The 57,671-nt window shown below is 50.0% G+C and carries 56 protein-coding genes, 1 other RNA gene, 1 pseudogene and 1 other annotated feature (2 of these 59 cut by a window edge); of the genes and pseudogenes, 27 read left to right on the top strand and 31 right to left on the bottom strand.

The window, feature by feature from the left end:
• Positions 1-443, top strand: the 3' end of a protein-coding gene (pykF, locus tag RGV86_RS01240) for a pyruvate kinase PykF (protein ID WP_010346010.1). 970 nt of this gene lie to the left of the window's left edge; only the last 443 of its 1,413 coding nucleotides appear in the window; its start codon lies off the left edge, out of view; the stop codon is at positions 441-443.
• Positions 444-753: 310 nt separating this feature from the next.
• Positions 754-990 (top strand): murein lipoprotein Lpp, encoded by a 237-nt coding sequence (gene lpp / locus RGV86_RS01235; RefSeq protein WP_000648420.1) that lies wholly within the window; start codon positions 754-756, stop codon positions 988-990.
• A 63-nt stretch (positions 991-1,053) separates the two neighbouring features.
• Here the strand turns inward: lpp and ldtE are convergent, their stop codons facing one another.
• The 10 genes from ldtE to ydiJ form a co-directional block, all read right to left on the bottom strand.
• Positions 1,054-2,058 carry a L,D-transpeptidase LdtE gene (ldtE, locus tag RGV86_RS01230; protein WP_000817076.1) on the bottom strand — a complete coding sequence of 335 codons (1,005 nt, stop codon included), beginning with the start codon at positions 2,056-2,058 and terminating at the stop codon, positions 1,054-1,056.
• Positions 2,059-2,206: 148 nt separating this feature from the next.
• Positions 2,207-2,623, bottom strand: coding sequence for a cysteine desulfuration protein SufE (gene sufE / locus RGV86_RS01225; RefSeq protein ID WP_085460680.1), 417 nt, complete (start codon positions 2,621-2,623; stop codon positions 2,207-2,209).
• A 12-nt stretch (positions 2,624-2,635) separates the two neighbouring features.
• The gene (gene sufS, locus RGV86_RS01220; RefSeq protein WP_000144611.1) at positions 2,636-3,856 is read right to left on the bottom strand and encodes a cysteine desulfurase SufS; all 1,221 of its coding nucleotides are present in this window, start codon (positions 3,854-3,856) and stop codon (positions 2,636-2,638) included.
• Positions 3,853-5,124, bottom strand: a complete 1,272-nt coding sequence (sufD, locus tag RGV86_RS01215) for a Fe-S cluster assembly protein SufD (protein ID WP_309508426.1) — start codon at positions 5,122-5,124, stop codon at positions 3,853-3,855. Before sufD ends, sufS begins: the two co-directional genes overlap by 4 nt.
• Positions 5,099-5,845, bottom strand: coding sequence for a Fe-S cluster assembly ATPase SufC (gene sufC, locus RGV86_RS01210; protein WP_000948879.1), 747 nt, complete (start codon positions 5,843-5,845; stop codon positions 5,099-5,101). Before sufC ends, sufD begins: the two co-directional genes overlap by 26 nt.
• Before the next feature lie 9 nt (positions 5,846-5,854).
• Positions 5,855-7,342, bottom strand: a complete 1,488-nt coding sequence (gene sufB, locus RGV86_RS01205) for a Fe-S cluster assembly protein SufB (RefSeq protein WP_085460678.1) — start codon at positions 7,340-7,342, stop codon at positions 5,855-5,857.
• 8 nt (positions 7,343-7,350) lie between these two features.
• Positions 7,351-7,719: a Fe-S cluster assembly scaffold SufA gene (sufA, locus tag RGV86_RS01200; RefSeq protein WP_000367172.1), complete on the bottom strand. Its 369-nt coding sequence runs from the start codon at positions 7,717-7,719 to the stop codon at positions 7,351-7,353.
• 552 nt (positions 7,720-8,271) lie between these two features.
• Positions 8,272-8,460, bottom strand: coding sequence for a YdiH family protein (locus RGV86_RS01195; RefSeq protein WP_001296104.1), 189 nt, complete (start codon positions 8,458-8,460; stop codon positions 8,272-8,274).
• Between the two features lie 99 nt (positions 8,461-8,559).
• Complete coding sequence (gene menI / locus RGV86_RS01190; protein WP_085460677.1) at positions 8,560-8,970, bottom strand: 1,4-dihydroxy-2-naphthoyl-CoA hydrolase; 411 nt, start codon at positions 8,968-8,970, stop codon at positions 8,560-8,562.
• On the bottom strand, positions 8,967-12,023 hold the full coding sequence (gene ydiJ, locus RGV86_RS01185; RefSeq protein ID WP_085460764.1) for a D-2-hydroxyglutarate dehydrogenase YdiJ: 3,057 nt from the start codon (positions 12,021-12,023) through the stop codon (positions 8,967-8,969). Before ydiJ ends, menI begins: the two co-directional genes overlap by 4 nt.
• Positions 12,024-12,411: 388 nt before the next feature.
• Between ydiJ and ydiK the strand changes: the two genes are divergently transcribed.
• From ydiK to RGV86_RS01140, 9 genes and pseudogenes are all read left to right on the top strand, one after another.
• Positions 12,412-13,524 (top strand): AI-2E family transporter YdiK, encoded by a 1,113-nt coding sequence (gene ydiK, locus RGV86_RS01180; protein ID WP_085460676.1) that lies wholly within the window; start codon positions 12,412-12,414, stop codon positions 13,522-13,524.
• Between the two features lie 186 nt (positions 13,525-13,710).
• Positions 13,711-13,818: antisense sRNA RprA (rprA, locus tag RGV86_RS01175), an RNA gene on the top strand.
• Positions 13,819-13,953: 135 nt separating this feature from the next.
• Positions 13,954-14,310, top strand: a complete 357-nt coding sequence (locus tag RGV86_RS01170) for a YdiL family protein (protein ID WP_085460675.1) — start codon at positions 13,954-13,956, stop codon at positions 14,308-14,310.
• Between the two features lie 99 nt (positions 14,311-14,409).
• Positions 14,410-15,624: an MFS transporter gene (locus RGV86_RS01165; RefSeq protein ID WP_085460674.1), complete on the top strand. Its 1,215-nt coding sequence runs from the start codon at positions 14,410-14,412 to the stop codon at positions 15,622-15,624.
• 226 nt (positions 15,625-15,850) lie between these two features.
• Positions 15,851-17,105: pseudogene (locus tag RGV86_RS01160) on the top strand (MFS transporter).
• Positions 17,106-17,116: 11 nt separating this feature from the next.
• Positions 17,117-17,983 carry a quinate/shikimate dehydrogenase gene (ydiB, locus tag RGV86_RS01155; RefSeq protein ID WP_000383455.1) on the top strand — a complete coding sequence of 289 codons (867 nt, stop codon included), beginning with the start codon at positions 17,117-17,119 and terminating at the stop codon, positions 17,981-17,983.
• 30 nt (positions 17,984-18,013) lie between these two features.
• Positions 18,014-18,772 (top strand): type I 3-dehydroquinate dehydratase, encoded by a 759-nt coding sequence (gene aroD / locus RGV86_RS01150; RefSeq protein WP_085460673.1) that lies wholly within the window; start codon positions 18,014-18,016, stop codon positions 18,770-18,772.
• A gap of 145 nt (positions 18,773-18,917) precedes the next feature.
• Positions 18,918-20,513, top strand: a complete 1,596-nt coding sequence (locus RGV86_RS01145; RefSeq protein WP_000805716.1) for an acyl CoA:acetate/3-ketoacid CoA transferase — start codon at positions 18,918-18,920, stop codon at positions 20,511-20,513.
• Between the two features lie 13 nt (positions 20,514-20,526).
• A complete protein-coding gene (locus RGV86_RS01140; RefSeq protein WP_137598456.1) occupies positions 20,527-21,678 on the top strand; it encodes an acyl-CoA dehydrogenase in 1,152 nt (383 codons plus the stop codon).
• A 42-nt stretch (positions 21,679-21,720) separates the two neighbouring features.
• Here the strand turns inward: RGV86_RS01140 and RGV86_RS01135 are convergent, their stop codons facing one another.
• Positions 21,721-22,632 (bottom strand): AraC family transcriptional regulator, encoded by a 912-nt coding sequence (locus tag RGV86_RS01135; RefSeq protein ID WP_309508427.1) that lies wholly within the window; start codon positions 22,630-22,632, stop codon positions 21,721-21,723.
• Between the two features lie 315 nt (positions 22,633-22,947).
• Between RGV86_RS01135 and RGV86_RS01130 the strand changes: the two genes are divergently transcribed.
• From RGV86_RS01130 to fadK, 5 genes are read left to right on the top strand one after another with little or no spacing between them, the layout of a single operon-like run.
• On the top strand, positions 22,948-23,712 hold the full coding sequence (locus RGV86_RS01130; protein ID WP_085460670.1) for an electron transfer flavoprotein: 765 nt from the start codon (positions 22,948-22,950) through the stop codon (positions 23,710-23,712).
• Between the two features lie 19 nt (positions 23,713-23,731).
• A complete protein-coding gene (locus tag RGV86_RS01125) occupies positions 23,732-24,670 on the top strand; it encodes an electron transfer flavoprotein subunit alpha (protein ID WP_085460669.1) in 939 nt (312 codons plus the stop codon).
• A 55-nt stretch (positions 24,671-24,725) separates the two neighbouring features.
• Entirely contained in the window at positions 24,726-26,015 is a 1,290-nt protein-coding gene (locus tag RGV86_RS01120; protein ID WP_309508428.1) for an FAD-dependent oxidoreductase, read from the top strand.
• Positions 26,012-26,305: a ferredoxin family protein gene (locus RGV86_RS01115; protein ID WP_085460667.1), complete on the top strand. Its 294-nt coding sequence runs from the start codon at positions 26,012-26,014 to the stop codon at positions 26,303-26,305. The genes RGV86_RS01120 and RGV86_RS01115 overlap by 4 nt, the downstream gene beginning before the upstream one ends.
• Before the next feature lie 56 nt (positions 26,306-26,361).
• Positions 26,362-28,008 (top strand): medium-chain fatty-acid--CoA ligase, encoded by a 1,647-nt coding sequence (gene fadK, locus RGV86_RS01110; protein ID WP_137598444.1) that lies wholly within the window; start codon positions 26,362-26,364, stop codon positions 28,006-28,008.
• A 55-nt stretch (positions 28,009-28,063) separates the two neighbouring features.
• Here the strand turns inward: fadK and ppsA are convergent, their stop codons facing one another.
• Positions 28,064-30,442: a phosphoenolpyruvate synthase gene (ppsA, locus tag RGV86_RS01105; RefSeq protein ID WP_000069382.1), complete on the bottom strand. Its 2,379-nt coding sequence runs from the start codon at positions 30,440-30,442 to the stop codon at positions 28,064-28,066.
• Between the two features lie 331 nt (positions 30,443-30,773).
• Here ppsA and ppsR point away from each other — a divergent pair, with 331 nt between their 5' ends.
• The 3 genes from ppsR to hemP all read left to right on the top strand — a co-directional run bounded on the left by ppsR (position 30,774) and on the right by hemP (position 33,133).
• A complete protein-coding gene (gene ppsR / locus RGV86_RS01100) occupies positions 30,774-31,607 on the top strand; it encodes a posphoenolpyruvate synthetase regulatory kinase/phosphorylase PpsR (RefSeq protein WP_000368056.1) in 834 nt (277 codons plus the stop codon).
• A gap of 156 nt (positions 31,608-31,763) precedes the next feature.
• Entirely contained in the window at positions 31,764-32,810 is a 1,047-nt protein-coding gene (gene aroH / locus RGV86_RS01095) for a 3-deoxy-7-phosphoheptulonate synthase AroH (RefSeq protein ID WP_085460665.1), read from the top strand.
• Positions 32,811-32,941: 131 nt separating this feature from the next.
• Entirely contained in the window at positions 32,942-33,133 is a 192-nt protein-coding gene (hemP, locus tag RGV86_RS01090; protein WP_085460664.1) for a hemin uptake protein HemP, read from the top strand.
• A 3-nt stretch (positions 33,134-33,136) separates the two neighbouring features.
• Here the strand turns inward: hemP and selO are convergent, their stop codons facing one another.
• The 14 genes from selO to thrS all read right to left on the bottom strand — a co-directional run bounded on the left by selO (position 33,137) and on the right by thrS (position 45,893).
• A complete protein-coding gene (gene selO, locus RGV86_RS01085) occupies positions 33,137-34,573 on the bottom strand; it encodes a protein adenylyltransferase SelO (RefSeq protein ID WP_085460663.1) in 1,437 nt (478 codons plus the stop codon).
• 62 nt (positions 34,574-34,635) lie between these two features.
• Complete coding sequence (locus RGV86_RS01080; RefSeq protein WP_024165138.1) at positions 34,636-35,349, bottom strand: EAL domain-containing protein; 714 nt, start codon at positions 35,347-35,349, stop codon at positions 34,636-34,638.
• A gap of 243 nt (positions 35,350-35,592) precedes the next feature.
• Entirely contained in the window at positions 35,593-36,057 is a 465-nt protein-coding gene (locus RGV86_RS01075) for a C40 family peptidase (RefSeq protein WP_001209788.1), read from the bottom strand.
• Between the two features lie 77 nt (positions 36,058-36,134).
• A complete protein-coding gene (gene btuD, locus RGV86_RS01070; protein WP_000029447.1) occupies positions 36,135-36,884 on the bottom strand; it encodes a vitamin B12 ABC transporter ATP-binding protein BtuD in 750 nt (249 codons plus the stop codon).
• On the bottom strand, positions 36,884-37,435 hold the full coding sequence (gene btuE / locus RGV86_RS01065; RefSeq protein WP_001154183.1) for a bifunctional thioredoxin/glutathione peroxidase: 552 nt from the start codon (positions 37,433-37,435) through the stop codon (positions 36,884-36,886). Before btuE ends, btuD begins: the two co-directional genes overlap by 1 nt.
• A 62-nt stretch (positions 37,436-37,497) precedes the next feature.
• Positions 37,498-38,478, bottom strand: coding sequence for a vitamin B12 ABC transporter permease BtuC (gene btuC, locus RGV86_RS01060; RefSeq protein ID WP_000956541.1), 981 nt, complete (start codon positions 38,476-38,478; stop codon positions 37,498-37,500).
• Between the two features lie 100 nt (positions 38,479-38,578).
• Positions 38,579-38,878 (bottom strand): integration host factor subunit alpha, encoded by a 300-nt coding sequence (gene ihfA, locus RGV86_RS01055; RefSeq protein ID WP_001229265.1) that lies wholly within the window; start codon positions 38,876-38,878, stop codon positions 38,579-38,581.
• Between the two features lie 4 nt (positions 38,879-38,882).
• The gene (pheT, locus tag RGV86_RS01050) at positions 38,883-41,270 is read right to left on the bottom strand and encodes a phenylalanine--tRNA ligase subunit beta (protein ID WP_000672315.1); all 2,388 of its coding nucleotides are present in this window, start codon (positions 41,268-41,270) and stop codon (positions 38,883-38,885) included.
• Positions 41,271-41,284: 14 nt separating this feature from the next.
• Positions 41,285-42,268 (bottom strand): phenylalanine--tRNA ligase subunit alpha, encoded by a 984-nt coding sequence (gene pheS / locus RGV86_RS01045; RefSeq protein ID WP_000018588.1) that lies wholly within the window; start codon positions 42,266-42,268, stop codon positions 41,285-41,287.
• Positions 42,269-42,478: 210 nt separating this feature from the next.
• Positions 42,479-42,603: a sequence feature (Phe leader region), on the bottom strand.
• Positions 42,553-42,597: a pheST operon leader peptide PheM gene (pheM, locus tag RGV86_RS01040; RefSeq protein WP_001386830.1), complete on the bottom strand. Its 45-nt coding sequence runs from the start codon at positions 42,595-42,597 to the stop codon at positions 42,553-42,555. It overlaps the preceding feature by 45 nt.
• Positions 42,604-42,719: 116 nt before the next feature.
• The gene (gene rplT, locus RGV86_RS01035) at positions 42,720-43,076 is read right to left on the bottom strand and encodes a 50S ribosomal protein L20 (RefSeq protein ID WP_000124850.1); all 357 of its coding nucleotides are present in this window, start codon (positions 43,074-43,076) and stop codon (positions 42,720-42,722) included.
• Positions 43,077-43,128: 52 nt separating this feature from the next.
• Positions 43,129-43,326, bottom strand: a complete 198-nt coding sequence (gene rpmI, locus RGV86_RS01030) for a 50S ribosomal protein L35 (protein ID WP_001124225.1) — start codon at positions 43,324-43,326, stop codon at positions 43,129-43,131.
• Positions 43,327-43,418: 92 nt separating this feature from the next.
• The gene (gene infC / locus RGV86_RS01025; protein WP_001700733.1) at positions 43,419-43,961 is read right to left on the bottom strand and encodes a translation initiation factor IF-3; all 543 of its coding nucleotides are present in this window, start codon (positions 43,959-43,961) and stop codon (positions 43,419-43,421) included.
• Between the two features lie 3 nt (positions 43,962-43,964).
• Entirely contained in the window at positions 43,965-45,893 is a 1,929-nt protein-coding gene (thrS, locus tag RGV86_RS01020) for a threonine--tRNA ligase (RefSeq protein WP_001144207.1), read from the bottom strand.
• 300 nt (positions 45,894-46,193) lie between these two features.
• On the opposite strand from thrS, the gene yniD reads away from it, so the two are divergent.
• The gene (gene yniD, locus RGV86_RS01015; RefSeq protein WP_001142445.1) at positions 46,194-46,301 is read left to right on the top strand and encodes a small membrane protein YniD; all 108 of its coding nucleotides are present in this window, start codon (positions 46,194-46,196) and stop codon (positions 46,299-46,301) included.
• Between the two features lie 59 nt (positions 46,302-46,360).
• On the opposite strand, the gene RGV86_RS01010 is transcribed toward yniD, so the two are convergent.
• The gene (locus tag RGV86_RS01010; RefSeq protein WP_085460662.1) at positions 46,361-47,119 is read right to left on the bottom strand and encodes a DUF481 domain-containing protein; all 759 of its coding nucleotides are present in this window, start codon (positions 47,117-47,119) and stop codon (positions 46,361-46,363) included.
• Positions 47,120-47,405: 286 nt separating this feature from the next.
• Between RGV86_RS01010 and pfkB the strand changes: the two genes are divergently transcribed.
• The 3 genes from pfkB (at position 47,406) to RGV86_RS00995 (ending at position 49,693) form a co-directional block, all read left to right on the top strand.
• Positions 47,406-48,338 carry a 6-phosphofructokinase II gene (gene pfkB / locus RGV86_RS01005; RefSeq protein ID WP_085460661.1) on the top strand — a complete coding sequence of 311 codons (933 nt, stop codon included), beginning with the start codon at positions 47,406-47,408 and terminating at the stop codon, positions 48,336-48,338.
• A 98-nt stretch (positions 48,339-48,436) separates the two neighbouring features.
• A complete protein-coding gene (gene ghoS, locus RGV86_RS01000; RefSeq protein ID WP_000896963.1) occupies positions 48,437-48,727 on the top strand; it encodes a type V toxin-antitoxin system endoribonuclease antitoxin GhoS in 291 nt (96 codons plus the stop codon).
• 105 nt (positions 48,728-48,832) lie between these two features.
• Positions 48,833-49,693: a fructosamine kinase family protein gene (locus tag RGV86_RS00995; protein WP_000267674.1), complete on the top strand. Its 861-nt coding sequence runs from the start codon at positions 48,833-48,835 to the stop codon at positions 49,691-49,693.
• Positions 49,694-49,733: 40 nt separating this feature from the next.
• On the opposite strand, the gene RGV86_RS00990 is transcribed toward RGV86_RS00995, so the two are convergent.
• On the bottom strand, positions 49,734-50,270 hold the full coding sequence (locus RGV86_RS00990; RefSeq protein ID WP_000222184.1) for a YniB family protein: 537 nt from the start codon (positions 50,268-50,270) through the stop codon (positions 49,734-49,736).
• Positions 50,271-50,416: 146 nt separating this feature from the next.
• Between RGV86_RS00990 and hxpB the strand changes: the two genes are divergently transcribed.
• The 3 genes from hxpB to tcyP all read left to right on the top strand — a co-directional run bounded on the left by hxpB (position 50,417) and on the right by tcyP (position 53,362).
• Positions 50,417-51,085: a hexitol phosphatase HxpB gene (gene hxpB, locus RGV86_RS00985; protein WP_000106829.1), complete on the top strand. Its 669-nt coding sequence runs from the start codon at positions 50,417-50,419 to the stop codon at positions 51,083-51,085.
• 162 nt (positions 51,086-51,247) lie between these two features.
• Positions 51,248-51,838: a metal-dependent hydrolase gene (locus RGV86_RS00980; protein ID WP_010345892.1), complete on the top strand. Its 591-nt coding sequence runs from the start codon at positions 51,248-51,250 to the stop codon at positions 51,836-51,838.
• A gap of 132 nt (positions 51,839-51,970) precedes the next feature.
• A complete protein-coding gene (tcyP, locus tag RGV86_RS00975) occupies positions 51,971-53,362 on the top strand; it encodes a cystine/sulfocysteine:cation symporter (RefSeq protein WP_001010734.1) in 1,392 nt (463 codons plus the stop codon).
• A gap of 45 nt (positions 53,363-53,407) precedes the next feature.
• Here tcyP and cedA read toward each other — a convergent pair whose 3' ends face one another.
• Entirely contained in the window at positions 53,408-53,671 is a 264-nt protein-coding gene (gene cedA, locus RGV86_RS00970) for a cell division activator CedA (RefSeq protein WP_001241547.1), read from the bottom strand.
• A 182-nt stretch (positions 53,672-53,853) separates the two neighbouring features.
• Between cedA and katE the strand changes: the two genes are divergently transcribed.
• Positions 53,854-56,115: a catalase HPII gene (katE, locus tag RGV86_RS00965; RefSeq protein ID WP_085460660.1), complete on the top strand. Its 2,262-nt coding sequence runs from the start codon at positions 53,854-53,856 to the stop codon at positions 56,113-56,115.
• Between the two features lie 46 nt (positions 56,116-56,161).
• Here the strand turns inward: katE and chbG are convergent, their stop codons facing one another.
• Positions 56,162-56,920 (bottom strand): chitin disaccharide deacetylase, encoded by a 759-nt coding sequence (chbG, locus tag RGV86_RS00960; RefSeq protein WP_085460659.1) that lies wholly within the window; start codon positions 56,918-56,920, stop codon positions 56,162-56,164.
• A 12-nt stretch (positions 56,921-56,932) separates the two neighbouring features.
• On the bottom strand, positions 56,933-57,671 hold the 3' portion of the coding sequence (celF, locus tag RGV86_RS00955) for a 6-phospho-beta-glucosidase (protein ID WP_032225306.1). The gene runs 614 nt beyond the window's last position; only the last 739 of its 1,353 coding nucleotides appear in the window; its start codon lies beyond the right edge, outside the window — the gene reads right to left on this strand; the stop codon is at positions 56,933-56,935.

Below are 57,671 nucleotides of genomic sequence, written 5' to 3'. Positions count from 1 at the left end.
CTGTTTCTATCATGGCAACCATTTGCGAACGTACCGACCGCGTGATGAACAGCCGTCTCGAGTTCAACAACGACAACCGTAAACTGCGCATTACCGAAGCAGTTTGCCGTGGTGCGGTTGAAACTGCTGAAAAACTGGATGCTCCGCTGATCGTCGTAGCAACTCAGGGCGGTAAATCTGCTCGTGCAGTGCGTAAATACTTCCCGGATGCAACCATCCTGGCGCTGACCACTAACGAAAAAACTGCACATCAGCTAGTGCTGAGCAAAGGCGTTGTGCCACAGCTGGTTAAAGAGATCACTTCTACTGATGATTTCTACCGCCTGGGTAAAGAACTGGCTCTGCAGAGCGGTCTGGCGCACAAAGGTGACGTTGTAGTAATGGTTTCCGGTGCACTTGTACCGAGCGGCACTACCAACACCGCATCTGTTCACGTCCTGTAATATTGCTTTTGTGAATTAATTTGTATATCCAAGCGCCCTGATGGGCGCTTTTTTTATTTAATCGATAACCAGAAGCAATAAAAAATCAAATCGGATTTCACTATATAATCTCACTTTATCTAAGATGAATCCGATGGAAGCATCCTGTTTTCTCTCAATTTTTTTATCTAAAACCCAGCGTTCGATGTTTCTTTGAGCGAACGATCAAAAATAAGTGCCTTCCCATCAAAAAAATATTCTCAACATAAAAAACTTTGTGTAATACTTGTAACGCTACATGGAGATTAACTCAATCTAGAGGGTATTAATAATGAAAGCTACTAAACTGGTACTGGGCGCGGTAATCCTGGGTTCTACTCTGCTGGCAGGTTGCTCCAGCAACGCTAAAATCGATCAGCTGTCTTCTGACGTTCAGACTCTGAACGCTAAAGTTGACCAGCTGAGCAACGACGTGAACGCAATGCGTTCCGACGTTCAGGCTGCTAAAGATGACGCAGCTCGTGCTAACCAGCGTCTGGACAACATGGCTACTAAATACCGCAAGTAATAGTACCTGTGAAGTGAAAAATGGCGCACATTGTGCGCCATTTTTTTTGCCTGCCATTTACCGCTACTGCGTCGCGCGTAACATATTCCCTTGCTCTGGTTCACCATTCTGCGCTGACTCTACTGAAGGCGCATTGCTGGCTGCGGGAGTTGCTCCACTGCTCACTGAAACCGGATACCCTGCCCGACGATACAACGCTTTATCGACTAACTTCTGATCTACAGCCTTATTGTCTTTAAATTGCGTAAAGCCTGCTGGCAGTGTGTACGGCATCGTCTGAACGTTCTGCTGTTCCTCTGCCGACAGGGGGCGATGTACTTCCACATAACGCATTCCGTTCGGTTCTACAGAGTATTTCACCGGTTCGTTGATCACTTTCACCGGCGTCCCCGTCCGCACGCTGGAGAACAAGGCTTTAATATCCGGTGCGTTCATACGAATACAGCCCGAACTGACGCGCAAACCGACGCTGTCCGGCGCACTGGTGCCATGAATGAGATATTCGCCATTGCCGTGCGCCAGGCGCATTGCGTAGCGTCCTAGTGGGTTATTTGGCCCGGCAGGAACGACTGGCGGTAATTTAATGCCACGCTCCAGCGAACGCTGACGAATGCCTGCCGTAGGCGTCCAGGTTGGGTTAGGGATTTTCTGCCCCACACGCGTTTCCATCACCGGCGTTTCCAGCCCCTGCAAGCCAATGCCTATCGGGTAGACCTGCACGATATTTTCTCCTGGCGGATAATAATAAAGACGCAGCTCGGCAAGGTTAACGATAATCCCCTGACGCGGCGCATCAGGTAATAACAGTTGCGAAGGAATCGTTATCGTCGTACCTGGTTTTGGCACCGGGGCGATGGTGTTATTGGCTTCCAGAATCAACATTGCCGCAGTATCAAAACGTCGGGCAATGGCCTGAAGGTTTTTATCCCCCTCTTGCACCGTATACGTTTGATTTTGCCCAACCAGTCGGCTGCCGGTTGGTGGGAGCGGATAATCTACCGCCCAGGCAGCGTGTATGGCGCTAAACGCGCCGATAAGGGTCAGTGTAAGCAGAGACGCGCGTTTCATTGTAAACCTCCTGTATTTGCCGGAGACTCACGCTAAGACGTCGGATGGTGCTTTTGCTTACCTGAAGCCGAAACACTCCTGTGCTGGTCAGAGTAAACATCGACCATCCGGCAATGTGAGTCATCCAGATGAAAGCTGTTCCTTTAGTTTAGCTAAGTGCAGCGGCTTTAGCGCGGATTGCACGAATCATCGCTTCCAGACCTTGTGAACGAGATGGGGTGAGATGCTGAGCAAGCGCCATTTTTTCAAACCACGGGCGCACGTCAAAATTAACAATATCCTGCGGCGTCATCTGGTCATAGAGAATAAAAACAACCGCAATAAGCCCTTTCACAATGGCGGCATCGCTGTCGCCCTGCAATTCAATAATTCCCTGCGCATTCTGGCGCATTACAATCCATACCTGACTCTGACAGCCCTGAATACTATTTTGCGGGTTTCTGTCTTCATCGTGTAATTCCGGCAGACGCTGACCCAGTTCAATAATGTAGAGATATTTCTCTTCCCAGTTGGCGCAGCGTAAAAAATTACGCAGCAATTTTTCTTTATCCGGCAATACAGCCATAGAGCCTCCCTGTTATCCCAGCAGACGATGAATGCGTTGCAATCCTGTCACCAGACGATCCACTTCTTCATGGGTGTTATACATAGCCAACGACGCCCGACACATAGCCGGAACGTTATAAAACGCCATCAACGGCATCGCGCAGTGATGGCCGGTACGCACAGCGATACCGTAGTTATCAAGAAAACTGCCAACATCATAGGCATGATGTTTACCGAGATTAAAGGCGATAACGCCAAGTCTGTCCGGTGGCCCATACAGAGTAAGATCCGGCACTGCTGTCAGTTGTGACAGCGCGTAATGCATCAGATTCTGTTCGTACTCAGCAATGTTGTTAAGCCCCAGAGCTGATACATACTCCAGCGCCGCACCAAGACCAATAATCCCCCCCGTATTGGGTGTGCCGGCCTCAAACCGCCACGGTGCTTTGGTCCAGGTAGTACCTTCGCTAAGGCTGACGGTGGCAATCATAGACCCGCCCCCTTCCCACGGCGGCATCTCCTGCAACAAGGCTTCTTTAACATAAAGAATGCCAATGCCGGTAGGGCCATACAGTTTATGCCCGGAAAAAACGTAGAAGTCGCAATCCAGCGCCTGCACATCCACCGGATGATGCATCACTGCCTGAGCGCCATCCACCAGCACTTTTGCGCCATGCTGGTGCGCAAGTGCGATCATTTCCGGCAGCGGATTTTCCGTCCCCAGCACATTAGACACGTGAGTAATCGCCAGCAGGCGGGTTTTCTCATCAAACAGATTAGGCAACGTCTCAAGTTGCAGCGTGCCGTCCGGATTAAGCGGGATCACCCGCAGCTCTGCGCCAACGCGCGCGCAAAGCATCTGCCAGGGAACAATGTTAGCGTGGTGTTCCATCTGACTGATGATGATGTTATCGCCTGCCCGCACGTTGCTATTGCCCCAGCTATTGGCGACCAGATTGATCCCTTCCGTCGTGCCACGGACGAACACCAGCTCTTCCGCCGAACGGGCATTGATAAACAGCGATGCACGCTTACGCACGTTCTCCATTTTCTCGGTCGCCTGGGCGCTTAACGTATGAATACCGCGATGCACCGCCGCGTAGCCGTGACGATAAAACTCAGCCTCGGCGTCAATCACCTGGCTCGGTTTCTGCGCACTGGCGGCGCTGTCGAGATAAGCCAGCGGCAAACCGTTCACCTCACGCGAGAGCACCGGAAAATCGGCCCGTACCTTCTCAACGGAAAAAGTCATCTTGCACCTCCCGGCAGCCGTTGGCCGATTCGAGCCAGCACCTGCTGTTTAAGACCCTCATCGCGCAAGGCTTCCGTCAGTTCGGCGGCAAAGGCATAGATGATCATCTGCTGGGCATCCTGCTGATTGATCCCGCGAGAACGCAGATAGAACATTTGCTCATCATCAATACGCCCGACCGTTGCGCCGTGGCTGCATTTCACATCATCGGCATAAATTTCCAGTTGCGGTTTGGTATCCACTTCCGCCAGCTTGCCCATCAGCAGATTATTATTGGTCATCTGGCCGTCAGTCTTGATGGCATACTGCGCGACATTAATCAAACCATTAAATACCGCGCGCCCTTTGTCGCTGACGATAGTTTTGTGCAACTGGCGGCTGTTACAAAAACCTTTATTGTGTTCCAGCCAGGTGCGGGTATCGCACACTTCATTTTTCACCGGCATCGCCAGGCTATTAATCCGCAGCGTACTGTTTTCGCCATTAAGTTGCGTACTGGTGTTGTGCCGTAACACTGCGCCACCAAGCAGAAAACTGTGGCTAGATGCGGTGGCATCGTCTGCCAGCAGCAAATCGTTATGGGCAAAGTGGTGAGTGACCGGGTTTTCAAACGCCAGCTTGATATGCTGCAAGTGGGCGTTCGCTGCGACGTTAATAGTGAAGCGCGCGCCGGTAAAATGGCGGGCATCATTAAGGCTGACAAAATGTTCAATCACTGTCGCTTCCGCGCCTTCCGCCAGTTCCAGATGATGGCGATAATGGGCAGTGTTCACCTCTTCACCTGCCACGCCCTGGGTAATATGCATTAACAGCAATGGCTTTGCAGGCCGTTGACCGCGCTTCACAGCAATATGCGTAACGCTTTGCGCCAGGCTTTCCGTCAGATGCAGAAACACTTCTGGCTGAATTGCATCGGGCAGCCCCTGGCGTTCGTCGTTTATGCTCACGTCATATCCGCTGCCTTCAGTTGCATCGCTAAGTGCTGGCATGTAACGTCCATCAACAAACACCAGCCGCACGGCGTCTAACGTTAAGGCTAAGGCATCACGCTGCTGTGGGGATATCTCCCCCGCAATGCTGACAAACTGGCTATTGGTCAGCCCTTCCAGCGGCGTATATTTCCAGTGCTCATGTTTACGCGTCGGCAGACCGGTACGCAGCAATTGTTGTAAATGCTGCTGCGCTTGCGGGGAGCGTTTTGCCCCTTCAGCCTCAAACAAGTGATGCCACTGTTGCAGCACGTTACTGCTGTTCACTAAGCCAGCCATAACCCTGCTCCTCCAGTTGTTTGACCAACGTGAAATCGCCGGATTTCACAATTCGCCCCTGATACAGCACGTGGACGTAATCAGGCTTGATGTAGTCAAGAATGCGTTGGTAGTGCGTCACGATGATGAATGAACGCTTGCCATCACGCAGCGAGTTCACGCCATCGGCAACCACTTTTAATGCGTCGATATCCAGCCCGGAGTCCGACTCATCAAGAATGCATAACTCCGGCTCCAGCACTGCCATTTGCAAAATATCGTTGCGCTTTTTCTCGCCACCGGAAAAACCAACGTTAACCGAACGGGTTAATAAATCTTCCGGCATCTTCAACAGGGCGATTTTCTCTTCCATCAAATCCTGAAAATCGAAGCGGTCGAGGGTTTCCTGACCGCGATAACTACGCACCGCATTGAGCGCCGTTTGCAGGAAAAACTGGTTACTGACGCCAGGGATTTCCACCGGATACTGAAAAGCCATAAAGATGCCTTCGCCTGCACGATCTTCCGGCGACAGCTCTAGCAAATCTTTGCCTTTAAACTCCACCGTGCCGCCCGTCACTTCATAATCTTCGCGCCCGGCAAGCGTTGCCGATAAGGTACTTTTGCCCGAACCGTTTGGCCCCATAATGGCGTGAACTTCGCCGGGACGAACGTCGAGGCTTAATCCGCGCAGGATAGCTTTATCTTCCACGCTGACGTGTAAATCTTTAATACTTAACATGTTTATTCCTTATCCGACGCTGTGTTCAAGACTGATGGCGAGGAGTTTTTGTGCTTCAACGGCAAATTCCAGCGGCAGTTCCGAGAACACGTCTTTGCAGAAACCGTTAACAATCATCGAGATGGCGTCTTCTTCGCTGATCCCGCGTTGCAGGCAGTAAAACAGCTGATCTTCACCAATACGCGATGTCGTTGCCTCGTGCTCCAGTTGTGCGCTGTTATTGCGACATTCGACATACGGGAAGGTATGCGCCCCGCAATTAGCGCCAATCAGCATTGAGTCGCACTGAGTGAAGTTGCGCGCATTGGTTGCCGTCGGCATGATTTTCACTAAGCCGCGATAGCTGTTCTGGCTGTGTCCGGCAGAGATCCCTTTCGAGATAATGGTCGATTTGGTGTTCTTACCGATGTGGATCATCTTGGTGCCGGTATCAGCCTGCTGATGACCGCTGGTCAGCGCCACTGAGTAAAACTCACCAATGGAGTTATCGCCGCGCAAAATACAGCTTGGGTATTTCCAGGTAATGGCTGAACCGGTTTCCGATTGCGTCCACGACATTTTGCTGTTTTCGCCTTCGCACAGAGCACGCTTGGTGACGAAGTTGAGAATACCGCCGGTGTTGTTATCGCCAGGGAACCAGTTTTGCACCGTGGAATATTTCACCTCGGCGTTTTTATGGATGATGACTTCCACCACCGCCGCGTGTAGCTGGTAGCTATCACGCACTGGTGCGGAGCAGCCTTCAATGTAGCTGACGTAGCTGTCTTCGTCGGCTACCAGAATGGTGCGCTCAAACTGCCCGGTTTTTTCTGCGTTAATACGAAAATAGGTGGAAAGCTCCATCGGACAGCGCACGCCTTTAGGTACATAAATAAACGTACCATCGGAAGCCACCGCCGCATTGAGCGCGGCAAAAAAGTTGTCATTCCCAGGCACCACGGTGCCGAGATATTTCTTCACCAGCTCCGGGTGCTCATGAATCGCTTCGCCAAAGGAACAGAAAATGATCCCCTGCTCCGCCAGTTTTTCGCGATAAGTGGTGGCAACCGAAACAGAATCGAAAATGGCATCCACCGCCACCTCTTTGCCTTCCCGCACCGGTACGCCCAACTGCTCAAATGCCGCTTCAACCTCTTTACTTAAAAAAGCGTTTGCGCCGGTTTGTTGCACCGCGCCCGGTTCAGAAACACAGGTGTCATCGCAGTTACCACATGAAGGCGCGGAGTAATAGCTATAATCCTGATAATTCAGCTTATCGTATTGCGCCTTCAACCAGTGCGGCTCTTCCATCTCCAGCCATGCGCGAAAGGCGTTGAGACGAAACGCCAGCATCCACTCCGGTTCATTACGCTTCGCCGAGATTGCGCGCACCACCTCTTCGTTTATGCCCTTAGCCAGCTCATCAGTGGCTAACTGGGTGAAGAATCCTTCTTTATAATTCAGCGAGCCGCCAGTCCAGGTTTTGACATCGTCAGTTGCTTCAGTATTACGAGACATAGTACCGCCTATACCCCGAAGCTTTCGCCACAGCCACATTCATTCTGGGCTTTCGGGTTGTGAAATTTGAATATCTGATTGAGTCCTTCGCGAACGAAATCGACTTCCGTGCCATCAATAAACGGCATTGCTTGTAGCGGGACATACAGCTTCGCGCCGTCGTGTTCAAACAGCAGATCGTCTTTGTCCGGCTCGCTAACACTGTCGAGTACATAGCCAAAGCCCGCGCAACCCGTTTGCTTCACGCCTAAGCGCACGCCGACCATACCTGGCTGCTTTGCCACCAGCTCGCGGATGTGCACCGCCGCTGCGGGTGTCAGCGTTAAGCCTTGCCAGGCGAAATCCTGTGGATTAAAGGTTCCTGAATGCATGTCCATCGATTTACCTCACTTCATCGCTTTCAGCGTATAACAGCATGTTAGTGATAATGATTATCAGTTCAACCCAGCAAACGCAGGGGCTTTACCGTAAAACATGCTTTTTGCCTGCATTTAATAAGCATAGACCCTGATATGCGGCTTAACAGGCACGCTAAGAATTAGGTATCTCATTGTTAGTTAATGATTATTACCGGAGGGCATTTAAGACTGTGATGGAAAAGAAAAAGTTGTATTGAAAATGACTATTTAAGAGATAGGTAAAAAAGTGGCTCGTTCAGAAATAAGAAAACCCTTAAGTCTGTGCTACACAGGCTTAAGGGTTTCTACCCCATCCGGCGCTTATCTCCGGCACTCACAGTGGCTTAGCTCTTGAAGGGGTGATAAGAATAATCTCATAAAGCTAAGCCAGCGTTTTAACACAACCTGCGATTTGTATTCTTTTTAAACAAGATCAAGCGGGTAAAAATGGGAGAAGTCAGAAGAAAGTCGTCAGACCTGGACTGGAGTTAATCCAGGTCGATGGGGCACACTAACTGCGTTCAGCCAGAATCAATGCACGCCCAAACGCCAGGCAAAGTAGATTTCTTCTTTTAATTCAGCAGAAGAGAGAGTAAGCAGATCAGCGAATTCAAGTTCTAGTTGTTTCAGACGTTTGAGATATTGGGCAGGTGAAAGATTGCTCTGGTCACGGCGTAAAAATTCAATGGCCAGTTGGGTGGGATCAAGTTGAGTAGACATAGCATCCTCGCTTTTAGACAAGACCTGCACAGTATACCACCGTTTACTGTGCAGATAATAACCAAAGGCAATATGCGTCACACTTTTCTGGTGACAACGTCACAAAATAGCGGTCGTCAATCGTGACGAACAGCACAAACGCTCTTTCTCATCGAATATTTCAATCTGCCAGACCTGATGACGTGAACCAAGATGCAGCGGCTTGCAAACGCCGCGAACTCGCCCTTCTCGCGCTGATCGAACATGGTTAGCATTGATTTCCAGACCAACGACTTTTTGATCACCTTCGGTACATAAATAACCGGCAACGGAGCCAATACTTTCGGCCAGCACCACGGACGCACCGCCATGCAGCAGCCCGAAAGGTTGCTTTGTCCGCGAATCTACCGGCATTGTCGCTTCCAGAGTGTCATCACCAATATGTTCAAAGCGAATATCCAGCAATCCCACCATGTTTCCATCACCCATGGCATTCAGTGCTTCCAGGGTGATTTTACGTTTCCATATCATTTAATAATCTCCAGTAATGCCTGCACAGGATGGCGTACCCCCGTACCTTCAACCCGTTTTACCTGACTACGGCAGGAATATCCGGTCGCCAGACAGCGATTTCGCGGCAGACGCTGCATCGCCTGATGCCAGGATAACTCATAGATCCCAAGCGAGTTTTTATGATTTTTCGCTTCATGTCCGTAAGTCCCCGCCATACCGCAGCAACCCACACTGACATTTTCCAGCTTCGCGCCAAAACGGGCAAATATCGCGGCCCATTGTGCTGGCGCGCCCGGCAAGGCGGTGACTTCGGTACAGTGACCAAAGAAATACCACGGTTCACCGCTGACCGCAGCCACTGGCTGTGACTCAAGTACGCTTGCCAGCCATTCATTCGCCAGCAGAACGTTAAACTCGCCGCGTTCCTCGCCGAGAGTGAGTTTGTATTCGTCGCGATAACAAAGTACCAGCGCCGGATCGACGCCCACCATTGGCATTCCCAGCTTCGCCATACGGTTGAGGAAATCCGCCGTCTTTTTCGCCGTCTTCGCAAAACGATTGAGGAATCCTTTGATGTGCTGGGCTTTACCATTTGGTGAAAATGGCAACAGTACCGGCTGGAAACCTAATTTCTCGACCAGACGGACAAAATCTGCCACCACTTGCGCATCGTAATAGCTGGTGAAAGGGTCTTGCACCACCAACACCGTGCGCGCTTTCTGCTCTGCATTGAGAGCTTCAAGCTGTTCCAGCGTCATGTTTGCCGAGCGATGCCCCACCATTTGTTGTTGCAGCGACGGCACCGAAAGCAGCGGCAAGTCGACCATGCCGATATGTTTTTTCGACAGTTTGCGAACCAGAGGCTGGTTAATGAAGAAGTTAAAGGTCTTTGGCGCTCGCGCCATCAGCGGCGCATAACTTTCGACCGTCGCCACAAGATGGTCACGCAGCGGGCGTAAATAACGGGTGTGATAGAGTTGCAGGAAACGAGAGCGGAACTCTGGCACATCTATTTTGATAGGGCACTGGGTCGAACAGGCTTTACAGGCCAGACAGCCTGACATCGCCTCTTTCACTTCGTGGGAGAAGTCATATTCGCCTTTATTTGCGTGCCAGCTATTGCGCGTGCGGGCAATTAACGTCCGCAAACTGGCTCGCGATTCCGGCAGTTCTTGTTCCAGTTTTAGAGGATCAACACCACGGTCAGCCAGCAAACGTAGCCATTCACGCACCAGCGTTGCGCGCCCTTTCGGTGAATGAATCCGGTTCTGGGTGATCTTCATCGACGGGCACATGGGGCTGCGGGCATCAAAGTTGAAGCATAAACCGTTGCCGTTACACTCCATCGCACCGCGCCACTGCTGGCGTACCGCGATGGGGATCTGCCGATCAAATGTACCGCGCTTTACCGCGTCCACTTTCATCATCGGCGCGTCGAGACCTTTTGGCGGGCAAATCTTTCCTGGGTTGAGTCGGTTATGCGGGTCAAATGCCGCTTTCACTTTGCGCAGTTCTGCAAAAAGTTCCTCACCGAAAAACGCCGGGCTGTATTCGGCGCGAAAACCTTTGCCGTGCTCGCCCCACAACAAACCACCGTATTTCGCAGTCAGCGCCACCACGTCATCAGAAATTTGCTTCATCAACATCTCTTGTTGCGGATCGCACATATCCAGCGCCGGACGAACGTGCAAAACCCCCGCATCGACGTGACCAAACATACCGTAGCTTAAGCCGTGACTGTCGAGCAGCGCGCGAAATTCAGCAATATAATCCGCCAGGTGTTCTGGCGGCACGCAGGTATCTTCGGCAAACGGAATTGGCTTAGCGGCGCCTTTAGCATTGCCAAGCAGGCCAACAGCTTTTTTGCGCATCGCATAGATACGTTCAACACCCGCCAGCTCGCGGCACACCTGCCAGCCAATGACACCTGCTTGCTGACTAGCGATAAGTTCGTCCAGCCGCGCACAGAGTGCATTTACCCGCTCGTCAATCAGCGCCTCATCATCACCAGCAAATTCCACAATGTTCAGTCCGAGCATCTCTTTGTCAGGCACATCGGTAATCAACTCACTGACGGAATGCCAGACGATATCTTCCCGCGCAAGGTTCAGCACTTTAGAATCCACCGTCTCAACTGAAAGCGCGCGCGCCTCAACCATAAACGGCGCGTTACGCAGCGCGGAGTCAAAAGAGTCATATTTGACGTTCACCAGACGGCGCACTTTCGGCAAGCGAGTAATATCCAGTCGCGCTTCGGTAATAAAGGCCAGCGTCCCTTCTGAACCCGTCAGAATGCGCGTCAGGTCGAACTCGGTCATCTCATCGTTAAAGACATGACGCAGATCGTAACCGGTAAGAAAGCGATTAAGTTTGGGAAATTTGTCGATGATTAACTGCCGTTGCTGACGGCAGCGTTGATAAACCGTTTTATAGATACGCCCGATAGCTGTATTGGTTTTGCCCAGCGTTTCCGCCAGCTCGACGGGTAAAGGTTGCGTATCGAGAATATCCCCCCCCAACAACACCGCCCGCACCCCGAGCACGTGATCTGACGTTTTACCATAGACCAGCGATCCCTGACCGGATGCATCGGTATTGATCATCCCGCCGAGCGTTGCCCGGTTGCTGGTCGAAAGTTCTGGTGCAAAAAAGTAGCCGAACGGTTTCAGATACTGGTTAAGCTGATCTTTAATAACCCCCGCTTCAACGCGCACCCAGCCCTCTTCAGGGTTAATTTCGATGATGCGGTTCATATGACGGGACATATCAACAATAATCCCCTGGTTGAGCGCCTGACCGTTAGTGCCGGTGCCGCCACCGCGCGGGGTGAAGATCAACGATGAATAGCGTTCCTGCGCAGCCAGACGGGCGATTAATGCCACATCTGCGGTCGAACGCGGAAATACCACTGCGTCGGGGAGAAGTTGGTAAATACTGTTGTCGGTCGACATTGTCAGACGATCGGCATAACTTGTCGCCGTATCGCCGGTAAAACCCTGTTGCTCCAGCTCTTGCAAAAAATTAAGCACCAGTTGAACGACGCCGGGTGCCTGGGAAATCTGTGGAATCATTATATTGACCCTTTCCTGCGGTCTGTGATGTAGGTCGATACACAGTTCTTTCAGGCAGCTGCAATAGCGCACTGAAAGGTGATGTATGTTTACTCTATGGATTTCGAGTTGCGGGAAGGCGGCAAGCGAGTGAACGCCAGGAACTTACAAAAGTAAGTGACTGGGGTGAACGAACGTAGCCGCAGCACATGCAACTTGAAATACGACGAGTAAACCGTTTGCGTGTTGCCTGAATTGTTGTACCACATTTTTTTCTTACACGCCCATCAGAATTAAGGGCAGAATCGGCCTGTTAAAAACCGCTGAAATTGCTCATCATTATGCAGGTGAGTTTCGCGTGTTCACGTCGCGTCGACGATTTGACGCACAAAAAAGGTGAAAAGTAGTTATGGTAAATGTTCGTCAGCCCAGGGATGTCGCACAAATTCTGCTTTCGGTGCTGTTTTTAGCCATCATGATTGTGGCATGTCTGTGGATTGTTCAACCCTTCGTTCTCGGCTTTGCGTGGGCTGGTACGGTGGTTATCGCTACCTGGCCGGTATTGTTACGCTTGCAAAAGATCATGTTTGGTCGCCGTTCGCTCGCCGTTCTGGTGATGACGCTGTTATTAGTGATGGTGTTTATCATCCCTATCGCCTTATTGGTTAACAGTATCGTCGATGGCAGTGGGCCGTTGATTAAAGCCATTTCCAGCGGCGACATGACGTTACCCGATCTGGCGTGGCTTAATACCATTCCGGTGATTGGTGCGAAGCTGTATGCAGGCTGGCACAATTTGCTGGATATGGGGGGTACGGCGATCATGGCGAAAGTCCGTCCTTATATTGGCACCACCACCACCTGGTTTGTTGGGCAGGCAGCGCATATCGGGCGCTTTATGGTGCATTGTGCATTAATGCTTCTCTTCAGCGCCCTGCTGTACTGGCGCGGTGAACAGGTAGCGCAAGGCATTCGCCATTTTGCAACTCGTCTGGCAGGCGCTCGCGGTGATGCCGCAGTCCTGCTGGCGGCGCAGGCTATCCGCGCGGTGGCGCTGGGTGTAGTGGTAACAGCGTTGGTGCAGGCGGTACTTGGCGGTATCGGTCTGGCGGTATCCGGCGTTCCTTACGCAACGCTGCTGACGGTGTTAATGATCCTCTCCTGCCTTGTCCAGCTTGGCCCGCTGCCGGTGTTGATTCCGGCGATTATCTGGCTCTACTGGAGCGGTGATACCACCTGGGGCACGGTATTGCTGGTGTGGAGTGGTGTGGTTGGCACACTGGATAACGTGATTCGCCCGATGTTAATTCGCATGGGCGCCGATTTACCGCTGATCCTGATCCTCTCCGGGGTTATCGGTGGTTTGATTGCCTTCGGGATGATTGGTCTGTTTATTGGTCCGGTTCTGTTAGCCGTTTCCTGGCGTCTGTTTGCTGCGTGGGTGGAAGAAGTCCCGCCACCGACTGACCAGCCGGAAGAAATTCTCGAAGAACTGGGCGAAATTGAAAAGCCGAATAAGTAACTCTCTCATCAGGCGGCTCTGCCGCCTGATTGTTAACCATCGCTAATTGATATTTCATTTCTCAACCTCGTATTTCCCTGCTTACCTCCATTCAGCTGGTAGTACCTGTCGCAAATTCTTTACAGTTTTTAAACTAATGAGACGAATCTGATCGACGCAAAAAGTCCGTATGCCTACTATTAGCTCACGGTTATAAATCAACATATTGATTTATAAGCATGGAAATCCCCTGAGTGAAACAACGAATTGCTGTGTGTAGTCTTTGCCCATCTCCCACGATGGGCTTTTTTTTAACATTTTTCCGTTTCCTTACCTCGCCATTCATTCTTTCCAATAATGTTGCACAAGATACTGTGACTCTCTTCAAGCCGTTAGCAGGCTGATAATGTTATTTATATTTTATTCTATTTTTTGATGCAGCCATTACCTATGAACGCTTATGAACTCCAGGCACTACGCCATATTTTTGCCATGACTGTTGATGAATGCGCGACCTGGATTGCCCAGACAGGTGACAGCGAAAGCTGGCGGCGGTGGGAAAATGGCAAAAGCGCCATTCCTGATAGCGTCGTTGAAAAATTGCTGGCTATGCGTCAGCAAAGAAAAAAACATCTTCACGCCATCATAGAGAAAATAAATAACCGCATCGGCAATAACACCATGCGTTTTTTCCCTGACTTAACCGCGTTTCAACGTGTCTACCCTGACGGCAATTTTATTGACTGGAAGATTTATCAATCAGTAGCCGCTGAGTTATATGCGCACAACCTTGAGCGTCTTTGTTGATATTTTAACGGGAATCAACAGTCATCATTACAAAAATAATGAACGGATATTGACGCAATATCGCCACATTTTTTAAAGCACAGTTGCTAAGTGGATCTTATGAAAAATCCCTATCTCCCTACCGCGCTGGGGTTGTATTTCAATTACCTGGTGCATGGTATGGGCGTCATTTTGATGACCCTGAATATGGCCTCGCTGGAGACGCTTTGGCATACCAATGCGGCAGGTGTCTCGATTGTTATCTCATCATTAGGCATTGGTCGACTAAGCGTCCTGTTTCTTTCTGGCTTATTATCCGATCGCTTCGGTCGCCGACCGTTTATCATTCTCGGTATGTGCTGCTATATCGCCTTCTTTTTTGGCATCCTGCACACCAATAACATCATTATCGCTTATGTTTTTGGCTTTCTGGCCGGAATGGCAAACAGTTTTCTCGATGCAGGTACTTATCCCAGCCTGATGGAAGCCTTTCCTCATTCACCGGGTACAGCCAATATTTTAATTAAAGCGTTTGTTTCCTGCGGACAATTTTTATTGCCGTTAATCATTAGTTTGTTGGTATGGGCCGAACTGTGGTTTGGTTGGTCTTTTATGATTGCCGCAGGCATTATGATTATTAACGGTCTGTTTTTATACCGCAGTACCTTTCCACCGCATCCGGGTCGTCGCTTACCGGCAGTAAATAAAACAACCACTTCTGCGGGGCATCGCTGCTCAATAATCGATTTAGCCAGTTATACCTTATATGGCTATATATCAATGGCAACGTTTTATCTGGTCAGCCAGTGGCTGGCACAATACGGACAATTTGTCGCTGGCATGTCATACACAATGTCGATCAAATTACTCAGCATCTACACCGTGGGATCGCTGCTTTGCGTATTTATTAGTGCACCGCTCATTCGTAAAGCGATTCACCCGACAACATTGTTGATGCTGTACACGTTTATCTCATTTATTGCCCTGCTCACCGTTTGCCTGTATCCCATATTTTATGTGGTAATAACATTCGCTTTCGTTATTGGTTTTACCTCCGCTGGAGGCGTTGTACAAATTGGCCTGACGTTAATGGCTGAACGTTTTCCCTACGCTAAAGGTAAAGCAACCGGGATTTATTACAGTGCGGGAAGTATTGCGACCTTTACCATTCCGTTGATTACGGCTCATCTATCACAAAGAAGTATTGCCGATATTATGTGGTTCGATACTGGCATCGCTGCCGTCGGTTTTTTACTGGCGCTGTTTATTGGCTTACGCAGCCACAAGGAAACACAACATCCATCGCTAAAGGGAAATGTCGCCACGGACGGGTAATGCAATATTATTTTCAGGACATGCAAGATCTTACGGATAAATTAATCTTTCTGCGCTAATTAAGGGAAATCACGATCCAAAACAAACTATCTCATGCAATATACCTGGAAACATAAACTTTATGCCATGTATCCGGAGAAAATCATCTTCAGTATAGTGATTATGTAAACCGTCGAAGAACAATACGTACAGTAACAATATTATCTTTCAGCAAGGAGCTGTGAAAATGTCTCAAAATAAGGCTTTCAGCACGCCATTTATCCTGGCTGTTCTTTGTATATACTTCAGCTATTTCCTGCACGGCATTAGTGTTATTACACTTGCACAGAACATGTCATCTCTGGCAGAAAAATTTTCAACGGACAACGCGGGTATTGCTTATTTAATTTCCGGTATTGGCCTGGGTCGCCTGATCAGTATTTTATTCTTCGGTGTAATCTCCGACAAATTTGGTCGGCGCGCAGTCATATTAATGGCAGTAATAATGTATCTACTGTTCTTCTTTGGTATTCCCGCTTGCCCGAATTTAACGCTCGCTTACTGTCTGGCAGTGTGCGTAGGTATCGCTAACTCGGCGCTGGATACCGGTGGTTACCCGGCGTTGATGGAATGCTTTCCGAAAGCCTCCGGGTCGGCGGTAATACTGGTTAAAGCAATGGTGTCATTCGGGCAAATGTTCTATCCAATGCTGGTGAGTTATATGCTGCTGAATAACATCTGGTACGGCTATGGGCTGATTATTCCTGGCATCCTGTTTGTACTGATCACGCTGATGCTGTTGAAAAGCAAATTCCCCAGCCAGTTGGTGGACGCCAGCGTTGCCAATGAATTGCCGATAATGAACAGTAAACCGTTAGTCTGGCTGGAAGGTGTTTCGTCGGTACTGTTCGGTGTTGCCGCATTCTCGACCTTTTATGTGATTGTGGTGTGGATGCCCAAATATGCAATGGCATTTGCCGGTATGTCGGAAGCCGAAGCATTAAAAACCATCTCTTATTACAGTATGGGTTCGCTGGTCTGTGTCTTTATATTTGCCGCGCTACTGAAAAAAATAGTACGCCCCATCTGGGCTAACGTATTTAACTCTGCACTGGCAACGGTAACTGCCGCCATTATCTATCTCTACCCTTCTCCGCTAGTGTGTAATGCCGGAGCCTTTGTTATCGGTTTCTCAGCGGCTGGCGGAATTTTACAACTCGGCGTTTCGGTCATGTCAGAGTTTTTCCCCAAAAGCAAGGCCAAAGTCACCAGTATTTATATGATGATGGGCGGTCTGGCTAACTTTGTTATTCCACTGATTACCGGTTATCTGTCAAATATCGGCCTGCAATATATCATCGTTCTCGATTTTACTTTCGCGCTGCTGGCCTTGATTACCGCAATTATTGTTTTTATCCGCTATTACCGCGTATTCATTATTCCCAAAAATGATATCCGGTTAGGCGAACGTTATTTTAAACACAATTAAGCACAGAGGTTAAAGGAGTGAATTATGGATGTTACCGCAAAATACGAATTGATTGGGTTGATGGCCTATCCTATCCGCCACAGTTTATCGCCTGAAATGCAGAATAAAGCCTTAGAAAAAGCAGGATTACCATTTACCTATATGGCCTTTGAAGTGGATAACGATAGCTTTGCCGGAGCAATTGAAGGATTAAAAGCCCTCAAAATGCGCGGCACCGGTGTGTCGATGCCGAACAAACAACTGGCGTGTGAATATGTTGATGAATTAACGCCTGCGGCGAAACTGGTGGGCGCCATCAATACCATCGTTAATGATAACGGCTACCTGCGTGGTTATAACACCGACGGCACAGGCCATATTCGCGCCATAAAAGAGAGCGGTTTTGATATCAAAGGAAAAACGATGGTGCTGTTAGGTGCCGGTGGCGCCTCAACGGCGATTGGCGCGCAGGGTGCGATTGAAGGGTTAAAAGAAATTAAACTCTTTAACCGTCGGGATGAGTTTTTCGATAAAGCCCTCGCCTTCGCGCAACGGGTCAACGAAAACACCGATTGCGTCGTCACAGTGACGGATCTCGCCGATCAGCAGGCCTTTGCCGAGGCGCTGGCTTCTGCCGACATTTTAACCAACGGCACTAAAGTGGGTATGAAACCCCTTGAAAATGAATCATTGGTTAATGATATCAGTCTGTTACATCCAGGACTTCTGGTCACCGAATGCGTATATAACCCGCATATGACGAAGTTATTGCAGCAGGCGCAACAAGCAGGTTGCAAAACGATTGATGGATACGGCATGTTGTTGTGGCAAGGGGCTGAACAGTTCACGTTATGGACTGGCAAAAATTTCCCTCTGGAATACGTTAAACAGGTCATGGGGTTCGGCGCCTGACAGGCTGACCGCGTGCAGAAAGGGTAAGAAATGAAAACCGTAACTGTAAAAGATCTCGTCATTGGCACGGGTGCACCAAAAATCATCGTCTCGCTGATGGCGAAAGATATCGCCAGCGTGAAATCTGAAGCTCTTGTCTATCGTGAAGCGGACTTTGATATTCTGGAATGGCGTGTGGATCACTTTGCCGACCTCACCTGTGTGGAGTCGGTCATGGCGGCGGCAAAAATTCTCCGTGAGACCATGCCAGAAAAACCGCTGCTGTTTACCTTCCGCAGTGCCAAAGAAGGCGGCGAGCAGGCGATTTCCACCGAAGCTTATATTGCTCTCAATCGTGCAGCCATCGACGGCGGTCTGGTGGATATGATCGATCTGGAGTTATTTACCGGCGATGATCAGGTTAAAGAAACCGTCGCCTACGCCCACGCGCATGATGTGAAAGTTGTCATGTCCAACCATGACTTCCATAAAACGCCGGAAGCCGAAGAAATCATTGCCCGTCTGCGCAAAATGCAGTCCTTCGACGCCGATATTCCTAAGATTGCGCTGATGCCGCAAAGTACCAGCGATGTGCTGACGTTGCTTGCCGCGACCCTGGAGATGCAGGAGCAGTATGCCGATCGTCCAATCATTACCATGTCGATGGCAAAAACTGGCGTAATTTCCCGTCTGGCTGGTGAAGTTTTCGGTTCGGCGGCAACCTTTGGCGCAGTAAAAAAAACCTCTGCCCCTGGACAAATATCGGTGAATGATTTGCGCACAGTATTAACTATTTTGCATCAGGCATAATCAATAACGTTCCGGCGGGAACACCCTCACCCGCCGAAATAAAAATAAGTGTTTTAAGAGTATTTAATAATAATATTCCGTGAGTATCTGCGCGCTATTTTTCTGGCTGGCGCAGGGAAACTCACACCTGAATCAGGAAAAAATAATGAAACCTGTAAAACCACCTCGTATTAATGGACGAGTGCCGGTCCTGTCGGCACAGGAAGCGGTGAGTTATATTCCCGATGAAGCGACGCTTTGTGTATTAGGTGCAGGCGGAGGTATTCTGGAAGCCACCACGTTAATTACTGCTCTTGCTGATAAATATAAACAGACTCAAACGCCACGTAATTTATCAATTATTAGCCCTACGGGGCTTGGCGATCGCGCCGATCGCGGTATTAGTCCGCTGGCGCAAGAAGGTCTGGTGAAATGGGCATTATGCGGTCACTGGGGACAATCGCCGCGTATTTCTGACCTTGCAGAACAAAATAAAATTGTTGCCTATAACTATCCACAAGGTGTACTCACCCAAACATTGCGCGCCGCCGCTGCCCACCAGCCGGGAATTATTAGCGATATTGGTATCGGTACATTTGTTGACCCTCGCCAACAAGGCGGAAAACTGAATGAAGTGACCAAAGAAGAGCTGATTAAACTGGTCGAGTTTGATAATAAAGAATATCTCTATTACAAAGCGATTGCGCCGGATATCGCTTTTATTCGCGCTACCACCTGCGACAGCGAAGGCTACGCCACTTTTGAAGATGAGGTGATGTATCTCGACGCATTGGTTATTGCCCAGGCGGTGCACAATAACGGCGGTATTGTGATGATGCAGGTGCAGAAAATGGTTAAGAAAGCCACGCTGCATCCTAAATCTGTCCGTATTCCGGGTTATCTGGTGGATATTGTGGTGGTCGATCCGGATCAAACCCAACTGTATGGCGGTGCGCCGGTTAACCGCTTTATTTCTGGTGACTTCACCCTTGATGACAGCACCAAACTTAGTCTGCCCCTAAACCAACGTAAATTAGTTGCGCGGCGTGCATTATTCGAAATGCGCAAAGGCGCGGTGGGAAATGTCGGTGTCGGTATTGCCGACGGCATTGGCCTGGTCGCCCGTGAAGAAGGATGTGCTGATGACTTTATTCTGACGGTGGAAACGGGTCCGATTGGCGGTATTACCTCGCAAGGTATCGCCTTTGGCGCAAATGTTAATACCCGCGCCATTCTGGATATGACGTCCCAGTTCGATTTTTATCACGGCGGTGGTCTGGATGTTTGTTATTTGAGTTTTGCCGAAGTCGACCAGCACGGCAACGTCGGTGTGCATAAATTCAATGGCAAAATCATGGGCACCGGCGGATTTATTGATATCAGCGCCACCTCGAAGAAAATTATTTTCTGTGGCACGTTAACCGCAGGAAGTTTAAAAACAGAAATTGCCAACGGCAAATTAAATATTATCCAGGAAGGACGGGTGAAGAAATTTATCCGTGAACTACCGGAAATCACGTTCAGCGGAAAAATCGCTCTCGAACGGGGACTGGATGTTCGTTATATCACCGAACGTGCCGTCTTCACGCTGAAAGAAGACGGTCTGCATTTAATCGAAATCGCCCCTGGTGTCGATTTGAAAAAAGATATTCTCGACAAAATGGATTTCACCCCAGTTATTTCACCAGAACTCAAACTGATGGATGAGAGATTATTTATCGATGCGGCGATGGGTTTTGTCCTGCCTGAAGCGGCTCATTAACAGGAGTATAATGATGGATTTTTCTTTAACTGAAGAACAAGAACTGCTGCTGGCCAGTATTCGCGAACTGATTACGACTAACTTTCCGGAAGAGTATTTCCGCACCTGCGATCAAAACGGTACATATCCGCGTGAGTTTATGCGGGCGCTGGCGGATAACGGAATTTCCATGCTTGGCGTGCCGGAAGAATTTGGTGGTATCCCTGCGGATTACGTCACCCAAATGCTGGCGCTGATGGAAGTGTCAAAATGCGGTGCTCCGGCGTTTTTGATTACCAACGGTCAGTGTATTCACAGTATGCGCCGCTTCGGTTCTGCGGAGCAGCTACGCAAAACGGCAGAAAGCACACTGGAAACGGGTGATCCCGCCTATGCCCTGGCGTTGACGGAGCCAGGCGCAGGCTCAGACAACAACAGTGCCACTACCACTTACACGCGTAAAAATGGCAAGGTTTATATCAACGGACAGAAAACCTTTATTACCGGTGCGAAAGAGTACCCGTATATGCTGGTGCTGGCGCGCGATCCAGAACCGAAAGATCCGAAAAAGGCCTTCACCCTGTGGTGGGTCGACTCCAGTAAGCCCGGCATTAAGATTAACCCGCTGCATAAAATCGGCTGGCATATGCTCAGCACCTGCGAAGTCTATCTCGACAACGTGGAAGTTGAAGAGAGCGACATGGTGGGCGAAGAAGGAATGGGGTTCCTCAATGTGATGTACAACTTTGAGATGGAACGCCTGATCAACGCCGCGCGCAGCACCGGCTTTGCCGAGTGTGCCTTTGAAGATGCCGCCCTCTATGCCAACCAGCGTATCGCTTTTGGTAAGCCGATTGGGCATAACCAGATGATCCAGGAAAAACTGGCACTGATGGCGATTAAGATCGACAACATGCGCAATATGGTGCTGAAAGTGGCATGGCAAGCTGACCAGCATCAGTCATTGCGCACCAGCGCGGCGCTGGCAAAATTGTACTGCGCACGTACCGCGATGGAAGTCATTGATGATGCGATTCAAATCATGGGTGGTCTGGGCTATACCGATGAGGCGCGCGTCTCCCGCTTCTGGCGCGATGTTCGCTGTGAACGTATCGGCGGCGGTACAGACGAAATTATGATTTACGTTGCAGGTCGGCAGATTCTGAAAGATTACCAGAATAAATAATCTGCAGGCGGCGCAGCTTCTTACAAAACTGCGCCGCCTGATTTATCCGGCAAGACTTACGGGTTGAGGAAATTCAGATAAGATTTCTTGTTCCGCAAAACAGTTTTTAAATTGCCTGCGGTAATCGCTGGGTGAACAGCCGACATGGCGCAAAAACAGTTTGGCGAAGTGATCGACATTTTCATAACCGACGCGCCAGGAGATTTCGGCCTGGGACAATTCGGTATTGGTCAACGACCATTTCGCTTCCGTCATACGCCGTTGAATAACATAATTAATAGGGGAGATTCGATATTCTTTAGTAAACTCATGACAAATATAGCTGACGCTGGCACGAAACTTTTTCGATAACTGTTCCAGGGTGATTTTTTCGCGATAGTTATTATTCAGGTAAAAGAGAATATCTTTTATCAGAACATCTTTTTTAATATACCCCTGCTCCGAACGATACGCATTTTTAAAGTTTTCGTAGTAAAGAATTGCTAATGTATAGGCAAATGCGTCCCATAACGAAGATATCTGACTATTTTTACTTTGCGGCAAAATCACGCTTAGCTCATTAAATAAGGTTTTAATGACCTCTTTCCCCTGCCCTGCGGCAATTACCGGACATGAATGTGGTTGCAGAAGCTGGTTTTCCTCTGCCCCCTGAAACTGAAAACCGTACAGCGCACAGGTACAGGTCGTTGCTGGATCGTTGACATCAGAAGTCACCGCATGAAGTCTGCCGCGTTCTATCACCACAATGTCATCGGCATGGGCTACATATAACGAGGAGTCAATGGTAAACCTTGCCACCCCTTTCTTGACATAAATCAGCTCAGTTTCATTGTCATGAACGTGATGTCCAGACTCCCATTTAGGATCATCGCTAAATGCAAAACGTGAAAGCCGTGGCGTTTTTCCAGAGACAAACAGCGTTTCGCTGGCATTATCAAAACAGCGTTGATACATGACAACCTCCCTATTCCATGAGCAAGCAAAAGCAATATATGCCGAATAAAATACGGTGTGTATTGCGGTTATACAACCGCGTTTAGCGAGAGCTAAACAAGATTATTTAAACCTAATGCAAGATTGTACGGTCACGGCATAACAATATTGCTGCTAACTGCACTTTTGTTTTAGCGATCGCATTTTTTTTGCAAGATTGTTGGCAAGGAAAACAGCTTGCTCCGTCGAAAACCCCGCACCGCTATCGCACACTATTTTCAGGCCATTTTTACCTTCCATCGGAGATGGTTCCGTATGCGACCCACAGGAGAAATCATGAAAATAATAACCTGCTTTAAGCTGGTGCCTGAAGAACAGGACATTGTTGTCACTCCCGAATACACCCTTAATTTCGACAATGCCGACGCCAAAATCAGCCAGTTCGATCTCAATGCCCTTGAAGCTGCAAGCCAGCTTGCAACAGATGACGATGAGATAGCCGCGCTGACCGTTGGCGGTTCGTTATTGCAGAACTCGAAGGTGCGCAAAGACGTGTTATCACGCGGGCCACACAGCCTGTATATGGTGCAGGATGCCCAACTTGAACACGCGCTGCCCGTCGATACCGCAAAGGCGCTGGCAACCGCAGCAGAAAAAATCGGCTTTGATTTACTGATCTTTGGCGAAGGTTCCGGCGATCTCTATGCCCAGCAGGTTGGTCTGCTGGTAGGGGAAATCTTGCAACTTCCGGTGATTAATGCAGTGAGTGCCATTGCGCGTCAGGGCGATACATTGGTGGTTGAACGCACACTCGAAGAGGAAGTTGAAGTTATTGAACTCTCGCTTCCCGCCGTACTTTGCGTCACGTCTGATATCAACGTTCCACGTATCCCCTCCATGAAAGCCATTCTCGGTGCAGGCAAAAAACCGGTGAACCAGTGGCAGGCGAGTGACATCGGCTGGAGCCAGACCACGCCACTTGCTGAACTGACCGGCATTCGCGTACCGCCGCAAACAGAACGTAAACACATCATTCTCGATAACGATTCGCCGGAAGCGATTGCCGAGCTGGCGGAACACCTGAAGAAAGCCCTGAACTAAAGCCAACGGAGAAGAAACGATGAGTCAATTAAACAGCGTCTGGGTCTTTAGCGATAACCCTGATCGTTATGCTGAACTGTTTGGCGGTGCGCAGCAATGGGGGCAACAGGTGTATACCATTGTGCAAAATGCCGACCAGGCGCAGGCGGTTATGCCTTATGGCCCAAAATGTATTTATGTTCTTGAGCAAAACGCTGCGCTGCAACGCACTGAAAATTACGCTGAAAGCATTGCTGCCCTGCTTAAAGATAATCACCCCGCTATGTTGCTGATGGCCGCGACGAAACGCGGTAAAGCTCTGGCAGCACGGTTAAGTGTGCAACTGAATGCGGCGCTGGTGAACGATGCTACGGCGGTGGATATTGTCGATGGTCACATTTGCGCCGAACACCGTATGTATGGCGGGCTAGCGTTCGCTCAGGAAAAGATCACCAGCCCGCTGGCGATAATTACCCTTGCGCCCGGTGTTCAGGAACCGTGCACGAGCAATGCTTCTCATCAATGCCCGATTGAAACGGTGCCTTACGTTGCCCCGCGTCATGAAATTCTCTGTCGCGAACGCCGTGCGAAAGCGGCAAGCAGTGTGGATCTGAGTAAAGCAAAACGCGTGGTCGGCGTCGGTCGCGGTCTGGCAGCGCAGGATGACCTGAAAATGGTTCACGAACTGGCGGCGGCACTGAATGCTGAAGTCGGCTGCTCACGCCCGATTGCCGAAGGCGAGAACTGGATGGAACGTGAACGTTATATCGGTGTCTCCGGGGTGTTGCTGAAATCCGAACTCTACCTGACGCTGGGGATCTCCGGGCAGATCCAGCATATGGTCGGCGGCAACGGCGCAAAAGTGATTGTCGCCATCAATAAAGATAAAAACGCGCCAATCTTCAACTATGCCGACTACGGTCTGGTGGGCGATATCTACAAAGTCGTCCCCGCCCTGATTAGCCAGTTGAGCCGCTAATTCCCCTTTCAACCACATCTCCCGCTGTAAACGCAGCGGGAAGGGAGCATAACGCATGTCGGATGACAAATTTGATGCCATTGTGGTCGGTGCGGGCGTTGCCGGTAGCGTCGCCGCACTGGTGATGGCGCGAGCCGGGCTGGATGTCCTGGTAATAGAACGTGGCGATAGCGCCGGATGCAAAAATATGACTGGCGGGCGTCTTTATGCCCACACGCTTGAGGCTATTATTCCCGGCTTTGCTGCATCTGCACCGGTTGAACGCAAGGTCACACGCGAGAAAATCTCTTTCTTAACCGAAGAAAGCGCCGTTACCCTCGATTTTCACCGTGAGCAACCGGATGCCCCGCAGCAAGCGTCTTATACCGTATTGCGCAACCGCCTCGATCCGTGGCTGATGGAACAAGCAGAACAGGCGGGTGCGCAGTTTATCCCGGGCGTTCGCGTCGATGCCCTGGTTCGTGAGGGAAACAAGGTCACTGGCGTTCAGGCCGGGGATGATATTCTCGAAGCGAATGTGGTCATATTGGCCGATGGCGTTAACTCAATACTTGGTCGTTCGCTGGGCATGGTTCCCGCCTCCGATCCGCATCATTACGCTGTTGGTGTTAAAGAGGTCATTGGCCTCACGCCAGAACAAATCAACGATCGCTTTAACGTCACCGGCGATGAAGGTGCCGCCTGGCTGTTTGCCGGTGCCCCTTCTGACGGCCTTATGGGCGGTGGATTCCTCTATACCAACAACGATTCCGTATCGTTGGGTCTGGTCTGCGGATTGTGTGATATCGCCCATGCGCAAAAAAGCGTGCCGCAAATGCTGGAAGATTTTAAACAGCACCCCGCCATACGTCCGCTGATTAGCGGTGGCAAACTGCTTGAATATTCCGCGCATATGGTGCCGGAAGGTGGCCTGGCGATGGTGCCGCAACTGGTTAACGACGGTGTGATGATCGTCGGTGACGCCGCCGGTTTCTGCCTCAATCTTGGCTTTACGGTTCGCGGAATGGATTTAGCCATCGCGTCGGCACAGGCTGCTGCCACAACGGTGATTGCCGCCAAAGAACGCGCGGATTTTTCCACCAGCAGCCTGGCGCAATACAAACGTGAGCTGGAACAGAGTTGCGTCATGCGCGATATGCTGCATTTTCGTAAAATCCCGGCGCTGATGGAAAACCCGCGCCTGTTTAGCCAATACCCACGAATGGCCGCTGACATCATGAACGATATGTTCACCATCGACGGTAAACCTAACCAGCCGGTACGCAAAATGATCATGGGACACGCGAAGAAAATTGGGCTGATCAACTTGCTGAAAGATGGCATTAAGGGAGCAACCGCACTATGAGCCAGAATGCTACGGTTAATGTTGACGTCAAATTAGGCGTCAATAAATTCCATGTTGATGAAGGACATCCGCACATCATTCTGGCGGCAAATCCTGATATCAATGAATTTCGTAAATTAATGAAAGCCTGCCCGGCCGGACTTTATAAGCAGGATGACGCAGGAAATATTCATTTTGATTCTGCCGGTTGTCTCGAATGCGGAACCTGTCGGGTGCTTTGCGGCAACACTATCCTCGAACAATGGCAATACCCTGCTGGCACTTTCGGTATTGATTTCCGCTACGGTTAATCACGCATCCCACAGGCCTGTACGTCGGGCCTGACGTTTTGTTTCGAGAGTCCAAAATGAAAGTAACATTAACGTTTAACGCGCAGCGTCGTGCAGCCTATCGGCAGCAAGGGTTATGGGGTGATGCTTCGCTGGCTGACTACTGGCAGCAAACTGTGCGAGCGATGCCTGACAAAATAGCTGTGGTCGATAATCATGGTGCATCGTACACCTATAGCGCGCTCGATCAGGCCGCGAGCTGTCTGGCAAGCTGGATGCTGGCGAACGGTATTGAAGCCGGCGATCGCGTCGCATTTCAACTGCCGGGCTGGTGTGAATTTACCGTTATCTATCTCGCCAGCCTGAAAACCGGTGCGGTATCCGTGCCGCTGTTACCTTCCTGGCGAGAAGCGGAACTGGTGTGGGTGCTCAATAAGTGCCAGGCAAAAATGTTTTTTGCCCCGACGTTGTTTAAACAAACGCGTCCGGTAGATTTAATCCTGCCGCTGCAAAATCAGCTTCCACATCTGCAACAAATTGTCGGCGTGGACAAACTGGCTCCCGCCACATCGTCTCTCTCGTTACGCCAGATTATTACCGATAATACCCCGCTGACGACGTCAATATCGGTTCACGGCGATGAATTAGCGGCAGTGCTGTTTACCTCCGGAACTGAAGGTATGCCAAAGGGCGTGATGCTGACACATAATAATATTCTCGCCAGCGAGCGGGCATATTGTGCGCGGCTGAATCTGACATGGCAGGATGTTTTTATGATGCCTGCACCGCTGGGTCATGCGACAGGTTTTCTGCATGGCGTAACGGCGCCGTTTTTGGTAGGCGCACGGAGCGTATTGTTAGATATTTTCACCCCTGAAGCCTGTCTCTCGCTACTTGAGCAACAACGTTGCACCTGTATGCTCGGCGCAACGCCGTTTGTCTATGACCTTTTGAATTTACTGGAGAAACAGCCCGCAGATCTTTCTGCGCTGCGTTTCTTCCTTTGCGGTGGCACCACGATCCCAAAAAAAGTGGCGCGTGAATGCCAACAGCGCGGCATTAAATTGTTAAGTGTTTATGGCTCCACAGAAAGCTCGCCGCACGCGGTGGTGAATCTCGACGATCCGTTGTCACGCTTTATGCATACCGATGGTTACGCTGCCGCTGGCGTGGAAATCAAAGTCGTCGATGACGCACGCAAGACCTTACCGGCCGGTTGTGAAGGTGAAGAGGCCTCGCGTGGCCCCAATGTGTTTATGGGTTATTTTGATGAACCTGAATTAACCGCCCGCGCGCTGGATGAAGAAGGCTGGTATTACAGCGGTGATCTCTGCCGCATGGATGAGGCTGGCTATATAAAAATAACCGGACGTAAGAAAGATATTATTGTCCGTGGCGGCGAGAATATTAGCAGCCGTGAAGTGGAAGATATATTGTTGCAGCATCCCAAAATTCATGATGCCTGCGTGGTTGCGATGCCCGATGAACGCTTAGGCGAACGCTCGTGTGCTTATATTGTATTAAAATCGCCACATCATTCATTATCTCTGGAAGATGTGGTAGCATTTTTTAGCCGTAAACGGGTCGCGAAATATAAATACCCTGAACATATCGTGATAACTGAAAAGTTACCCCGCACTGCATCCGGTAAAATACAAAAATTTTTACTCAGGAAAGATATTATTCAGCGATTAACCGAGGGTCATTGCGGAATTACTGAATAAGATTCGTATCCGCGAATAGCTAGCCCCGGCGACAATATGCCGCCGGGGCTATATTTTATTTCTTCAGTTCAGCCAGACTTAACCAGGTTTGCACTACAGTGTCTGGGTTCAGAGACAGGCTGTCGATTCCCTCTTCCATCAACCATGCTGCAAAGTCTTCGTGGTCAGATGGCCCCTGACCGCAAATCCCGACGTATTTGCCCTGTTTCTTCGCGGCACGGATTGCCATCGACAACAGTGCTTTCACGGCATCGTTGCGCTCATCGAACAGTTCAGACACCACGCCGGAGTCACGATCCAGGCCAAGCGTCAGCTGCGTCATGTCGTTTGAGCCGATAGAGAAGCCGTCGAAATATTCGAGGAACTGTTCTGCCAGCAAGGCGTTGGACGGAATTTCACACATCATGATGATCTTCAGACCGTTCTCACCACGTTTCAGTCCCTGACGCGCCAGTTCTTCAACCACCGCTTTCGCCTGGTCAACGGTACGCACGAACGGGATCATGATCTCAACGTTGGTTAACCCCATGTCGTTGCGCACACGTTTCACCGCTTCACACTCCAGCGCGAAGCAGTCGCGGAAGCTATCAGAAACGTAGCGACCGGCGCCACGGAAGCCCAGCATCGGGTTCTCTTCATGCGGCTCGTAACGTTCGCCACCGACCAGGTTAGCATATTCGTTGGATTTAAAATCAGAGAGACGGACAATGACGCGCTTCGGATAAAACGCTGCGCCCAGCGTCGCGATCCCTTCAGTCAGACGACCAACGTAAAATTCACGCGGAGAATCAAAGCCTTTCATCATCTCGCGGATTTCGTTTTGCAGCTGCGGTTCCTGGTCGTCAAACTCAAGCAGTGCACGCGGGTGAACGCCAATCATGCGGTTGATGATAAATTCCAGGCGCGCCAGACCTACGCCTTCATTTGGCAAGCAGGCGAAGTCAAACGCACGATCCGGGTTACCGACGTTCATCATCACTTTCAGCGGCAGATCCGGCATGGTTTCCACGCTGGAGCTTTTCACGCTAAATTCCAGCAACTCGGCATAAACGTAACCGGTATCGCCTTCAGCACAAGAAACAGTGACATTCTCACCGTCTTTCATCCGTTCGGTCGCATCGCCGCAGCCAACCACCGCCGGAATACCCAGTTCGCGTGCGATGATCGCCGCGTGACAGGTACGACCGCCACGGTTGGTGACGATGGCTGATGCTTTCTTCATGATCGGTTCCCAGTCCGGGTCGGTCATGTCAGTGACCAGAACGTCACCGGGTTCGATGCGGTTCATTTCGCTGATGTCATGAATGACTTTCACCGGCCCCGCGCCAATGCGATGACCGATAGCACGGCCTTCGGCGATAATCTTGCCCTGTGAATGCAGCGTATAACGTTCCATGACCTGGCCGCGTGAACGCACGGTTTCCGGACGCGCCTGCACAATAAACAGTTTGCCGGTGTGGCCGTCTTTCGCCCACTCAATATCCATCGGGCGACCGTAGTGTTTCTCAATTTGTACGGCCTGTTTTGCCAGCTCCTGCACTTCTTCATTGGTCAGCGAGAAGATGTCACGTTGTTCCTGCGGTACGTCTTCAATTTTAACTTGTTTGCCGTGTTCCTGGGTCGGCGCGTAGACCATGCGGATTTTTTTCGACCCCATGGTACGGCGCACGATAGCCGGGCGATTCGCCGCCAGCGTCGGTTTATGCACGTAAAATTCATCCGGGTTAACCGCGCCCTGCACAACCATCTCACCGAGCCCCCATGCGGAAGTGATAAACACCACCTGGTCGAAACCGGATTCGGTATCAATGGAGAACATCACGCCAGAGGACGCGAGGTCGGAACGCACCATCCGCTGAACACCGGCGGAGAGCGCGACGCCACGGTGATCGTACCCCTGGTGAACGCGATAAGAGATGGCACGATCGTTAAACAGGGAAGCAAAGACATGCTTCACTGCCACCAGTACGGCGTCAAAACCCTGAACGTTGAGGAAGGTTTCCTGCTGACCGGCGAAGGAGGCGTCCGGCATGTCTTCTGCGGTGGCGGAGGAGCGCACCGCAAAAGAGGCGTTTTCGTCATCGGCGGAAAGCTGTGCATAGGCTTCGCGGATGGCGTTTTCCAGCTCAGGCTGGAAGGGAGTGTCGATAATCCACTGGCGGATTTGCGCACCTGCTTTCGCAAGCTGGGTAACATCGTCAATATCCGTTTTATCCAGCAGTTCATAAATGCGCTGGTTTACGCCGCTTTGATCCAGAAACTGATTAAACGCATCGGCGGTTGTGGCGAAACCATTCGGAACGGAAACGCCCATTCCGGAAAGGTTAGTAATCATTTCACCCAGGGAGGCATTTTTGCCCCCAACCCTGTCTACATCATTCATGCCGAGTTGGTTATACCAAAGCACCAGCGGTGACGAGCCATTGTTGGACATCGAACAATCCTTTTGTGATAAATGAACGGTTTGAGAAACACATTTCTGCGCATTTATCTTTGCATATTTAACCGGATGGAAAAAACGGTGAATCGTTCAAGCAAATATATTTTTTTACTTTTTAAGACTGATCCCAGCGTTGCGCAAATCTGTTATCTTCGATAATTCCCACACAAACCATCGGTATAAACGAAACCGAAAAATGAAATGCTGTTTTCATAAAAAATAAAATTGAAGGTTCATTTTATAAACCCGGCATAACGTTCTACGCTTCTGTGCATTTTTAATTTATGCTTTCATAGAATTATGTCTGCATCACAGGAAGAACAAAATGGATAATGCTGTTGATCGCCACGTTTTTTATATTTCTGATGGTACGGCAATAACTGCGGAGGTATTAGGACACGCAGTGATGTCGCAATTTCCTGTTACTATCAGCAGCATTACGCTGCCGTTTGTCGAAAATGAGAGCCGTGCACGGGCGGTGAAAGACCAAATAGACGCGATTTATCAGCAGACAGGTGTGCGCCCGCTGGTCTTCTACTCCATCGTGTTGCCGGAAATTCGCGCCATCATTTTGCAAAGTGAAGGCTTTTGCCAGGATATCGTTCAGGCGCTGGTTGCACCGCTACAACAAGAGATGAAACTGGACCCAACGCCGATTGCTCACCGTACTCACGGCCTGAATCCCAATAATCTGAATAAATATGATGCACGTATTGCGGCGATTGATTACACCCTCGCCCACGATGACGGTATTTCGTTGCGCAATCTGGATCAGGCACAGGTGATCCTGCTCGGCGTTTCTCGCTGCGGTAAAACTCCCACCAGTCTGTATCTGGCGATGCAGTTTGGTATCCGCGCGGCAAACTACCCCTTCATTGCTGATGACATGGATAATCTGGTGCTGCCCGCGTCACTTAAACCGCTACAGCATAAACTGTTCGGGCTGACCATCGACCCAGAGCGTCTGGCGGCTATTCGTGAAGAACGTCGGGAAAACAGCCGCTATGCCTCGCTTCGTCAGTGCCGGATGGAAGTCGCGGAAGTAGAAGCGTTGTACCGTAAAAATCAGATCCCGTGGATCAACAGTACCAATTATTCGGTAGAAGAGATTGCCACCAAGATCCTCGATATCATGGGTCTTAGTCGCCGAATGTACTAGGGAACTAGTATAAAGGTTCGTTTTTTTGTTATTATGCCGTCAATTGAGCGAAGTGTTGCCTGCCTCGCACTTGAAATCAGCAGGGATTGGTTTATCGTGATGCGCATCACTTCTTGGCATCCCTGCCGTTGAAGCAACAAATTTCTGAGACTTGTAATGAACAGAACTGACGAACTCCGTACTGCGCGTATCGAGAGTCTGGTAACGCCCGCCGAACTCGCGCTACGGTATCCCGTAACGCCTGGCGTCGCCAGCCATGTCACCGATTCCCGCCGTAGAATTGAAAAAATACTGAATGGTGAAGACAAGCGACTGTTGGTCATTATTGGCCCCTGCTCGATCCACGATCTTACCGCTGCAATGGAGTACGCCACCCGTCTGCAGGCACTGCGCAACCAGTACCAGTCACGGCTGGAAATCGTAATGCGCACCTATTTTGAAAAACCACGAACCGTTGTCGGCTGGAAAGGATTAATTTCCGACCCGGATTTAAACGGCAGCTATCGCGTAAATCACGGCCTCGAACTGGCGCGTAAGTTACTGTTACAGGTAAATGAGCTGGGCGTCCCCACCGCGACCGAATTTCTCGATATGGTGACCGGTCAGTTTATTGCCGACTTAATTAGCTGGGGCGCGATTGGCGCACGCACTACCGAAAGCCAGATCCACCGCGAAATGGCCTCTGCGCTCTCATGCCCGGTAGGCTTTAAAAATGGTACTGATGGCAACACGCGTATTGCCGTGGACGCGATTCGCGCGGCGCGCGCCAGCCATATGTTCCTCTCGCCAGACAAGAACGGCCAGATGACCATCTACCAGACCAGTGGCAACCCGTATGGGCACATTATTATGCGTGGTGGCAAAAAACCAAATTATCATGCCGATGATATCGCCGCCGCCTGCGATACGTTGCACGAATTTGATTTACCAGAACATCTGGTGGTGGATTTCAGCCACGGCAACTGTCAGAAGCAGCACCGCCGTCAGTTAGAAGTTTGTGAGGATATTTGCCAGCAAATCCGCAATGGCTCTACGGCGATTGCCGGAATTATGGCGGAAAGTTTCCTGCGTGAAGGTACACAAAAAATTGTTAGCAGTCAGCCACTCACCTACGGTCAGTCAATTACCGATCCATGTTTAGGCTGGGAAGATACTGAACACCTGATCGAAAAACTCGCCTCTGCGGTAGATACCCGCTTCTGAATGCGTGCCCATTCCGTCGGGAATGGGCATTTCTACTCAATATCTTGTCTTATCAATGAATTATTACTTGCCCTGGCGCAAGATTGTATTGATAATAAGAATCATTGTTATACCAATTATTATTAGTTTTTATGAGCTATACGGACAGCAGCAGACTCACGCCTAAAACGGATGCAAATCAGAAGATCTCTTCCCCACAGCCTGTTCGACGGATTACCAGCCAGACACTGTTAGGTCCGGATGGCAAACTGATCATTGATCATGACGGACAAGAATATCTGCTCCGTAAAACACAGGCTGGCAAGCTGCTGCTGACAAAGTAGCGTTTAACTCGAACAGCTGACTTCCAGTCGTTTGCCCCAGTCCGGTGGGCGGCTGACATAATCATCATCTCTGTCGCTGAAAGGATTTCGCAACGCCTCATGCAGGCGGTGTAATTCCGTCATATCGCCCTGTTCCGCCGCCTCAATGGCTCGTTGTGCCAGCCAGTTGCGCAACACCAGCGCCGGATTGACGCTTTGCATAAGTTGCTGACGTTCGCTGTCGGTGACGTTATCTTGCTGCAAACGCGCCCGATAACGGGCAAACCAGTCATCAAATGCCGCACGATCAATAAACTCATCACGCAGTGGCGATGCCGGACTGCGCTGTTCAACCAGGCTAAGGATGCGGAATGTACGGGTATAGTCGCTGCGCTCTCGCGCCATCAGACTGAATAATTCATTCAGCAGCGCGTTATCCTCTTTCTGCTCCGTCATAAAGCCCAGCTTCTGCCGCATACGTTGTCCGTAATGCGTCAACAGAACCTGTTGATAGCTGTCCAGCGCCGTATTGAGCGCATCTACAGAAATAAATGGCGACAATGTCTGTGCCAGACGCTGTAAATTCCACAACGCGACGGCAGGCTGATTATCAAAACTATAACGCCCCTGATGATCCGAGTGGTTACAGATAAAGCCAGGCTCGTAATCATCGAGGAAGCCGAACGGGCCGTAATCGAGGGTCAGGCCGAGAATCGACATGTTGTCAGTGTTCATAACACCATGAGCAAAACCGACTGTCTGCCAGTTAGCCATTAACGACGCGGTACGTGCGACAACATCGGTAAACCAGAGACGGTATTTATCCTCATCATCCTGAAGATGTGACCAGTAATGTCGGATGGCAAAGTCAGCCAACTGGCGAACCTTTTCCGGCTCGCGGCGATAGTAAAAGTGTTCGAAGTGACCAAATCGCAGATGGCTTTGTGCCACGCGCATTAACATCGCGCCTGATTCTACCGTTTCCCGATAAACTGGCGTATCGCTGGTAACAATGCTTAAAGCGCGCGTCGTAGGAATACCCAGATAATGCATCGCCTCACTGGCGAGACTTTCACGAATCGTAGAGCGCAATACCGCCCGTCCATCGCCCATTCGCGAATAAGGCGTCAGCCCCGCCCCTTTCAGATGCCAGTCCATTGTTGTGCCATCGGCGAGTTGTTGCTCACCGAGAAGAATGCCACGCCCGTCACCCAACTGGCCCGCCCAGACGCCAAACTGATGACCGCTGTAGACCTGCGCCAGTGGCGACATGCCAGGTAGTAATGTTTCTCCCCCCCACACGCCGGCGCCACTTTCAAACAGCGACGAGGGAATACCCAGCGTGTTAGCCAGTTCTGCATTATGCCAAATCAGCCGGGCGTTATTTAAAGGCGTGGGGGAAAGTGCTGTATAGGTTGCTGGCAATTCATCGCGCCAGCGGGTAATAAAAGACAGGGTCATAGATCCTCCTGTCTGATAGTGTAGACGGTTACCCTCATCTTAAACACCAGCAAACAAAAGGGTTATCGCTGAACCAGCGTTGTTACCTGACTTACGGGAACTGCAGGCCATAAGCATCCTTGTAGGGCATGAAAACCATACGGTGTGATTCGCGCCAACATTCCTGGGGTATCGATACCTGCCGCAATGATATAGCTGCAACAAGGCGAAATTTGCGTATGAATAGCACGAATAAATGGTGCGAAGGATGTATTAGCTATTTGTTGCTGAACAAAGCCTTTATCCAACATAACTCGAGTGAAAAGACCATCAAATATTGCTTTCATGGTGCTGTTACCCGCACCTAAATCCCCCAACACCAATGGACAAATTTGAGATAAGCGCAAGAGATTACAATTATCTTTCCCCTCATTAAGTTGTGGATAATTTTCATTAATCCGCAATTCAATAAAAGGAAATTTTAATAGTTGGTCTGCGTAATTATTAGCACCTAATAATAATTTTGCTACTTGTGGCGTTAAATTAATCCATGCAAAAATTTTGTGTTGAATAAAAAAATGTTGGCATGATTTAAGTAATTCTAACTGCTCGGCAAATAGCTGCCAATGCTGTTCCTCAGAAAGCTGCGCCATAACCCGCGTCGTCGGGATGCGAACCATACCGTCTTCACTGGAGAAATGGGTTATTATTTCAACCCCAACAAGATTTTGCCGGCTATCTCTTATCGGCAGGAAATAGCAATCAGAATGATAAACATTATCTAGTAAAATCTTCATGGTAATCGCCCTTCTCCAGAAATATTTTTACAAATCCGGCTAAAAAGGATGAGGCCATAAAGTATAAAAAAAACAGAAGGGATAACTTTCATTTGTTCCTTGTTAACCACTTTTTCATGGGTCCTTTTTTAGATTATTCTAATTATAAACGAATATTCCATTTACGGAATTTTTGTCTGAAAAATACTACGGCATTCAGAAGTAAAAGGACGGTGATGTATCATCACCGTCCTTTTCGACATACTAGATTCGTCTCGCTTGCCAGAAATTTTTCTGCCAGTAGACATTATCAAGGGAAGAGCGCATCACCCCTTTACTGGTAGAGGCGTGAATAAATTGGTTGTTGGTATCATAAATACCCACATGTAAACCATTTTGCCCAGAGCCGGTTTTGAAGAAAACCAGATCGCCTGGCAGCAACTCGTCTTTATCAATTTGAGTACCGATAGAGGCCTGTTGCTTTGTTTCACGCGGCAACTGCAAATCGAAACGATCGCGCATCGTTACGACCACAAAGCCTGAGCAGTCAACCCCGCGACGACTCATACCACCATAACGATAAGGTGTACCATGCCAGCTTTGTAGTTGATCGTTCAAACCAGCAATCACGGTAATAGAGTCAGAAAGTCTGGCGTTTGGTGGCGGCGCTTTATGGTGACTACACCCGACCAGAAACAGTGCTGTGATTAAAATAAGGCAGAAACGCATTCCGTACGAATCCTCTGTTTTTTATTCTTGCATTAATTTAGCGTCGAAATTACCCGATTTTCAAGATGCTATTGTTATCAGGCTGTCGAAATCAGCATTCTGTGACCTTCAATGTCCAGACGGCGGAAATTCATCCCATAGGCCTGCGCCAGGTTCGGCGGTGTCAGAACGTCCTCCCTGCGTCCACTGGCCAATAATTTTCCACCTTTTAGCAGCCATGCCCGATGCGCGTGACGCAATGTGTGATTGAGATCGTGACTGCTCATCACAATCGCTAGCCCTTGCTGGCACAGCGCGCTCAGAATTTTGTCTAACGCACTTTGTTGCGCAACGTCAAGGCTGTTCATCGGCTCATCAAGAAGCAGTAATTGGCCTGCGGGATTGGCTTGTGGTGTGATTTGCAGCACTACCGCAGCAAGACGTACACGTTGCCATTCACCGCCGGAAAGTTGATTAGTGCTGCGTCCGAGTTTGTCATCAAGAGCCAGCGCCCCGGCGACATCGTTTAACAGGTCGCTACGCGTTTTATCATGCTGATGCAGGGTCAGGTAATGCCAGACCGGCATAGCAAATGGCGGTGTTTGTTGCTGTGAAAGATAGGCGCGATGCAGCGCGAGTTTTGTTGCGGACCATACTTCCAGTGGTTGCCCCGCGAACTGAATGCTTCCCTTACCGCCGGTCATTCCGGCCATTCGCGCCAGCAAGGTACTCTTACCCGCGCCGTTCGGCCCCACCAGATGCAGGATCTCCCCTGCCCGAACCTCACCCGAAAGCGGCCCCAGGCGGGTTGATTCCGCTACATCCTGCAACTGCATCACAATAGACATTATTTTGCCAACGCCAGTTTAATGCTTTCCATCACAATGGGATCTTCCGGCGTCATATCCGGGGAAAAACGCTGGATGACTTTGCCATCTCTGCCTACCAGGAATTTCTCAAAATTCCACAAAATATCATCAGGGTACAGCGGTGCACGACCTTTGCTGACCATGCGCGCATAGAATCCGCTTTCTTCCGGCGCGACTGCGGTCGGCGCTGCGGCAATCAATTTTTGATACAGCGGATGGCGTCCTTCGCCATTAACTTCAATCTTACTGAACATCGGGAACGTCACCCCCCAGGTGGTGGTGCAGTAAGTTTTAATCTCTTCATCGCTGCCCGGTTCTTGCTCCAGAAACTGGTTGCACGGGAATCCCAGCACCACAAAACCTCGATCGGCCCAGGCTTTCTGAATATTCTCCAGCTGCTCATATTGCGGCGTTAAGCCACACTTTGAGGCGACATTGACAATCAACAGTACATTACCGGCATATTTCTCCAGCGTGGTCACTTCACCGTCGATATCCTTCACTACAGTGGTCAGAATGGAATCTTGCATCGTGTCTCCTGGATGTGGTCAGTAAAAATCTTAGCTTTTAATCATAGACCGTCTTTTTGCGGCTAACGTCCTGCTTTTAACAATAGCCAGATAAACACCGGTGCGCCCAACGTAGCGGTGACTACACCAATTGGCAGCTCGGCGGAAATCAGTGCCAGACGAGCGACAATATCGGCGAGTAGCAATGCCGTAGCGCCTGCCAGAGCACAGCCAGGAAGTAAAACACGGTGATCGGTTAACCCACACAGCCGCAGAATATGCGGGATCACCAGACCAATAAATCCAATAGCACCAGCAAGCGCCACACTGACGCCGACCATCCAGCCGGTCGCTGCTACCAGCACATTGCGCCAGAACCAAAGAGGCAACCCCAGCTGTCGCGCCGAGACCTCGCCAAGAGCTAACATATTCATCGGTCTGGACTGACAGCAAATCCACAACAACACCGGGATCAACGCCACCATCAACCAGCTTTGCCGCCAGTCAACACCGCCAAAGCCGCCCATCATCCAGTACATTAACTGGCGCAAATCAACCGATGTGGAAAAGTAAATGGCCCACGTCATTAATGCGCTACAGATAATCCCTAATGCAACTCCCGCCAGCAATAATCGGCTGGTCGAAAGATGACGGCGGGCAAAACGCAGGAGAATTAAAGTGATAATGAGTGCACCAGCAATGGCACAAAGCCCCAGCGCCCACTCAGGTAATTGCCCTTGCCCCAGCAATACAGCGGCGATAAGCCCTACACCTGCACCATTAGAGACGCCGAGTAACCCTGGTTCTGCAAGCGGGTTTTCAAATAGCGCCTGCATTACTGCGCCGGATAACGCCAGCGCAGCACCAACCAGCAATACAGCCAGCGTGCGTGGAAGACGTATTTGCCAGACAAAAAGCTCGCCTCGTGGAGTAAACCAGTCAGTTGGCGAGATCCATTGTTCACCAGCACAGAGGCTTAAAAGAAGCGCCAGCAGCATTAATATTGACAGGCTAAATAACCAGCGTACATTTTGTCGCTGTTGTTGGCGGGCAAGTGTCAGCATGGTATCCGTTCTGCTGAAGAGTCATTTCGTTGATTTTACGGTGACTCGCCAGTAGTGAAAAGAAAAAAGGCCGCAGAGCGGCCTTTTTAGTTAGATCAGATTACTCGTCTTTGGGCGAAGCGTTTTCGACACGGCTCTTTAACTTCTGTCCGGGTCTGAAGGTCACCACGCGCCGTGCTGTAATGGGAATATCTTCGCCCGTTTTCGGGTTACGTCCCGGGCGTTGATTCTTATCACGCAGATCGAAGTTACCAAAACCAGAGAGTTTCACCTGTTCGCCGTTCTCCAGAGCGCGACGGATCTCTTCGAAAAACAGTTCAACCAGTTCTTTGGCATCCCGCTTGCTAAGCCCAAGCTTATCAAACAGATATTCTGACATTTCAGCTTTTGTAAGCGCCATAGGTTCAATCCCTCAATGATGCCTGGAATCGCTCTTTTAATGCCTCTACACATTTGGCGACGGTAGCGGCAATCTCCTCTTCTTCAAGTGTACGGCTGGTATCTTGTAGGATCAGGCTAATGGCGAGGCTCTTATACCCCTCCGCAACACCCTTACCACGGTACACGTCAAATAAGTTTACGCCAACTACCTGATTTACGCCAACTTTCTTACATTCGGATAAAATATCCGCAGCAGGAACGTTTTCTGCGACCACAACGGCGATGTCACGACGGTTCGCCGGGAAGCGAGAAATCTCGCGCGCCTGAGGCACCACGCGGTCTGCGAGCTTGTTCCACTCCAGTTCGAACACCAGAGTGCGACCGTTAAGATCCAGTTTACGTTCCAGTTCAGGATGAACAACCCCAACAAAACCAATACGTTCACCTTTCAGATAAATCGCTGCGGATTGTCCCGGATGCAGTGCCGGATTCGCTTCTGCACGGAACTCAACGTCAGCCAGTTTACCGGTCAGGTCGAGTACGGATTCAAGATCGCCTTTCAAATCATAGAAATCAACGGTCTCTTTTGCCAGGTTCCAGTGCTCTTCGTAACGGTTACCGCAAATAACACCAGCTAACATCAGATCCTGACGAATGCCCAACGGTGCCTGAGTATCTGGTACGAAACGCAGACCGCTTTCAAAAATGCGCACGCGGTTTTGCTGACGGTTCTGGTTGTACACCACGGTTGCCAGCAGGCCAGTCCACAGAGAAAGACGCATTGCCGACATTTCAACGGAAATCGGGCTAGGCAGCAACAAGGCTTCAACGCCTGGATGGATCAGCTGCTGAACTTTCGGATCAACGAAGCTATAGGTGATCACTTCCTGATAGCCTTTGTCGTTGAGCAGCGTTTTCACGCGCTTGAGTGACAAGTCAGCTTCACGGTGAGTGCCCATAATCAGGCTTGCCTGTACCGGTTCATCCGGGATGTTGTTGTAGCCGTAAACACGCGCCACTTCTTCGACCAGATCTTCTTCAATCTCCATGTCGAAACGCCAGCTCGGCGCAACTGCCTGCCACTCGTCCTTACCTTCGGTCACTTCACAGCCGAGACGGCGCAGAATGTCGGTCACCTGCTCATCTGCAATATGATGGCCAATCAGACGATCCAGTTTGCTGCGACGTAAAGTGATGGTCGCACGCTTCGGCAGCGTTGCTTCGTTAGTGATATCGATTACCGGACCAGCTTCACCGCCACAGATGTCAATCAGCAGACGGGTCGCACGTTCCATCGCCTTGTGCTGCAGTGCCGGATCAACACCACGCTCGTAACGATGAGACGCATCGGTATGCAGACCATGACGACGAGCACGACCGGTGATAGACAGCGGGCTGAAGAAAGCACATTCCAGCAGGACGTTTTGCGTTTCTTCATTTACGCCAGAGTGTTCGCCACCGAAGATGCCGCCCATCGCCAGCGCCTTGTTGTGATCGGCAATGACCAGGGTGTCAGCATTCAGCTTCGCTTCAGTGCCATCAAGCAGCACCAGCGTTTCGCCCTCTTTTGCCATCCGCACCACAATGCCGCCTTCAATACGATCTTTATCGAAAGCGTGCATCGGTTGACCCAGTTCGAGCAGCACATAGTTGGTCACGTCAACTACCGCATCAATGGAACGAATACCGCAGCGACGCAGTTTTTCTTTCATCCACAGCGGGGTTGGCGCTTTAACATTAATACCTTTTACAACGCGGCCAAGATAACGCGGGCAGGCTTCCGGCGCTTCTACTGCAATCGGCAGCGTGTCGTCGATGGTCGCACCAACCGGAACGATTTCCGGTTCAATCAGCGGTAGTTGATTCAGCACAGCCACGTCACGCGCAACACCAATGATGCCTAAGCAGTCGGCACGGTTTGGCGTAACGCTGATTTCGATGGTGTTATCATCAAGTTTCAGGTATTCGCGGATGTCGGTGCCAATTGGCGCATCCGCTGGCAGTTCGATAATGCCGTTGTGATCGTCAGAAATCCCCAGCTCAGAGAAGGAACACAGCATCCCTTCAGACGGTTCACCACGCAGTTTCGCCGCTTTAATTTTGAAATCGCCCGGCAGTACAGCACCAATGGTCGCTACCGCCACACGCAGGCCCTGGCGGCAGTTTGGCGCACCGCAGACGATATCAAGCAGACGATCGCCGCCGACATTAACTTTGGTCACACGCAGTTTGTCCGCATTCGGATGCTGGGCACACTCAACCACTTCACCAACAACCACGCCGTGGAAGCTACCGGCAACCGGTTCTACACCGTCAACTTCCAGACCCGCCATGGTGATTTGATTCGCCAGCGCGTCGCTATCAATCGCCGGGTTCACCCATTCGCGTAACCACAGTTCACTGAATTTCATAATCTATTCCTGCCTTATTTAAACTGTTTGAGGAAACGCAGATCGTTTTCGAAGAATGAACGCAGGTCGGTGACGCCATAACGCAACATGGTCAGACGCTCCATCCCCATCCCGAAGGCGAAACCAGAGTAAACTTCCGGGTCGATACCAACGTTACGCAGCACGTTCGGATGCACCATCCCACAACCCAGCACTTCCAGCCATTTGCCGTTTTTACCCATGACGTCAACTTCTGCAGACGGTTCGGTGAACGGGAAATAAGAAGGACGGAAACGAATCTGCAAATCTTCTTCAAAGAAGTTACGCAGGAAATCGTGCAGCGTGCCTTTCAGGTTGGTGAAGCTGATATTGGTATCAACAATCAGGCCTTCCATCTGATGGAACATCGGCGTGTGGGTCTGGTCGTAGTCGTTACGATAAACACGTCCAGGCGCGATGATACGAATCGGCGGCTGCTGAGCTTTCATGGTACGGATCTGTACGCCAGACGTCTGGGTACGCAGCAGGCGGGTTGCATCAAACCAGAAAGTGTCGTGGTCAGCGCGCGCCGGGTGGTGACCAGGAATGTTCAGAGCATCGAAGTTATGATAATCATCTTCGATTTCCGGCCCGGTTGCCACGGTAAAGCCAAGCTCACCGAAGAAACTTTCGATACGGTCGATGGTCCGAGTCACCGGATGCAGACCGCCGTTTTCAATACGGCGACCAGGCAGGGAGACATCAATAGTTTCCGCCGCCAGGCGCGCATTCAGCGCCGCGCTTTCCAGTTCGGCTTTACGCGCATTCAACGCCTGCTGCACCTGCTCTTTCGCTTCGTTGATAACCGCACCGGCTGCCGGGCGTTCTTCTGGCGGCAGTTCACGCAGGGTCGTCATCTGAAGGGTTAAGTGCCCTTTTTTACCCAAATATTCGACGCGCACATTGTCTAACGCGGCAACATCTGACGCCTGGCTAATGGCCGCCTTCGCACTGGCAACCAGTTCTGCGAGATGTGACATGGTTTTCCTCATTGTGTCAGTGGTGACACTGGTTCGTTGGACTTAGAGCCTATCCCATCAGGCTATTTTACTTGCCATTTTGTCCTGGGCAGTGCTCGAAAGCCTCACGTACTGAAAAGTACGCTCCGGTTTCTCCGCACTGTCCGTGTCCAGAATGGCGGCGATAATTACGCCTGATGAGACAAGCTTTTTATTCTTCAAAACGCGCATACAAAAAAAGCCTCCACTGGGAGGCTTTCAGGCGCTGTTTTCCGTTTCTCTTCTCACGCGCTAGCCTCCTGGTGTCAGGTGCTAAAGTAAAAAAAGAAGCGGAAAATAGCAGCATTCATTGCTTGCGTTACCTTTTGGTACTCTTCAAAAGACCTTTATTGAAAAGGCATTGACGATAAAAGTCAATGTTCTGATGGTGTTGAAACGAAAAGAGGGAGACTAGCTCCCTCTTCCAACTGGCTTATGCCAGAGCTGCTTTCGCTTTTTCAACCAGAGCGGTGAACGCTACTTTGTCGAATACAGCGATATCAGCCAGGATCTTACGGTCGATTTCAACAGAGGCTTTTTTCAGGCCATTGATGAATTTGCTGTAAGAAATACCGTTCTGACGTGCTGCTGCGTTGATACGCGCAATCCACAGTTGACGGAACTGACGCTTACGTTGACGACGGTCACGGTAAGCATACTGACCAGCTTTGATAACAGCCTGGAAGGCAACGCGGTATACGCGAGAACGCGCACCGTAGTAACCTTTAGCTTGTTTCAAAATTTTCTTGTGACGTGCGCGTGCAATAACACCACGTTTTACGCGAGCCATATGTGCTCTCCTGTATCTATATTCTAATTAAAAAGTTAAAAACGTTAACGGCTTATGCGTACGGCAGGCACGCGATTACCAGACCCAGATCGCCTTTGGAAACCATGGCTTTCGGACGCAGGTGACGTTTACGTTTGGTCGCTTTTTTGGTCAGAATGTGACGCAGGTTAGCGTGCTTGTGCTTAAAACCACCTTTACCGGTTTTTTTGAAGCGCTTAGCAGCACCGCGTACGGTCTTAATTTTTGGCATTTTAATAACTTCCACTTCGCATTGTTGATAAACAGAAACAAAGGCGAATCACCCTGTGAGCCGAAGCTCACAGGAATAATTACTTGATGGCCTTACTGTTTCTTCTTAGGAGCGAGCACCATGATCATCTGGCGGCCTTCGATCTTCGTTGGGAAGGATTCGACCACTGCCAGTTCTTGCAAATCGTCTTTCACGCGATTAAGCACTTCCATACCGATTTGCTGGTGCGCCATCTCACGACCACGGAAACGCAGTGTGATTTTGGCTTTGTCACCCTCTTCCAGAAAGCGAATCAGGCTGCGGAGTTTTACCTGATAGTCGCCTTCATCTGTACCAGGACGGAATTTGATTTCCTTAACCTGGATAACTTTTTGCTTTTTCTTCTGTTCCTTAGAAGACTTGCTCTTTTCATAGAGGAATTTGCCGTAATCCATGATACGACAAACCGGCGGCTCGGCGTTAGGGCTGATCTCGACTAAGTCTACTCCGGCTTCTTCTGCTTTCTCCAGAGCTTCTCTCAGACTCACAATACCAAGCTGCTCGCCTTCCAGACCTGTTAAGCGAACTTCCTGGGCGCGAATTTCGCCATTGATACGGTTAGGGCGCGCCGTTTGAACTCGTTTTCCGCCTTTAATACCTTATTCCTCCAATTGTTTAAGACTGCGGCTGCGAATCTCTTGTTGCAGCTTCTCGATCACTTCATTTACGTCCATGCTTCCCAGGTCTTTACCACGGCGGGTGCGAACGGCAACTTTGCCAGATTCCACCTCTTTATCACCACAGACCAGCATATATGGGACGCGACGCAAAGTGTGCTCGCGGATTTTAAAGCCAATCTTCTCATTTCTCAAGTCTGCTTTAACACGAATGCCCGCATTTGATAGTTTTTGCGTCAATTCGTTAACGTATTCAGACTGAGAATCGGTAATGTTCATGATAACAACCTGCACTGGCGCAAGCCAGGTCGGGAAGAAACCAGCGAACTCTTCGGTCAGGATACCAATGAAACGTTCCATTGACCCCAGAATTGCGCGGTGAATCATTACCGGAACCTTACGCTCGTTGTCTTCGCCTACATAGGAGGCGCTCAGACGAGACGGCAAGGAGAAGTCCAGCTGTACTGTACCGCACTGCCATGCACGATCGAGGCAGTCATACAGGGTAAATTCAATTTTCGGACCGTAGAAAGCGCCTTCACCCAGTTGATATTCAAACGGGATGTTGTTTTCTTCCAGCGCAACCGCCAGATCCGCCTCAGCACGATCCCACATTTCGTCGCTACCAATACGTTTTTCAGGACGAGTGGAAAGTTTGACCACGATTTTTTCGAAGCCAAAAGTGCTGTACATATCATAGACTAAACGGATACATCCGTTAACTTCATCGCGAATTTGTTCTTCAGTACAGAAGATATGCGCGTCATCCTGGGTAAAACCACGTACACGCATCAGGCCATGCAGAGAACCTGACGGCTCGTTACGATGGCAGCTACCGAACTCGGCCATACGCAGCGGCAGATCGCGATACGACTTCAGCCCCTGGTTGAAAATTTGTACGTGCCCCGGGCAGTTCATCGGCTTAATGCAGTATTCACGGTTCTCTGAAGACGTGGTGAACATCGCATCTTTGTAGTTGTCCCAGTGACCGGTTTTTTCCCACAGGACGCGGTCCATCATGAACGGACCTTTTACTTCCTGATACTGGTACTCTTTCAGTTTAGAACGAACGAACACTTCCAGTTCGCGGAAGATTGTCCAGCCGTCGTTGTGCCAGAATACCATACCCGGTGCTTCTTCCTGCATATGATACAGGTCAAGCTGCTTACCGATTTTACGGTGATCGCGTTTAGCGGCTTCTTCCAGGCGCTGCAGGTAAGCGTTGAGGGCTTTTTTATCTGCCCACGCAGTACCGTAAATACGCTGCAACATTTTGTTGTTGCTGTCGCCGCGCCAGTAAGCGCCTGCCGTTTTCATCAGTTTGAAATGATGGCAGAAACGCATATTCGGTACGTGCGGACCACGGCACATATCGACATATTCTTCATGGAAATAGAGGCCTGGCTGGTCATCATGGGCAATATTTTCGTCCAGGATGGAGACTTTATAGCTCTCGCCGCGTTTAACAAACGTTTCACGCGCTTCGTGCCAGCTGACTTTCTTCTTAATGACGTCGTAGTTTTTCTCAGCAAGCTCATGCATCCGCTTCTCGAGTGCTTCGACATCTTCCTGGGTTAACGTGCGGTCAAGATCAACGTCGTAATAGAAACCGTTGTCAATAACCGGGCCGATTGCCATTTTGGTATGCGGCCAAAGTTGTTTAATCGCGTGCCCTAACAGGTGCGCGCAGGAGTGACGAATGATCTCCAGACCTTCTTCGTCTTTTGCGGTAATGATCGACAGTTGTGCGTCGTTTTCAATCAGATCGCAAGCATCAACCAGCTCACCATTTACGCGCCCTGCGATACAGGCTTTCGCCAGACCTGGACCAATGTCCAGCGCAACATCCATGGGACTGACAGCGTGGTCGTAATGGCGTTGGCTGCCATCAGGAAGAGTAATAACAGGCATGTTATATCCTTATTTGCAGTGGTGACCCATACGCAAGATCACATACAAAGATTCATATGAAATTTACCAAAAAGGTTTGGGCTGATTCCCGCTTCACTCTGCGAAATATGTCACAACATGCTGATTAGCGATGCCAGACCTACACCCACTTTCTGATAATACCGTCTGGCAGTTTACACGGTATTTGTTATCGGGCAAAGCGGCAATCATCATGATCGAAATGATATAAATCAATACAGGCAACGCCTGCCCATTTTGTTACACTCGGATATTGACCACTCGAAATACGCAGGAAAACACATGCCGACAAAACGTTTTGACAAAAAACACTGGAAGATGGTGGTGGTGCTACTGGCTATTTGTGGCGCTATGCTGTTACTGCGTTGGGCGGCAATGATTTGGGGTTGAATGGTAGAACGCTATTAGCTAACGAAAAAGCCAGACCGCTCGTCGCGGCCCGGCAGTAATTACATTTTATATCCCAGCGATAACGTTGTTCGGCGATCGGTATGTTCTGGAGCCGATTCAGGCGGTTCAGAGTTCCATGTAACGTTGTACGCCACCTTCAGACCGAAATGTTCATTAATAGCCACATTTAACGCGCTTTCCGAGTTCAGTGTCGTATCTTCTGCGCCAAAGACGGAAACGCCCTGGGTAATTTTCGCGTTGTCGGTCAACTGCCACGCGTAAGCCCCTGAAGCATAACCCAGCGGCTGGGTTTTACTGGAATTGTCGGTATATTTGTCGTAACGCACGCCAGGACCGAATTCAAAGCGGAAGCTGTGTACCGGGCCATTCAAAAACTGGCGACCATAACCCGCAGTCAACACATCGCGTTCGCGATAACCGTTATAGCGGTCTGTCAGCCAGCTTGCCTGACCAAATAAATAGTCATAGTCAGTTAAATTAAAACGGCTACGCCCGCCCGCCGCATATTTTTCCGAAGAACGCTCATCGTTAGAAGAAGTATTACTGGCATTCCCCCACAGCGACCAGGCAGTAGAATGCCCATACCAGGTCATAGTGGTATCAGCCGTTAGTGAAGAACTTTTCGTGTTACCTGATTGTGCAAGGTAGCCTGCATTCAGATTACCTTCAAAAGGTTTTTTGGCGCTGGCAGGATCGTCCATGACAGTAAAAACGGAATCATCGGCAGCTGCATTCAGAGACGCAAACATACCCCCCGCCAACATAACGATGGCAGGAACTGTCTTCAAAAGCTTCATTTATTAAAAGTCCGTACAACAAAAAAAGAGACCATCGCGGTCCCGGAAACTTTCTTAAGGATCAAAGAGTAGCGTCCCTGGAAAGGTGACAAATTATAAAAAGGAGTGAAAAACTTAGCAACGACTTCTTATTTCATTTTTTGAATAAGCACATTACGAAAACAAATATTTATTTATATATCTTCATCTTATTAATTTCATATAAATATCCAATAAATCATATTGTTAATTTCTTCACTTTCCACTGATTCAGTGCCAGACTGAAATCAGCCTATAGGAGGAAATGATGGTACGTATCTATACGTTGACACTTGCGCCCTCTCTCGATAGCGCAACAATTACCCCGCAAATTTATCCCGAAGGAAAACTGCGTTGTACCGCACCGGTGTTCGAGCCCGGTGGCGGCGGTATTAACGTCGCCCGCGCCATTGCCCACCTTGGTGGGAGCGCCACGGCAATCTTCCCGGCTGGCGGAGCGACTGGCGAACATCTGGTTTCACTGCTGGCTGATGAAAATGTCCCGGTTGCGACTGTCGAAGCAAAAGACTGGACCCGCCAGAATCTGCACGTACATGTGGAGTCTACAGGTGAACAGTACCGATTTGTCATGCCTGGCGCGACATTAAGTGACGATGAATATCGTCAACTTGAAGAGCAAGTTCTGGAAATTGAATCTGGAGCCATTCTGGTCATAAGCGGAAGCCTGCCCCCAGGTGTGAAGCTGGAAAAATTAACTCAGCTTATTTCAGCTGCGCAAAGACAAGGGATTCGCTGCATCGTCGACAGTTCTGGCGAGGCTTTAAGTGCAGCCCTGGCCATTGGCAACATTGAACTGGTTAAACCTAACCAGAAAGAGCTAAGCGCACTGGTTAACCGCGAACTCACCCAGCCTGATGATGTACGCAAAGCCGCGCAGGAAATCGTTAATAGCGGCAAAGCCAAACGGGTTGTCGTTTCCCTTGGCCCGCAGGGCGCGCTGGGGGTGGACAGCGAAAACTGCATTCAGGTTGTGCCACCACCGGTGAAAAGCCAGAGTACCGTCGGTGCAGGTGACAGCATGGTCGGCGCGATGACGCTGAAGCTGGCAGAAAATGCCTCTCTTGCAGAGATGGTTCGTTTTGGGGTCGCTGCGGGCAGCGCCGCCACGCTCAATCAAGGAACTCGTCTGTGCTCCCATGACGATACGCAAAAAATTTACGCTTACCTTTCCCACTTATAGAGATATTCCCCCAATCATTGGGGGAATCACCATAAACCTGTCGACAACGCGTTTCTCCGACTATGCTAAAAAATCACGTGATAACAAAGAGGTGAATTATGGCTGGTGGCGATCTTGTCCGTTATGTCATTACTGTCATGTTGCATGAAGACACATTAACTGAAATTAATGAGTTAAATAACTTTCTGACACGCGACGGTTTTTTACTGACCATGACGGATGATGACGGAAATATCCATGAGCTGGGAACGAACACCTTTGGGCTTATCAGTACTCAAAGTGAAGATGAAATAAGAGAGCTGGTTGCCGCACTCACCCAAAGCGCCACAGGCAAAGACCCAGAGATCATGATCACCACCTGGGAGGACTGGCATAGCAACAGAAAATAAATGGTTTTTGGGCAATAATCAGTCTGTGGTGTGCGTTAGCTCGTGTTTTTGCACCGCATTCCTGCGCTAACCTTATGATCTGGCAGACAACATGGGAGAGACATCATGTGGCAGGCAATCAGTCGTCTTTTGAGCGAGCAGTTAGGTGAAGGCGAAATCGAACTGCGTAATGAACTGCCTGGCGGAGAAGTCCATGCCGCATGGCATTTACGCTACGCAGGACGTGACTTTTTCGTCAAATGTGATGAAAGGGAACTGCTTTCCGGTTTTACCGCCGAAGCCGACCAGCTGGAATTACTGTCGCGCAGTAAAACGGTCAGCGTGCCTAAAGTCTGGGCTGTTGGCGCTGACCGCGACTACAGTTTTTTGGTGATGGACTATCTCCCGCCCCGCCCGTTGGATGCACATAACGCATTTATTTTAGGACAGCAAATTGCGCACCTGCATCAATGGAGTGACCAGCCGCAATTTGGCCTCGATTTCGATAACGCACTTTCCACTACTCCACAACCCAATACCTGGCAACGTCGCTGGTCAACGTTCTTTGCTGAACAACGTATTGGCTGGCAACTGGAACTGGCAGCAGAAAAAGGGATCGCCTTCGGCAATATCGACTCCATCGTCGAGCATATTAAGCAACGCCTGAGCTCTCATCAGCCACAGCCATCACTGTTACACGGCGATTTATGGTCTGGAAACTGCGCTCTGGGCCCGGAGGGGCCGTATATATTCGACCCTGCTTGTTACTGGGGCGACAGAGAGTGCGATCTGGCGATGTTGCCACTGCATACCGAACAGCCGCCACAAATCTATGACGGCTATCAGTCCGTTTCACCGCTACCGGCAGATTTCCTCGAACGTCAACCAATTTACCAACTCTACACGTTGCTTAACCGTGCAAGGTTGTTTGGCGGGCAGCATTTGGTTATTGCCCAGCAGTCACTGGATAGATTGTTAGCTGCGTGATGTGGATTGATGATAATGGCCGCTCCATGCGGCCTTTTACTTAAATAAATCCAAGCAAAGAAAAGAACACATACCCCGCAGCAATACAAATTACCGGCAGGATATAGAGTGAGAAAATCTGTAAGAAAATAGTATGGTGTGGCACAACAATGCGTGACTCAATCTGTTCACGCGTTAACCCCTCTTCCCCTTTAGCCTTCTCCAGAATGAGTTGATCCTCAACACCTTCGCGCAAAAAGCGCGCCTGGCGGCTCATACGGGCACCAGAGTCTTGCAGCGCAAGCCCCACAAATATCAGGATGAAAATCACCCAAAACATAACGTTCACGCCACCATTAAAATTGGGCGTCGGTGAGTTGTACCAGAACAGATTCAGAAAAGGCGTATTCGCCTGCATCATATCGATCATGACATGCGCAAAGTCGAGCATTACAGCATTGATACCTTCCTGGGATTCTTGCCGGACATTCATAAACTTCAGCAAGGAAATTAACGTGGAAACAAGTGTCGGTATAAAAATCACCCAACCCAAAATCCTTTTCAAAACAGCAATGCGTCCAGCTTGTTGATACGTCATGAGTTCTCCTTGATTAAGACGCGTCGTTTCAATTAGTTTACCTGTAGATATCTGTTTTCGCCCATTCTTTAAAGGCGATATGATAGGCGCTTAATCATAAGCACTGCTTAATACCTTACACATAATGCTCTAAAGGAGAGGTTGTAATGTCAACCCCGCGTCAGATTCTTGCTGCAATTTTCGATATGGATGGATTACTTATCGACTCAGAACCTTTATGGGATCGAGCCGAACTGGATGTGATGGCAAGCCTGGGGGTAGATATCTCCCGTCGTAACGAGCTACCGGACACCTTAGGTTTACGCATCGATATGGTGGTTGATCTGTGGTATGCCCGGCAACCGTGGAATGGGCCGAGTCGCCAGGAGGTAGTTGAACGGGTTATTGCCCGTGCCATTTCACTGGTTGAAGAGACGCGACCATTACTGCCTGGTGTGCGTGAGGCCGTTGCGCTATGCAAAGAACAAGGATTATTGGTAGGTCTGGCCTCCGCATCACCTTTGCATATGCTGGAAAAAGTGCTGACCATGTTTGACTTACGTGACAGTTTCGATGCCCTCGCCTCCGCCGAAAAGCTGCCTTACAGCAAGCCGCATCCACAAGTGTATCTCGACTGTGCAGCAAAACTGGGCGTTGATCCTCTCGCCTGCGTGGCGCTGGAAGACTCTGTAAACGGCATGATCGCCTCTAAAGCGGCACGTATGCGTTCTATCGTCGTCCCCGCGCCCGAAGCGCAAAATGATCCCCGTTTTGTGTTGGCGAACGTAAAACTTTCCTCTCTCACCGAATTGACCGCGACCGACCTCCTCGGCTAATAAAATCGGGCAGTGCCATAACTGCCCCTGGCTTTTTATCTGAATTTTTATTCAACTGGCGGATTTATCATCATTTTGTGATAAAGAGTTACACCGTCACCACTTCCGCGCACTGTATAAAAATCCTATACTGTACGTATCGACAGTTTAGTGAGTTTTATCATGACGGCGGAAGGTCACCTTCTCTTTTCTATTGCTTGTGCGGTATTTGCCAAAAATGCCGAGCTGACGCCCGTGCTGGCACAGGGTGACTGGTGGCATATTGTCCCTTCCGCGATCTTAACGTGTCTGTTACCGGACATCGACCACCCAAAATCGTTTCTTGGGCAGCGATTAAGGTGGATATCAAAACCCATTGCCCGCGCATTTGGACACCGTGGATTTACCCACAGTTTGCTGGCTGTATTTGCCCTGCTGGCAACCTTTTATCTCAAGGTGCCGGAAAGCTGGTTTATTCCGGCTGATGCACTGCAAGGTATGGTGCTGGGTTATTTGAGTCATATTCTTGCCGATATGCTGACACCGGCTGGTGTTCCCCTGCTCTGGCCGTGTCGCTGGCGCTTTCGCCTGCCAATTCTGGTGCCACAAAAGGGCAATCAGCTGGAACGTTTTCTCTGCATGGCATTATTTGTCTGGTCGGTGTGGATGCCCCATTCCCTGCCTGAAAACAGCGCGGTTCGTTGGTCATCGCAAATGATCAATACCTTGCAGATCCAGTTTCATCGCCTTATTAAGCACCAGGTTGAATACTAAAAAGGCAAAAATCACCTTTCTGGAATAAGCAATTCCATTTGAATATAAGAGCCAGCTCACAGTTCTGTTAATCTTGCGCCAACACTATGACTGTTACACAGTGATAGAAATAATAAGATCAGGAGAACGGGGATGAACTTTCCATTAATTGCGAACATCGTAGTGTTCGTTGTTCTGCTGTTTGTGCTGGCTCAGGCCCGCCACAAACAGTGGAGTCTGGCAAAAAAAGTGCTGGTGGGTCTGGTGATGGGCGTGGTCTTTGGCCTTGCTCTGCATACCATTTATGGTTCTGACAGCCAGGTACTTAAAGATTCTGTACAGTGGTTTAACATTGTCGGTAACGGCTATGTTCAGCTACTGCAAATGATCGTTATGCCGTTAGTATTCGCCTCTATTCTGAGCGCGGTTGCTCGCCTGCATAACGCATCTCAGTTAGGAAAAATCAGTTTTCTGACCATCGGTACGCTGCTGTTTACCACGCTGATTGCGGCGCTGGTCGGTGTGCTGGTGACTAACCTGTTTGGTCTGACTGCTGAAGGTCTGGTTCAGGGTGGCGCTGAGACTGCTCGCCTGAACGCTATTGAAAGCAACTATGTCGGTAAAGTCGCAGATTTAAGTGTTCCGCAACTCATTCTGTCTTTTATCCCGAAAAATCCGTTTGCCGATCTGACCGGTGCGAATCCGACATCAATTATCAGCGTGGTAATTTTTGCGGCATTCCTGGGTGTAGCTGCGCTGAAACTGCTGAAAGATGATGCGCCGAAAGGTGAACGCGTCTTAACAGCTATCGACACACTGCAAAGCTGGGTGATGAAACTGGTTCGCCTGGTCATGCAACTCACCCCTTACGGCGTGCTTGCGCTGATGACCAAAGTGGTTGCCGGTTCCAACCTGCAAGACATCATTAAGCTGGGTAGCTTCGTTGTCGCGTCCTACCTGGGTCTTATCATTATGTTTGCGGTGCATGGCATTCTGCTGGGTATTAATGGCGTCAGCCCGCTGAAATACTTCCGCAAAGTGTGGCCGGTGCTGACATTTGCTTTCACCAGCCGTTCCAGTGCTGCGTCTATTCCACTGAACGTTGAAGCACAAACGCGTCGTCTGGGTGTTCCTGAATCTATCGCCAGTTTTGCCGCCTCTTTCGGGGCGACCATTGGTCAAAACGGCTGTGCCGGGTTGTATCCGGCAATGCTGGCCGTAATGGTAGCGCCAACGGTGGGTATTAACCCGCTGGATCCGATGTGGATTGCAACTTTGGTCGGTATTGTTACCGTCAGTTCTGCCGGTGTTGCAGGTGTTGGTGGTGGTGCGACATTCGCCGCGTTGATTGTTCTGCCAGCAATGGGCTTGCCGGTAACGCTGGTGGCTTTGTTAATCTCCGTTGAACCGCTTATCGATATGGGTCGAACTGCATTGAACGTGAGCGGCTCAATGACCGCAGGTACGCTGACCAGCCAGTGGCTTAAGCAAACCGATAAGTCCATTCTGGACAGCGAAGACGACGCCGAACTGGCACACCGTTAATCCTGGTTTATAACGCAAAACGCCTGTCCTTCGACAGGCGTTTATTTATTCTTCGATCTCATTTTCCTGGCGCACCTGATTAGCCCAACGCTGAGCCGACTCCGGCACATTAAACGCAGGTGAGCGCAAGAATGATTCCCCAACCAGCACAAACGCAACATATTTGCCACGCAGCATCCAGACATCGCGAAACGAATCCATCTTAATCGCATGTTCTGGCGGCGCAGGTTCCGTGCGAGGAACATAGCTAATAATCGGGCGGTTTTGCTGACGTAGCGGTTTCTTCATTACTGGCTTCACTAAACGCATATTAAAAATCAGAAAAATTGTAGTTTAGCTGATTTACCCCCCGTCCGTCCTGCTTTGCGTATATTCCCGAATACCTTCTCTGGCACCGCTTCCAGAGCGAGATCACCCTGATGGTCTATAGTTAGAGGGTTTTTTGACCAAAACAGCGGCCCTTTCAGTAATGAATTAAGGAGACGAGTTCAATGTCGCAACATAACGAAAAGAACCCACATCAGCACCAGTCACCACTACACGACTCCAGCGAAGCGAAACCGGGAATGGACTCACTGGCACCTGAAGACGGATCTCATCGTCCAGCGGCTGAACCGACCCCGCCAGGCGCACAACCTACCGCCCCTGGGAGTCTGAAAGCTCCTGATACGCGTAACGAAAAACTAAACTCTCTGGAAGACGTACGCAAAGGCAGTGAAAATTATGCGCTGACCACTAATCAGGGCGTGCGCATCGCCGACGATCAAAACTCCCTGCGAGCCGGTAGCCGTGGTCCAACGCTGCTGGAAGATTTTATTCTGCGCGAGAAAATCACCCACTTCGACCATGAACGTATCCCGGAACGTATCGTTCACGCGCGTGGGTCAGCCGCTCACGGTTATTTCCAGCCATATAAAAACTTAAGCGATATAACCAAAGCCGACTTCCTGTCAGATCCGAACAAAATTACCCCGGTGTTCGTGCGTTTCTCTACCGTTCAGGGTGGCGCAGGTTCGGCAGATACGGTGCGTGATATCCGTGGTTTCGCCACCAAGTTCTATACCGAAGAAGGCATTTTTGATCTTGTGGGTAACAACACGCCTGTCTTCTTTATTCAGGATGCACACAAATTTCCGGACTTTGTTCATGCGGTAAAACCAGAACCGCACTGGGCAATTCCGCAAGGGCAAAGCGCCCACGACACCTTCTGGGATTATGTTTCCCTGCAACCAGAAACGCTCCACAACGTGATGTGGGCGATGTCAGATCGCGGAATACCACGCAGTTACCGCACCATGGAAGGCTTCGGCATTCACACCTTCCGCCTGATTAACGCCGAAGGTAAAGCAACCTTTGTGCGTTTCCACTGGAAACCACTGGCAGGTAAAGCCTCGCTGGTTTGGGATGAAGCGCAGAAACTTACCGGACGTGATCCAGACTTCCACCGCCGCGAACTGTGGGAAGCCATTGAAGCAGGCGACTTCCCGGAGTATGAACTGGGCTTCCAGTTGATCCCCGAAGAAGATGAATTCAAATTCGACTTCGACCTGCTTGACCCAACGAAACTCATCCCGGAAGAGTTAGTCCCCGTTCAGCGCGTCGGCAAAATGGTGCTTAACCGTAACCCGGATAACTTCTTTGCCGAAAACGAACAGGCAGCTTTCCATCCTGGTCATATTGTCCCCGGTCTGGATTTCACCAACGATCCGCTGTTGCAGGGGCGTTTGTTCTCCTATACCGATACACAAATCAGCCGTCTTGGCGGGCCGAATTTTCATGAAATTCCGATTAATCGCCCTACCTGCCCGTACCACAATTTCCAGCGTGACGGTATGCATCGGATGGGAATCGACACTAACCCGGCGAATTACGAACCGAACTCGATCAACGATAACTGGCCGCGCGAAACGCCGCCGGGGCCAAAACGCGGTGGATTTGAATCATACCAGGAGCGCGTGGAAGGCAATAAAGTGCGGGAGCGCAGCCCATCATTTGGCGAATACTATTCGCATCCGCGCCTGTTCTGGTTAAGTCAGACGCCGTTCGAGCAACGCCATATTGTCGATGGTTTCAGCTTTGAGTTAAGCAAAGTTGTACGACCTTATATTCGTGAACGCGTCGTTGACCAGTTGGCGCATATTGATCTGACTCTGGCGCAGGCGGTAGCAAAAAATCTCGGTATCGAACTGACTGACGATCAGCTGAATATTACGCCGCCACCTGACGTAAACGGGCTGATAAAAGATCCTGCGTTGAGTCTGTATGCCATTCCTGATGGTGATGTGAAAGGTCGTGTGGTAGCGATTTTGCTTAATGATGAAGTGAGATCGGCAGACCTTCTGTCAATCCTCAAGGCGCTGAAAGCTAAAGGCGTTCATGCCAAACTGCTTTATTCGCGGATGGGTGAAGTGACTGCCGATGACGGTACGGTGCTGCCAATAGCCGCTACCTTTGCCGGGGCACCATCGCTGACGGTCGATGCGGTGATTGTCCCTTGCGGCAATATCGCCGATATTGCCGACAACGGCGATGCAAACTATTACCTGATGGAAGCCTACAAACACCTTAAACCGATTGCGCTGGCAGGAGACGCACGCAAGTTTAAGGCGACAATCAAGGTTGATGACCAGGGTGAAGAAGGGATCGTGGAAGCCGACAGCGCCGACGGTAGTTTTATGGATGAACTATTAACGCTAATGGCAGCGCACCGCGTATGGTCACGTATTCCTAAGATTGATAAAATTCCGGCGTAAATATGAATAAAGTCACTCCCCCAGGGGAGTGACTTTACAAACTTCCTTACACATCAAGATAACTACCCAACCGATAACCTCGCTCGGCAATGGCATACTTCAACGATGCTGATGTCAACACTTCCAGCTCCGTTAACCGTGGAAAGCAATAAGCACTCTGGCGAATTGTATTATCGACAAACGCCGGATGGCACATTACTTCCAACGAACGTTCACCGCGATGGCTGGAATCATCCAGCACTTGCAGAAACAGTGACTCGCTAATCTCTTCACCATAGAACGCGCTACTGAAGCCCTGCGAACTGCGCAATTTAGCGGGTAAATCACCATCGCTAAATAACGGCTGACGGTCGATGCGCAACGCAATCCCCTCTTCAGCCGCAAACTTTGCCACAATCGGGAAAATCTGCGGGAACATATGCACATGATGATGGCTATCAAGATGTGTAGGTTTGCGCCCAAATAGCTCAATGAAACGCAGATACTGACAGGCAAGTTCCTGAGCAATTTCCTTTAGCGGTAAAGCATCTTCTTCCGCCAGTTGCCAGATCCACTTCCCCAGCACGCCTTCGCGGGTTAAACCCGGCATTGCAGTCAGCGGCTTGCCCATGGTGAGAACAAAATGCATCCCAACTGCCAGGCTCGGTTCATCACGACTCAACTGCACCGCATGGTCGATAGCTTCACCATTCACCAGCGCCGTCGTTGACGTGACAATACCGTTTCGACAGGCCTCGATAATGCCGTAGTTCTGACCTTTGCTTAAGCCAAAATCATCGGCATTAACAATCAGTAAGCGTTCCATAATCAGCCCCGGTTAATGTGCTTTTTTGAGTTCTGCTATGCAGTCGGCAAAATTTGGCAGCCATTTCTCATGCGCCAGAATCATCTCACGCGCCAGCAACTCAGCATCGCGATCGGAATGCACCAACGGGCTAAGGTTTAGCGCCAGTAACACATCGTTAAATTCCCCGCTAAGTGCTGCGTTGCTGGCCGCAATCTCGAAGCCTTTGATGGTGTGAATCAGCCCCATCACTTTGTCATCGAAATGCGTAATGCGCGGATGTGGAGTCGCGCCATCGCGCCCCAGCGTGCAGGTCATTTCTACCGCCCAGTCTGCCGGAATATTATCAATATGCCCATGATGCGGGATATTAACGTAATGTTCCGTTTGCTTGTCGTTGTAGATAGCGTTAATGACTTCGCACGCTGCATCAGAGTAATAAGCTCCACCGCGCTGCTCCAGCTCTTTCGGTTTCACTTTCAGATCCGGGTTTTTATACAGATCAAAGAGTTGCTTCTCGACTTTCTGTACCACCTGCGCACGCGCGCCGCCTTTGTAATACTCACCCATTTCAATCGCCAGCATCTCTTTTTGCTTGAAGTAATAAAGCAAATAGGAACACGGCAACAGGTTCAGTGCCCGAATTAAGCCTTCGCTAAACGGCAGATCGAAAATGTTTTTTACGCCAGACGCTTTTAACTGCCCTGACGCCACGCCGTCGAGCAATTCGGCAAAACGTGATTTGCCATTTACCAACACATCCTTAATAAAC

The sequence above is a fragment of the Escherichia ruysiae genome (assembly GCF_031323975.1).
In the GTDB taxonomy this organism is placed as follows: domain Bacteria; phylum Pseudomonadota; class Gammaproteobacteria; order Enterobacterales; family Enterobacteriaceae; genus Escherichia; species Escherichia ruysiae.
Note: the sequence above shows the minus strand (reverse complement) of the source record. Positions and strands in the feature narration are given on the sequence as shown.

Excerpts from the sequence above, each read along its gene's own strand:
- hemP (WP_085460664.1), top strand. The coding sequence starts at position 32,942 with ATGAGCTATACGGACAGCAGCAGACTCACGCCTAAAACGGATGCAAAT.
- ppsR (WP_000368056.1), top strand. The coding sequence starts at position 30,774 with ATGGATAATGCTGTTGATCGCCACGTTTTTTATATTTCTGATGGTACG.
- menI (WP_085460677.1), bottom strand. The coding sequence starts at position 8,970 with ATGATATGGAAACGTAAAATCACCCTGGAAGCACTGAATGCCATGGGT.
- chbG (WP_085460659.1), bottom strand. The coding sequence starts at position 56,920 with ATGGAACGCTTACTGATTGTTAATGCCGATGATTTTGGCTTAAGCAAA.
- ydiK (WP_085460676.1), top strand. The coding sequence starts at position 12,412 with ATGGTAAATGTTCGTCAGCCCAGGGATGTCGCACAAATTCTGCTTTCG.
- btuD (WP_000029447.1), bottom strand. The coding sequence starts at position 36,884 with ATGTCTATTGTGATGCAGTTGCAGGATGTAGCGGAATCAACCCGCCTG.
- cedA (WP_001241547.1), bottom strand. The coding sequence starts at position 53,671 with ATGCGTTTAGTGAAGCCAGTAATGAAGAAACCGCTACGTCAGCAAAAC.
- tcyP (WP_001010734.1), top strand. The coding sequence starts at position 51,971 with ATGAACTTTCCATTAATTGCGAACATCGTAGTGTTCGTTGTTCTGCTG.
- btuC (WP_000956541.1), bottom strand. The coding sequence starts at position 38,478 with ATGCTGACACTTGCCCGCCAACAACAGCGACAAAATGTACGCTGGTTA.
- RGV86_RS01010 (WP_085460662.1), bottom strand. The coding sequence starts at position 47,119 with ATGAAGCTTTTGAAGACAGTTCCTGCCATCGTTATGTTGGCGGGGGGT.
- katE (WP_085460660.1), top strand. The coding sequence starts at position 53,854 with ATGTCGCAACATAACGAAAAGAACCCACATCAGCACCAGTCACCACTA.
- RGV86_RS01120 (WP_309508428.1), top strand. The coding sequence starts at position 24,726 with ATGTCGGATGACAAATTTGATGCCATTGTGGTCGGTGCGGGCGTTGCC.
- RGV86_RS01135 (WP_309508427.1), bottom strand. The coding sequence starts at position 22,632 with ATGTATCAACGCTGTTTTGATAATGCCAGCGAAACGCTGTTTGTCTCT.
- hxpB (WP_000106829.1), top strand. The coding sequence starts at position 50,417 with ATGTCAACCCCGCGTCAGATTCTTGCTGCAATTTTCGATATGGATGGA.
- sufB (WP_085460678.1), bottom strand. The coding sequence starts at position 7,342 with ATGTCTCGTAATACTGAAGCAACTGACGATGTCAAAACCTGGACTGGC.
- rplT (WP_000124850.1), bottom strand. The coding sequence starts at position 43,076 with ATGGCTCGCGTAAAACGTGGTGTTATTGCACGCGCACGTCACAAGAAA.
- ydiB (WP_000383455.1), top strand. The coding sequence starts at position 17,117 with ATGGATGTTACCGCAAAATACGAATTGATTGGGTTGATGGCCTATCCT.
- RGV86_RS00980 (WP_010345892.1), top strand. The coding sequence starts at position 51,248 with ATGACGGCGGAAGGTCACCTTCTCTTTTCTATTGCTTGTGCGGTATTT.
- RGV86_RS01080 (WP_024165138.1), bottom strand. The coding sequence starts at position 35,349 with ATGAAGATTTTACTAGATAATGTTTATCATTCTGATTGCTATTTCCTG.
- RGV86_RS01075 (WP_001209788.1), bottom strand. The coding sequence starts at position 36,057 with ATGCGTTTCTGCCTTATTTTAATCACAGCACTGTTTCTGGTCGGGTGT.
- RGV86_RS01115 (WP_085460667.1), top strand. The coding sequence starts at position 26,012 with ATGAGCCAGAATGCTACGGTTAATGTTGACGTCAAATTAGGCGTCAAT.
- RGV86_RS01130 (WP_085460670.1), top strand. The coding sequence starts at position 22,948 with ATGAAAATAATAACCTGCTTTAAGCTGGTGCCTGAAGAACAGGACATT.
- btuE (WP_001154183.1), bottom strand. The coding sequence starts at position 37,435 with ATGCAAGATTCCATTCTGACCACTGTAGTGAAGGATATCGACGGTGAA.
- sufC (WP_000948879.1), bottom strand. The coding sequence starts at position 5,845 with ATGTTAAGTATTAAAGATTTACACGTCAGCGTGGAAGATAAAGCTATC.
- ydiJ (WP_085460764.1), bottom strand. The coding sequence starts at position 12,023 with ATGATTCCACAGATTTCCCAGGCACCCGGCGTCGTTCAACTGGTGCTT.
- thrS (WP_001144207.1), bottom strand. The coding sequence starts at position 45,893 with ATGCCTGTTATTACTCTTCCTGATGGCAGCCAACGCCATTACGACCAC.
- sufA (WP_000367172.1), bottom strand. The coding sequence starts at position 7,719 with ATGGACATGCATTCAGGAACCTTTAATCCACAGGATTTCGCCTGGCAA.
- pfkB (WP_085460661.1), top strand. The coding sequence starts at position 47,406 with ATGGTACGTATCTATACGTTGACACTTGCGCCCTCTCTCGATAGCGCA.
- pheT (WP_000672315.1), bottom strand. The coding sequence starts at position 41,270 with ATGAAATTCAGTGAACTGTGGTTACGCGAATGGGTGAACCCGGCGATT.
- RGV86_RS01165 (WP_085460674.1), top strand. The coding sequence starts at position 14,410 with ATGAAAAATCCCTATCTCCCTACCGCGCTGGGGTTGTATTTCAATTAC.
- fadK (WP_137598444.1), top strand. The coding sequence starts at position 26,362 with ATGAAAGTAACATTAACGTTTAACGCGCAGCGTCGTGCAGCCTATCGG.
- sufE (WP_085460680.1), bottom strand. The coding sequence starts at position 2,623 with ATGGCTGTATTGCCGGATAAAGAAAAATTGCTGCGTAATTTTTTACGC.
- RGV86_RS00990 (WP_000222184.1), bottom strand. The coding sequence starts at position 50,270 with ATGACGTATCAACAAGCTGGACGCATTGCTGTTTTGAAAAGGATTTTG.
- ldtE (WP_000817076.1), bottom strand. The coding sequence starts at position 2,058 with ATGAAACGCGCGTCTCTGCTTACACTGACCCTTATCGGCGCGTTTAGC.
- aroD (WP_085460673.1), top strand. The coding sequence starts at position 18,014 with ATGAAAACCGTAACTGTAAAAGATCTCGTCATTGGCACGGGTGCACCA.
- aroH (WP_085460665.1), top strand. The coding sequence starts at position 31,764 with ATGAACAGAACTGACGAACTCCGTACTGCGCGTATCGAGAGTCTGGTA.
- RGV86_RS00995 (WP_000267674.1), top strand. The coding sequence starts at position 48,833 with ATGTGGCAGGCAATCAGTCGTCTTTTGAGCGAGCAGTTAGGTGAAGGC.
- RGV86_RS01170 (WP_085460675.1), top strand. The coding sequence starts at position 13,954 with ATGAACGCTTATGAACTCCAGGCACTACGCCATATTTTTGCCATGACT.
- selO (WP_085460663.1), bottom strand. The coding sequence starts at position 34,573 with ATGACCCTGTCTTTTATTACCCGCTGGCGCGATGAATTGCCAGCAACC.
- ihfA (WP_001229265.1), bottom strand. The coding sequence starts at position 38,878 with ATGGCGCTTACAAAAGCTGAAATGTCAGAATATCTGTTTGATAAGCTT.
- lpp (WP_000648420.1), top strand. The coding sequence starts at position 754 with ATGAAAGCTACTAAACTGGTACTGGGCGCGGTAATCCTGGGTTCTACT.
- ppsA (WP_000069382.1), bottom strand. The coding sequence starts at position 30,442 with ATGTCCAACAATGGCTCGTCACCGCTGGTGCTTTGGTATAACCAACTC.
- yniD (WP_001142445.1), top strand. The coding sequence starts at position 46,194 with ATGCCGACAAAACGTTTTGACAAAAAACACTGGAAGATGGTGGTGGTG.
- sufS (WP_000144611.1), bottom strand. The coding sequence starts at position 3,856 with ATGACTTTTTCCGTTGAGAAGGTACGGGCCGATTTTCCGGTGCTCTCG.
- ghoS (WP_000896963.1), top strand. The coding sequence starts at position 48,437 with ATGGCTGGTGGCGATCTTGTCCGTTATGTCATTACTGTCATGTTGCAT.
- pheS (WP_000018588.1), bottom strand. The coding sequence starts at position 42,268 with ATGTCACATCTCGCAGAACTGGTTGCCAGTGCGAAGGCGGCCATTAGC.
- RGV86_RS01140 (WP_137598456.1), top strand. The coding sequence starts at position 20,527 with ATGGATTTTTCTTTAACTGAAGAACAAGAACTGCTGCTGGCCAGTATT.
- RGV86_RS01145 (WP_000805716.1), top strand. The coding sequence starts at position 18,918 with ATGAAACCTGTAAAACCACCTCGTATTAATGGACGAGTGCCGGTCCTG.
- RGV86_RS01195 (WP_001296104.1), bottom strand. The coding sequence starts at position 8,460 with ATGTCTACTCAACTTGATCCCACCCAACTGGCCATTGAATTTTTACGC.
- sufD (WP_309508426.1), bottom strand. The coding sequence starts at position 5,124 with ATGGCTGGCTTAGTGAACAGCAGTAACGTGCTGCAACAGTGGCATCAC.
- RGV86_RS01125 (WP_085460669.1), top strand. The coding sequence starts at position 23,732 with ATGAGTCAATTAAACAGCGTCTGGGTCTTTAGCGATAACCCTGATCGT.
- rpmI (WP_001124225.1), bottom strand. The coding sequence starts at position 43,326 with ATGCCAAAAATTAAGACCGTACGCGGTGCTGCTAAGCGCTTCAAAAAA.